Genomic DNA, 56674 nt, shown 5'->3' on the forward strand with positions numbered 1-56674 from the left:
TGTACATGTACGAGCCGAGGAGTTCCTCGTCGCGGCTGCCCGCGACTGCCAGGGCCGCGTGTCCGACCGACTGGTCCACCCACGTCATGAGCAGCTTGTCGAGCGACCCCTCGGAGCCGTGCGAGACACCGTCGAGCTGCTCGGACAGTCGCCGCCGCACGTGCAGACGCAGCATCTCCGACTGCACCGCCGCCCAGGCCAGATCCTGCGGAGGCGGACCGTCGACGCGCTTGGCGAGCTGACGCACGAGTTTGCCGTAGCGGGCGGCGAATCCGAGGGTGGACGGTTCGCGCTCGTGGCCGACGACGGTCATCGCGACCCGCCAGCCCTCCCCGGGAACCCCGACCATGCGGCTTGCCGGCACGCGGGCACCGTCGAACAGCACCTGGCCGAACTCCTTGGTGACACCGCTGATCATCTTCAACGGTCGCTGCTCGATGCCGTCCTGGTGCATCGAGACGATGAACGCCGAGATACCGCGGTGCCGCGGCGCATCCGGATCGGTGCGGGCGAGCAGCAGGCACCAGTCGGCGACGTCGGAGTAACTCGTCCAGACCTTGTGGCCGTGGATGACGTAGTCGTCGCCGTCGCGGGTCGCCGTGGTGGTGAGCGACGCGAGGTCGGAGCCGGCACCGGGTTCGCTGAATCCCTGGCACCACCGTTCGGTGCCGTCGATCATGCCGGGCAGGAACCGTTCGCACAGTTCGTCACTGGCATGGTGGCCGAGGCCGACCACGAGATATCCCAGGCTCGGGCGCGGCGGGCATCCGGCGACGGCGAGTTCCTCGTCGAGGATCACATCGTAGACGGGCGGAAGATCCTGCCCGCCGTACTTCTTCGGCCACGACAGACCGAAGAACCCTGCGCTGTAGAGCGCCTGATGCCATTCGCCCTGCCGAGCCCAGTACTCGTCACCCGAGGTGGGGAACTTTCCGGCCTGATCGGCGAGCCAGGTCCGCAGCCGGGCGCGGAATGCGGCTTCTTCCGGCGAGTCACGAAAGTCCAAGGTCGATCTCCTCCAGGCTCACGGGGAACAGTTCGGTGGACGTCAGGGCCCGCCGTAGGTACACGTGCTCGATGCACTCCCAGGTGTTGCCGATCCCGCCGTGCACCTGAACGGCGGTCTCGCAGACGGTGCGCGCGGCGCGCGCGGTGTAGATCTTGGCGATGCGCGCGGCGCGGATCGCGTCCTCGGGCGTCAGCTCGTCGACGGCCCACGCCGCGTGCCGCAGCACGCTGATCGAGCCTTCGATGAGGGCTTCGCTCTCGGCCAGCATGTGCGCGACCGCCTGGTACGACCCGATCGTGTTTCCGTACTGCTCACGGATCTTCGCGTAGTCGACGGCCACCGCCTGCGCGCCCCGCGACACCCCGACGAGGTCGGCGCACGTGACGACGAGCGCGAGAGCATGTGCGCGGTCGGCGTTCTCGGAGGAGAGTTCGCCGAGCGTCTCGTCCGGTTCGGCGAACGTCGCGAACGAACGGGTCAGGTCCGCACCGGGCGCGGGCTCACCGACGGCCGCGGTCGACACCGTCCGGTCCCGGAGGACGAGGACGCGATCGAGGCCGTGCGCGTCGAAGGCGTCGGCACCGACGGCGATGGCGCGCGTCGGCTGGTCGTCGGAGAAATGCCGGTGCAGGTCGTCGGCGAGCACCGGACCGAAGAACGGCACGTCGACGAGTCCGCGCCCGAATTCCTCTGCCACGATGGCGACTTCGACTCCCGACGCGCCGTCGGAGCGCAGGGAGCGCCAGCCCGTCGAGGCGACGGTCTTCTCCAGCCGTGCCCGGCGTGCCGCGTCGTCCAGATCCGACACCGAGCGGGCACCCAGATCGTCGGCCAGTTTGGCGGCGGCGTCGCGCAACTGCTGTTGTTCAATGGTCAGACGTACGTCCATGGCGCTCCTCGAGTTGTCGGCGCAAGACCTTGCCGGACGGCAGGCGGGGAATGTCGGGCACGAAGATCACGCGTCCCGGTCGCTTGTACGACGCGAGTCGTTCGGCCACATAGGTGGAGATGTCGTCGGGATCGAGTGTCGCGGTGGTGGCGATCGCCGCGACGACCGTCTCGCCGGCCGCACCGTTCTTCGTTCCGAAGACGGCGCAGTCGGCGATGTCGGGGTGGCCGTGCAGCACCGCTTCGACCTCGGCGGGAGCGACCTGGAATCCGTTGACCTTGATCATGTCCTTGGCACGGTCGGTGATCCGCAACCGGCCGTCGGCGTCGAGCCATCCGACGTCGCCGGTGCGGTACCAGCCGTCGCAGAACGCCCCGGCGGTCGCGTCGTCGGGCAGGTATCCGGCCATGGCCGAGGCCGACCGCACCTGGATCTCTCCGGTCTCGCCGGCCGGGACCTCCCGGCCGGTCCCGAGTTCGACGATCCGCAGTTCGAGGCCGGGCGCAGGTACGCCGACGCTGTCGAGGCGGGCGTCGCCCACCGGATTGCAGGTGATGACGGGGACCTCGCTGGCTCCGTAGGCCGGCAACCAGGTCACGCCGGTGCGCCGGGTGACGGTCTCCGCGACACTCGCGGTGACGGGTGTGGCGCCCCACATGATGTAGCGCAGCGACGACAGGTCGAACGATTCGAGATCCGGGTGCGAGGCGATCGCGAGGGCGATCGGTGCGACGGCCATCTCGACGGTGATCCGGTCGCGCTCGATGGATTTCAGCATCGCGTCGAGGTCGAATCGCCGGTGCAGCCGCATCCATCCGCCGGCGTCGAGCACGGTGGCGATGTTGAGCAGGCCGAGGATGTGCGAGGGAGGGGTGACGATCTGGAGCCGGTCGCCGGCGGTGAGTCCGAGGACCTGCCGCCAGTGCGCCACGGCCGCGGCGAACGAGGAGCGGGTGTGCCGCACGGCCTTCGGCAGGCCCGTCGTACCGGAACTGAAGACGAGCAGTGCATCGGCGTCGGGGTCCACGGGGGTTGCGGTGAGGTCGCCGTGATCGGGTTCGATCGGGTCGTCGAGGTGGAGCATCGGCATCGCGGCGGCGAGGACGGGGTTGTCGCCGACGGCGAAGGCCGGTTCGGTGAGCCGGAGGGCGTGCTCGACCTCGCCGCTTTTCCAGGCCGGGCTCAGCAGGACGACGACGGCGCCGAGCCTGTCGATGGCCCGGTAGGCCACGACGAATTCGGGGCGGTTGGACGACATGAGTGCCACGCGGTCGCCGGGACCCACGCCGCGATCTGCCAGGACACGAGCGAGTCCGCAGGTGAGCGCATCGAGTTCCGCGAGGGTGCACTCGCGGTCTTCGAAGGCCAACACGGTGGGCTCTGTCATGGTGCTCTCTCGCGTCGCAGCAATACCGGTCGAGAGGTCTTGCTCTCCTGAATGAGAATAGTACTCTCGTTCTTGCAGAACATTGATACCAGGAGGAGACGGTCCATGGCGAGACCACCTTTGTTTCAACGCGCGACCGTGACCCGGATCGTGAAGGAGACCGACGACGCCCGCACCTACGTGCTCGCTCCCCTCGACGGGCCCTTCACCTACAAGTCAGGGCAGTTCTGCACCTTCAAGGTGAAGGTCGACGGCACCGATCTGTATCGCTCGTACTCGATGTCGAGCGCGCCCGAGACCGACACCGAGATGATGACCACCGTCAAGCGGGTCACCGGCGGAGCCGTCTCGAACTGGTTGCACGACAACATCGCGGAAGGCGACGAGGTCGAGATCACCCGACCCGCAGGCACGTTCATCCTCCGCGACGCAGCCGGTCCGGTGCTCGGCTTCGCCGGCGGAAGCGGCATCACGCCGATCCTGTCGCTCGCCAAGAGCGCACTCGCGACGACCGACCGGCCGGTGCGCCTGCTGATCGCCGACCGCGACCGCGCGTCCGCGATCTTCGCGAGCCTCACCGACGAACTCGTCGACCGGTACGCGGGTCGCCTCGAGGTGGTGCGGCACTTCGACGACGAGAGCGGGCTGCTCACCCCCGACGCCGTGCGCGCCTTCGTCGGATCCGACGGCGGCGCCGACAGCTACCTGTGCGGTCCGGAAGCGTTCATGGACATGGTCGAGGCCGCGCTCCCCGGCCCCGGCAACATCTACAGCGAACGGTTCGGCAGCGCAGCCGAACCCATCAAGGCCGAGGACGCCCAGGAGGCGGAGTCCGCCCCGAGCGGGGAGGTGAAGGGCACCGTCTCGATCCGGCTCGGCAACCAGCGCGTCTCCGTGCCCCGGCACGCCGGTGAGACACTGCTCGAGAGCGCGCGTCGCGCGGGCCTGGCGCCGCCGTTCTCGTGCGAGGCCGGCAACTGCGCGACCTGCATCGCCAAGATCACCCACGGCAGCGCGACGATGCGCGTCAACGACGCATTGTCCGAGGAGGAGATCGCCGACGGATACATCCTCACCTGCCAGGGCGTGCCCGACAGCGAGGACATCAAGGTCAAGTACGTCTGATGCCGATTCGGTTGTTTCGACGGCGTCATACGCGGTGGGAACAACCGGATTTTCACTGGTAGGTCAGGGCGGCCGAATGCGCCACCCTGCGACCCACCTCGATCGGTGACGACGGCCGGCCGCGCAGGAAGCCCGCGAGGGTTCCGTTGTAGGCGGTGAGCACGTCGTCGGCGAGGTCCTGCGCGTTCGGCCCGGCCACCGGTTTCGCAAGGTGCAGGAGTCGCTCGGCGAGCAGGTCGCTGTCCGCCGCGAGCATCTCGCCGATCTCGTCGGTGGGTTCGGCGAACTCCGTCGCTGTCGCGAGGAAGGCACACCAGCGGGCGGGTGATTCCGAATCGTCGCGGTACGCAGCGAGGGCGTCGAAGATCGCCAGCAGACGTCCGATGTCGTCGTCGGCGTCGACCACGTGGCGGTCCCACACCGCGCGCCATTCCGTCAACCGGACCCGCAGCGCCTCGGCGACCAGGGATTCCTTGCTGCCGAAGTGCGTGTACAGGGACGCCGCGGAGGCTTCGGCCCGGCGCAGCAGATCGTCGACGGGTGTCGCCCTGATCCCGCGGTCGAAGAGCATCTCCTCGGCGGCCCGGAGCAGACGGGTACGTGCAGCAGGACGAGCCGTGGACATGACCACACTGTAACGCTCGTTCTGATGAAACGATCGTTTCGGCGTAGAGTAACGATCGTTCTGGTCTTCGATCCGTTCGGGGGACGCGATGCATCCACTCGTCATCGCCGGCACAGCCCTGATCGCGACCACCTACGGGCTGGCGCGGTTCGGCTACGGACTCTTCCTGCCCGAGTTCACCGACTCGTTCGGGATAGGGTCGACGGTTGCCGGCGCCGTCCAGGCCGGCAGTTTCCTCTCGTACTGTCTCGCGGCGATCGTCGCGTCGAGGACGAGCGGACGCCCACGTCTCGTCGTGGCCTGCGCCGGAGCCACGGCGGCGATCGGTGCGCTGGGGGTGGCGGCTTCGACGCACACGGTCGTCTTCGCGCTGAGCGTGGTCGTCGCCGGAGCCGGGGCCGGTTTCGCCACTCCCGGTCTGGTGACCCTCGTGGAACGCAATATCGCACCCGCGCGGCAGGAGAACGCGCAGACGATCGTCAATTCGGGAACGGGGGTGGGCCTCGTCGCCGCCGGGGCTCTGGTGTTCGCCACCGCAGGTCAGTGGCGTGTGGGATGGGTCGTCATCGCGGTTCTCACCGGCGGGGTCGCTCTCGCCGTCCTCCGCACCGACCGACGTTCCGACGATCGACGGGATCGTTCACAGACCACACCTGTACGGATCGGCGAACTGTCCCCGCTGATCCGTCCCCTCGTCGCCGCAGCACTGGCCGGTGCGTCGAGCGCGGCGATCTGGACGTTCGGGCGGTCCGTCATGAGCGACGGCACCGGCGGGGAGACCTACTCGGTTCTCGCGTGGATGGTGCTGGGCGCCTTCGGGGTACTGGGGGCAACCGCGGGCCGGATCGTGCAGACCTGGAACCTGCCGGTCGCGTGGACGCTCACCACCACCGCCATGTCCGTGGCCACCGTTCTGCTGGGCCTGTTCCCCACGTCACCGGTCCCCGCCTACATGTCCGTCGCCCTGTTCGGCGCGAGCTACATCGCGATGAGCGGGGTGCTCATCGTGTGGGCCGTGCGGTCGGTCGCCGAACGCGCAGCCGAGGGCACGGTCGCGTTGTTCATCGCCCTCGCCGTCGGCCAGGCCGCCGGGTCGGTCGTGTTCGGAGCCCTGCTGGGTTCGACGTCGACCGCGACCGCCTTCGTGGTGGCGGGCATCGTCGGTCTTCTCGCGGTGGTGCCGGCCGTGTCGCTCCCCCGGTCCCGCACTCTCACGCCTGTCGGTCGGTGATCACGAGAAGCCAATCCTCATCTCCGTCCGTATTCGGCCCAGGTGTGGAGATGTCGCCGTTCTCGTCGGGAGTCGCCGGCTGCCGAGGCCCGGTCGCGTCGGCGGGGTCGATCCACTCGAGGGTCGCCGACTCCGGTACCAGAGCAGGATCGAGCCGGATCGTGCGCTGCGTCGGAACATAGACGACGGCGAGTGAACCGTCCGGTGTCCGGGCGGCAGTGACGTACTCGTCGTCGAGGACGTCGATCATCTCGTCGCTCGTCCACGGGGTGCCGCGACCTGCGGCGACGAGCGGTTCGTCGACATCCGGCACGAGTTCCCACCACGGCCACGACTGCCACAGCTCGCGTATCGCCCGCAGTTGCGCGACGGCGGAGGTGTCCAGTCGGGATTCCCACCCGTCCGGGAACTCCCAATCGTCGGAACCCCGGAACTCGCCGGGTGAACCGGAGGTCAGTGCCCACAACGCCTGACGTCGGAGCGTCTCGTCGGTGGTCGGCGCCGTGTCCTCCTGGTTGTTCTCGCCTTCGTAGTTGCCCTCCGAGAACAGTGCGGGTCGCGGGTCGCGGGTTCCGTCGGCACGCTCGTAGGCCTGCAGGACCGCCTGATAGGTCGGCGCGTAGGTGTAGACGAAGTTCCAGTCCACGATCGGCTCCCAGAACGGATGATCCGTCGAGAGCAGCTTGTCCCAGCCCAGCTGGATCGTGAACGGTGCGTCGGAGCCGGCATCACGGATCCCATCGAGCATCGCGCGCAGCACGAGGTCCGACTCGGCACCGGCCGCGAGATCCTCCGCCTCCGGCGAGTAGTCCCCACCGGTCATCCAGACGATGTTCGGGAACTCCGCGTACCGCTGCGCGAATCCCCGCCCGTATTCGAAGGCTTCCTCGGGTGTGGTCGAGGCGAAGACGTGGGTGAGATTCCATCCGTCCATCGGGTACAGGAACACCGTGTTCCCGTGGCGGCACGCGATCCGGAGATAGTCGTCGACGCGCGACCAGTACGCCTCGTTCCACTGCGTGATGTCGCCGTCGACGAACGGTTCGATACCGTCGAAGGTGGCGCCTTCATAGCTCGGCCCGCCGTTCACCGGCACGACGATCGCCGACATGATCGACGCGTTGAACCCGTTGCTCTCGCGGTCGGTGAAGTACAGCTCGGCCTGTTCGGGCGACCAGTCGGCCATCCCGGACCACGGCGAGTCGCCGCGGACGAGGACGGGATTTCCGTACTGATCCTCGAAATGGCGACCGTCGGCGCTGACGGACGCGACGAATCGATGGTCGGCGGCGTCGCATTCCGCATCCACCGCCGGGACATTCGTCGGCTGCTGCTGGTCTCCGGCATCGGAACAGGCCGCGACCAGGAGCAACACCATCGCCAGGACTGCTCGTTTCATCGCCACCCCCACCGCGCCTGTGGTACGTCCAGGCTACGGAGGAGGCGGCGCTTCGGAGCAGAATCACGGAACGCAGAATCACGGAACCCGCCGTCGGATCAGGCAGGTCCCACGGTCACCGGCGCGTCGGTGTGCTCACCCAGCTTCGGAGGCGGTCCGTACTGCGGTTCGTACCCGATCACCCGGATCGGGCTACCCACCAGGCGGAAGTCACCGGCGGTGACGACCATCTCGGGAGTCGCGTCGAGGGCGTCGGGCAGCGAACGGACCGCGGCCGCCGGCACCCCGAGCGGACGGAGACGGGCCTCCCAGCCGGCAGCGGTGTCGCGCGAGAGCGCCTCGGTGACCACCGCGAGCACCTCGTCGCGTCGCTGTGCGCGTTCGGCCATGGTCGGGAACCCGTCGATCCCGGCCTCGGCCGCGAAGATCCGCCAGAAGCCGTCGTGCGTGACGAACAGCGCGAGCGTGCCCTCGGCGGTCGGGAACAATTGCGCGGGAACGTAGTACGAGTGTGCCCCGTTCGGCATGCGTCGCGGCTCGGTGCCCTCGTTCAGATATGCCGAGGCGCGGTAATTGAGCTGCGACAGCATGACGTCGCGCAGCGACACGTCGATCTGTCCCCCGCGACCGGACACGATCTGCGCGAGCAGACCGAGCGCGGCGGTCATGCCCGTGGAGTTGTCGGCCGCCGAGTAACCGGGCAGCATGGGCGGGCCGTCGGGGTCGCCGGTCAACGCCGCGACACCGGTCTGGGCCTGCACCACGTAGTCGAAGGCCGGGTCGTCGCCGCCGTCGAGCCCGTATCCCGTGATCGCGACGCAGACGATCTTGTCGTTCCATCTGCGCAGCGCGTCGTAGGTCAGGCCGAACTTCCGGATGGCCGACGGCTTGAGATTGACGAGCAGCGCATGAGATTCGGCAGCAAGCTCGCCGAGGCGGCGCATGCCGTCGTCGGTCGTCAGGTCGAGGCAGATACTGCGTTTGCCCCGGTTGAGACTCGCGAAGTAGGCGTCGCTCACCTGGCGGGAGAGATCCCCGGTGGGCGGCTCGATCTTCGTCACCTCGGCCCCGAGATCGGCCAGCAACATCGTCGCGTACGGGCCCGCGAGGATGTGGCCGACCTCGAGGATCCTGATCCCCGCGAGCGGACCTGCCGTCACCGCAGTTCCTTCACGAGTTCGGCGACGACCTCGCGGGTGCGGTACTTCGACGCGACCAGCTCGTCGCGGGTGTTGCCGATGGGCAGCAGCCGCATCGACAAGTCGGTGACGCCGGCCTCCTCGTAGCGGCGGAAACCGGCGAGGATCGCGTCCTCGTCGCCGACGATCGCCATGTCGCCGATGTCCTTCGCCTGTCCGTGCTCGAGGAGCCGCTGGTAGTTGGGCGAGATCTCCGCCTCGGCGAGAATGCGATTGGCGCGCTCGCGGGCGACGTCGACCTCCGACGGTGCGCACAGGCAGACCGGTACGCCGGCGACGATCCGCGGTTTCGGCTTACCCGCTTCCTCCGCGGCCTTGGTGATGCGCGGCGCGATGTGTTCGGCGATGGCGCGTTCGTCGGCCATCCAGAGCACGGTGCCGTCGGCGAGTTCGCCGGCGATCTTCAGCATCACCGGGCCGAGCGCCGCGACGAGCACCGGCATCGGTGCGACCGGCGCGATGTCGAGGGGATTGTGGACCTTGAAGGTGTCGTTCTCGACGTCGATCGAACCCGGCAGGTCGCGCGCGGCGTCGAGCACCTCGAGATAGTCGCGCGTGTACTTCGCGGGCTTGTCGTAGGGCAGGCCGAGCATGTCCTGCACGATCCAGTGATGCGACGGGCCGACACCGAGGGCGAGGCGGCCGCCGAGCGCGGCGTGCGTCGACAGCGACTGCCGCACCAGGTGGACCGGGTGCTGCGCCTGCAGAGGCACGACGGCCGTACCGATCTCGATACGCGACGTCCGCGTGCCCATCAGGGCGACGGCCGTCAATGCGTCGAAGTCGGTGGGGATCTGCGGCACCCACACGGTGTCGAGGTCGGCCGACTCGGCCCACTCGACGTCCTTCAGCATGCGGTCGACCTTGCGGTTGGTGTCGCCCTGTTCCGGGCCGACCATCACTCCGATACGCACGATTCCTCCAGGTTCCCGAACTCGATGATGTGGGTGTGTACCGGGCTCAGGACGCCTCGGACGTCCCGGTGAGCTTGCGGATCTCGGTGACGAGCACGTCCAGCGGTGTGCTCGTGGGGAACACCGCCGCGGCGCCGGCATCGAGCAGTTTCGGCACGTCGCCCTGCGGGATCGTTCCGCCGACGATGACGTCGATGTCACCGGCGTCCGCCGCGCGCAGGCCTTCGACGACCTTCGTGGTGAGGGCGACGTGGGCACCCGACAGGATGCTCAGTCCGACCACCGCGACGTCCTCCTGCACGGCGATCGAGACGATGTCCTCGACCTTCTGGCGAATGCCGGTGTAGACGACCTCGAAACCGGCGTCGCGCAGTGCACGCGCGACGATCTTCGCTCCGCGGTCGTGTCCGTCGAGTCCGGGCTTGGCGACGAGGATGCGGGCGGTCATCAGAACACCACCGGCTGCTGGAACTCGCCCCACACGTTCTTCAGTGCGGAGACCATCTCTCCCACCGTGCAATACGCGTTGGCGCAATCGATCAGGGCGTGCATGAGGTTGTCGGTTCCTTCCGCTGCGCGGGACAGGGCCGCGAGTGTGGTGCGCACCGCGTCGGGGTCGCGTTCGGCCTTGACCTTCGCGAGTCGCTTCAGCTGCATCTCGCGGCCTTCGGCGTCGAGTTCGTAGGTGGAGATCTCGGGTTGCGGCTCGTCGGAGGCGAACTTGTTCACACCGATCACCGGGCGGTCGCCGTTCTCGATCTCCTGGTGGATCTTGTAGGCCTCGTCGGCGATGAGGCCCTGCAGGTAGCCGTCCTCGATCGCGCGGACCATGCCGCCGTGCTTCTCGAGATCGGCCATGATCTCGACGATGCGCTCCTCGGTCGCGTCGGTGAGCGCTTCGACGAAGTACGAGCCCCCGAGGGGGTCGGCGACGCGGGTCACGCCGGTCTCGTAGGCGAGAATCTGCTGCGTACGGAGCGCGAGGGTCGCCGATTCCTCACTGGGCAGGGCGAACGGTTCGTCCCAGGCCGCGGTGAACATCGACTGCACGCCACCGAGCACCGAGGCCATGGCCTCGTAGGCGACGCGCACGAGGTTGTTCTGCGCCTGCGGCGCATACAGCGACGCTCCGCCGGCGACACATCCGAATCGGAACATCGACGCCTTGTCGGTGGTGGCGCCGTAGCGCTCGCGCACGATCGTCGCCCAACGGCGGCGGCCGGCACGGTATTTGGCGATCTCCTCGAAGAAGTCGCCGTGGGTGTAGAAGAAGAACGAGATCTGCGGGGCGAACTGGTCGATGGTCATCCGTCCGCGCTCGACCACCGTGTCGCAGTAGGTAACACCGTCGGCGAGGGTGAATGCCATCTCCTGCACAGCGTTCGCGCCGGCATCGCGGAAGTGGGCGCCGGCCACCGAGATCGCGTTGAAGCGCGGCACTTCCGCGGCGCAGAACTCGATGGTGTCGGCGATGAGACGGAGCGACGGTTCGGGTGGCCAGATCCACGTGCCGCGGGAGGCGTACTCCTTGAGGATGTCGTTCTGGATGGTGCCGGTGAGCTTTTCGCGCGGCACCCCCTTCTTCTCCGCGGCGGCGACGTAGAAGGCGAGCAGGATCGCGGCGGTGCCGTTGATGGTGAAGCTCGTGCTGATCTTGTCGAGTGGGATGCCGTCGAACAGCACTTCCGCATCGGCGAGGGTGTCGACGGCGACGCCGACGCGGCCCACCTCCTCACCGACCTCGGGGTCGTCGGAGTCGTAGCCGCACTGGGTCGGCAGGTCCAGCGCGACCGACAGTCCGGTTCCGCCCTGCTCGAGCAGGTAGCGGTAGCGGCGGTTGGACTCCTCCGCAGTACCGAACCCGGAGTACTGACGAAACGTCCACAACCGGCCCCGATAACCGTTGGGGAAGTTCCCGCGCGTGAAGGGGAAGCTTCCCGGCGCCGGCGGTTCGGCAGCGCGGTCGCCCGGCCCGTAGACAGGCTCGAGCGGTATACCCGACGAGGTTTCTGCGAAGTCGTTCACGCCGGATACATTACTTGCAGAAAAAGAGAATGCCAATATCATTGCGGAGAACAGAGCTGGACAATCGAAGGCGACCAGGGAGAACGATGTCGAGTCAGAATGCCCTCAGCGACCGCACCATGGTCATCTCCGGCGCGAGCCGCGGTATCGGACTGGCCATCGCGGTCGCCGCCGCCCGTCGGGGCGCGAACGTGGTGCTCCTGGCGAAGACCGCCGAACCCCACCCGAAACTGAAGGGGACGGTGCACACCGCCGTCGCCGACATCGAGGCCGCCGGCGGCAAGGCCGTCGCGGTGGTGGGCGACGTCCGGAAGGAGGACGACGTCCAGCGGGCCGTCGACACGGCGGTCGAGCGGTTCGGCGGCGTGGACATCTGCGTCAACAACGCCAGCGCCATCGCCACCGAACCCACCGAATCCCTCTCGGTGAAGAAGTACGACCTGATGCAGGAGATCAACTGCCGCGGAACGTTCCTGCTCTCCAAGGCGGCGCTACCGCACCTGCGGGAGTCGTCCAATCCGCACATCCTCACCATCGCCCCGCCGGTCAACATGAACCCGCACTGGCTCGGCGTGCACCCCTCGTACACACTGTCGAAGTACGGAATGTCGCTGCTCACCCTGGGATTCGCGGCCGAATACGCCGACGCCGGCGTCGCGGCGAACTGCCTGTGGCCCGAGACCTACATCGCAACCTCCGCCGTGGCCAACACCCCCGACGGTGAAGCGCTGATCGCCGCCTCCCGTAGCCCGGAGATCATGGCCGACGCCGCCGTCGAGATCCTCTCGCGACCGGCGAAGGAGACCACTGGGCAGTGCTTCGTCGACGCCGACGTCCTGGCCGAGGCCGGGGTAACGGACCTGTCGCGGTACGGCGGCGGCGACAACCCGCGCTGGGACTTCTTCCTCGACAAGGACTGACGTTCAGTTCCGACGGACGCGGACGGCGGTGCCGGCACACAGCACGACGACGGCACCGCCCGCCACCACCGCCCAGGTCAACGGTTCTCCCAGCAGCCAGGCGGCCCAGCCGACCGTCATGATCGGCTGGGTCAGTTGCACCTGCCCGACCCGCGCCATCGGCCCGATCGCCAGGCCTCGGTACCACGCGAAGAACCCGAGGAACATGCTGACGATACCGAGATACGCGAACGACGCCCAGTGCGTCACCCCGCCCTGCGGCAGTCCGTCGGCGAACGAGACGAGGGTGAGCGTCACCATCAGTGGCGACCCCAGCACCAGCGCCCACGAGATCGTCTGCCACGCACCGATCTCCCGCGACAGCAGTCCGCCTTCCGCGTAGCCGAACGCCGCGGCGACCACCGCACCGAGCAACAGCAGATCGGCTCGACCGAATCCTGCGACACCTCCGCCACGCAGGCCCGCGAGGGCCATGACGGCGACCGTCCCCGCACCCGCAGCCACCCAGAACGGAATCGGCGGCCGTTCGTGGGCCCGCAGCACCGCGACCACCGCGGTCGCGGCGGGAAGGATCGCGATGACGATCGCGCTGTGGTTCGCCGGTGCCGTGGTCAGGGCGTACGAGGTGAGCATCGGAAATCCGATCACTACTCCACCCGTGACGACGGCGATCCTGCGCCATTGATGTCCGTTCGGGAGTCGTTGTCCCGTGAGGGCAAGTGCGAGAGCGGCGAGGACCGCCGCGACGACCGCGCGGCCGGCGGCGACGAACAGCGGTGACATCGCTCCACTTTCGACGGCGATGCGGGTGAGCGGCACGGTCAGGGAGAAACCTGCGACGCCGAGCAGACCCCAGGCGAGCCCGCGAGGATCGGGCGATAGCACTGGCCGGTCGGATACGATAGCGCTACTCTTTGCTCTCATGTCGAACAGTAGCAGTTCCCAGCTCGTTGCGGAACTGACCCGATGGGTCGCCACCGCCGCACCCGGCGCCCGGTTGCCGTCGACGAGGTCGCTCGTCGCGCAGTACGGCGTCAGCCCCGTCACGGTGCAGAAGGCACTGAAGACACTCCAGACCCGAGGTCTCGTGGAGAGCCGCACCGGAGTCGGTACCTTCGTGCGGCAGATCCGCACGTCGAACACGATCGATCACAGCTGGCAGACGGAAGCGCTCGGAACGGCACCGCCGCTCCCCCGTGCCTCCGCCGCCCTGCGCACCGTGCCGAACGACGTGATCACGCTCCACTCCGGCTACCCCGATCGCACATTGCTCCCCGAACGCCTTGTCCGCGGAGCATATTCACGCGCGTCCCGCAGCGATGCCGCCGTCGGACGGACACCGGCGGCGGGACTTCCCGAACTGCAGGCGTGGTTCGCCGCGGAACTGGCGGAAGCGACGAATGCGCGCACCGCTCCGCCGTCCGCGGGGGACGTGATCATCACCCCCGGCAGCCAGAGCGGACTCGGGTCGATCTTCCGCGCGCTCGTCGGCGCCGGCAATCCCCTCGTCGTGGAGTCACCGACCTATTGGGGTGCGATCCTCGCGGCCACGAAGGCGGGTGTGCAGCTCGTCCCGGTTTCCAGCGGACCCAACGGACCCGATCCCGACGAACTGGCCCGCGCCTTCGACCGGACCCGGGCGCGCGCCTTCTACGCGCAACCGAACTTCGCGAATCCCAGCGGGGCGCAATGGTCGTCGTCGACCGGTGATCGGGTCCTCGACGTCGTGCGCGATGCGGGAGCATTCGTCATCGAGGACGACTGGGCCCACGACTTCGGGATCTCGACCGAGTCCGTTCCGCTCTTCGCACGCGACGACTCCGGCCACGTCGTCTACGTCCGCTCGCTGACCAAGAGTGTCGCGCCGTCGGTGCGGGTCGCGGCGATCGTCGCGCGAGGACCCGCTCGCGAACGCATCCTCGCCGACGTGCAGGCCGAATCCGTCTATGTGAGCGGCGTTCTCCAGACGGTCGCGCTCGACGTCGTCACCCAGCCGGCATGGCAGACCCATCTGCGAGCCGTTCGGCGCGAGCTCGAATCGCGCCGCAACCTCCTCGCGAGCGAACTTCGTGAACTTGCGCCGGATGTGAATGTCGACGGATTACCGCCCGGTGGGCTCAACCTGTGGGGCAGACTCCCGGACGACGTCGACGCCCAGGCCGTCGCGCGCGACTGCGAGGCTGCCGGGGTGCTCGTCGCGGCGGGCGACGAATGGTTTCCGGCGGAGCCCACCGGCCAGTACCTCCGTCTCAACTTCGCCGGCCCGAACCCGGCGGCCTTCCGGGAGGCCGCCCGGGTCATCGGACGGGTCGTCTCCGGCGGGTGAGAACGGTCGGATGTCACCGGCTCGTGCGGCGCCGGTGGGCCCTCCTCACCCGAGTGCGTTCGTCCTCCGTGAGGCCGCCCCAGATTCCGTAGCGTTCACCGGAATCGAGGGCGTACTGAAGGCACTTCTCCCGCACCGGACAACGAGCGCAGACCTTCTTGGCCGAGGCCATGCGGTTCTCCCTCGCGTCGCCCCGCTCGTTGTCCGGGTGGAAGAACAACGAGCCGTCCGCGTCGCGACAAGCCGCATCCATCTGCCAATCCCATTCCTCGGCAACGGGAGGCGGCAGATAGAGCAACTTCAGCGCGGGCATGTCCTACCTCCCTCCGACGCGCAGGTTGCGGTAGATCTCGATCAGGTGATCGGTCGACGCGTCCCCGGTATCGGGGGTGCCCTCACCGGCGAGCACCGTCTGCAGGGCGGTGGCCTGGGTCTTGCCGAGCTCGACACCCCACTGGTCGAACGAATCGATCCCCCAGATCACTCCTTGGACGAAGGTCTGGTGTTCGTAGAAGGCGATGATCTGCCCGACCACCGAGGGGGTCAGTTCCGGGGCGAGGATCGTCGTCGACGGCCGATCCCCGGGCATGACCTTGTGCGCCACCAGTGCCTCGTCGACGCCTTCGGCACGCACCTCGTCGGCATCACGGCCGAAGGCCAACACCTTGGCTTGGGCGAACATGTTCGCCAGCAACAGCACCTGCATGCTGGTGGTGCCGTCGCGGGCCGGTAGATCATCGCCGGAGCGGGCGAGGCCGAGGAAGTCGACGGGGACGATCTCGGTGCCCTGGTGCAGCAACTGGAAGAAGGCATGCTGACCGTTGGTACCGGGTTCGCCCCAGAACACCTCCCCGGTCGGACACGAGACGGCGGTGCCGTCGGCGCGCACGGACTTGCCGTTCGATTCCATGGTCAGCTGCTGCAGATAGGCCGGCAACCGCGCCAGATCCTGCGCATACGGCACCACCGCCCGGGAGCGGTGGCCGAGGACGCTCGCGTTCCACACCCCGATCAACCCCGCCAGCAGCGGCGCGTTCTGCGCCGGCTGCGCGGTGGCGAAGTGGGTGTCGATGGCGTGCATGCCGGCGAGGAACTCGCCGAACCGCTCGCGGCCGATGGCGCACATCACCGCCAGCCCGATCGCCGAACCGACCGAATAGCGCCCACCGACCCAGTCCCAGAACTCGAACATGTTCGCCGGGTCGATGCCGAACTCGACCACCCGCTCCGTATGGGTCGAGACGGCGACGAAATGTTTCGCGACCGCGTCTTCGCCGAGGGCGTCGACGAGCCAGCGGCGGGCGGCGGTGGCGTTGGAGAGGGTTTCGAGGGTGGAAAACGTCTTCGACGCGACGATGAACAAGGTGGTGGCCGGGTCCAGATCGGCCAGTGCCGCGGTCAGATCCGCCGGGTCGACGTTGGAGACGAACCGCGCCGCCGGCCCGTCGTGGAAGCGCCGTAGTGCGCGGGTGACCATGGCCGGACCCAGATCGGAACCACCGATGCCGATGTTGACCACCGTGGCGATCGGCTGCCCGGTGGCGCCGCGCCAGTCGCCGCTGCGGAGGCGGTCGGTGAATTCGCCCATCCGGTCGAGCACGGCATGAACGTCGGCGACGACATCGACCCCGTCGACCACCAGCGCCGCGTCGCGCGGCAGGCGCAGGGCGGTGTGCAGCACCGCGCGGTCCTCGGTGACGTTGATGTGCGCACCGGAGAGCATCGCCTCCCGGGCCGCGGCCACACCCGTCTGCTCCGCCAGCTGGAGGAGCAATTCGAGAGTGCGACCGGTGAGGCGTTGTTTGCTGAAGTCGACCACCAGATCCCCGGCGTGCGCGGTCAACGCCTGCGCCCGCTGCGGCTCGATCGCAAACAACTCCCGCAGGGACACCGCGGCGATCTCGTCCCGGTGGGCATCGAGGGCTCGCCAGGCCTCCGTGGTCGTCACATCCTGTGTTTCCGTATCCATGTTTCTGCCAACGCCTTTCGTCACGCCAGTGCGCGCAGGCGGGGGGCGAGGTCGCGTTCGAACAGTTCCAGGAACCGCTTCTGATCATGACCCGGCGCGTGGAACACCAGATGATTCAACCCCGCATCGACATACGCCTTGACCTGCTCGACCGCCTCGTCCGGATCCGACGCCACGATCCACCGCTTGGCGACCTGCTCGATCGGCAACGCATCGGCCGCCGCCTCCATCTCCATCGGATCGTCGATGGAATGCTTCTGCTCCGGCGTCAACGACAACGGTGCCCAGAACCGGGTGTTCTCCAACGCCTTGCCCGGATCGGTGTCGTACGAGATCTTGATCTCGATCATCTTGTCGATCTGCGCCACATCCCGCTCCGCCTTCCCGGCACCCTCCGCCACGGCCGGCAGGAGTTTGTCGGTGTAGAGCTCCATGCCCTTACCCGAGGTGCAGATGAACCCGTCCCCGGCGCGTCCGGCATAGCGGGCCACGACCGGGCCACCGGCGGCGACATAGACCGGAATACCGTCCTCGGGCACGTCGTAGATCGACGCCCCCTTCGTCGTGTAGTACTCGCCCTCGAAATCCACCCGGTCCCCACGCCACAACTCGCGCATCAACCGCACCGACTCCCGAAGACGGGCGAAGCGTTCCTTGAACTCCGGCCACTGGCCCGCATAACCGGTGGCGATCTCGTTGAGCGCCTCACCGGTGCCGACACCGAGGAAGATCCGCCCCGGATACAGACACCCCATCGTCGCGAAGGCCTGCGCGATCACCGCCGGGTTGTACCGGAACGTCGGCGTGAGCACACTCGTGCCGAGCTGCAGGCGTTCGGTGCGCTCGCCGACGGCGGTCATCCACGCCAACGAGAACGGGGCGTGCCCACCGTTGTGCCGCCACGGCTGGAAATGATCCGACACCGTCGCCGAATCCATCCCGTGCGCCTCGGCGAGCACCCCCAGCTCGACCAGCTCGCGCGGGCCGAACTGCTCCGCCGACGCCTTGTATCCCAACTTCAGCATTACCGTGCAACCTCCGAACAACGTGGTGCCAGCGAAACGATCACGCACAATCGCGCAAATCCTGCACGAAATCATGCACACTGAGCGCAGACAGTGTCAATATCCACGCAAAGGTGTGTCGCCCGTGCGTTATGGTCGTGCACCGACCCCGACCACGGCGTCCGAGTACCCAGAAATTCGAGTGCCCAGAGCCCTAGGAGCAACCGTGTCCGCGACCGCACGGCGACGTGAGATCTTCCACCGAATCCTCGCCGACGGATATGTCGATGCGAAGACCCTCTCGGCCGATCTCGGCGTCGATGCGTCCACGATCCGTCGCGATCTCGATTCGCTCGCCCGCGAAGGGAAGGTCGAGCGCACACACGGGGGCGCCCGAGCGGTCGAGGGCGCGGGTCACGAGGTGCCGTACGCCCTCAAGAAGGACGTGCGCCGCGAGGAGAAGACGGCGATCGCGGCGGTAGCGGCCGCCATGGTGTCCGACGGCGACAGCGTGGTGCTCGACAGCGGATCCACGACCTACGAGGTGGCCGTGGCACTGCGCCACAAGGCGTCGCTGACGATCCTCACGAACGACCTGCGTATCGCGAAGTATGTTGCGGCATTTCCCGACGTCCGGCTTCTCGTGTCCGGAGGCGAGCTCCTCGGTTCGGTGTACACCCTGGTCGGCGACCATGCCGTGCAGTTCCTCTCGGACTACTCCGCCGACTGGGCGTTCCTCGGTGCCGACGCCGTGCACCCCACCGCCGGCATCACCAACACCAACACGCTGGAGATCCCGATCAAGCGGGCGATGATCCGGTCGGCCGAGAGGACGATCGTCGTGACGGATCATTCGAAGTTCGGAGAGCGCGCACTCGCCCGCGTGGCGACTCTCGACGAGATCACCTCCATCGTCACCGACGACGGTCTCGACGAGGAGCATCGCGCAGCCTACGGCGACCGGCTCGTCATCGCTCCGAAGTCTTGACATACAACCATTCGGTTGTACATTTGGAGATGTGAGCGGAGACGACGAGGACCGGGCCGACGCCCTGTTCCACGCGCTCTCCGACCGGACCCGGCGCGACATCATGCGACGCGTCCTGGCCGGGGAACACTCGGTGTCCGCTCTCGCAGCGAACTACGACATGTCCTTCGCTGCAGTGCAGAAACACGTCGCCGTGCTGGAGAAGGCCGGCCTGCTCGTGAAGCGACGCAGCGGTCGCGAACAGTTGGCCAGTGGTGACGTGACGGCAGTGCGGTCGGTGGCGTCCATGCTCACCGAGCTGGAGCAGGTCTGGCGCGGACGCATCGCGCGCATCGACGAACTCATCGCATCCGAATCCTTCGAGGAAGGCTGAGAAATGCCTGTAACCGACGTCCGGCACGACCCCGACAAGCTGACTCTGACCATCACAGCCGAGTTCGCCGCCCCGGTGGCCCGCATCTGGCAGGTCTACGCCGATCCCCGTCAGCTGGGGAAGGTCTCGGGACCCCCGACCTTCCCCGCGACGGTGGTCGACCACAATCTGAAGCCCGGCACCCGTACCACCTACTTCATGACCGGTCCCGATGGCGAGAAGTACGCCGGCTACTGGGACATCACGGCCGTCGACGAACCGGCGAGTTTCTCGTTCCTCGACGGTTTCGCAGAGCCGGACTTCACCCCGAAACCGGAACTGCCCGTCTCCGACAACGTCTTCACCTTCGCCGAGCACGAAGGCGGCACGCGCGCAACCTATGTCAGTACCTACCAGAGCGCCGAGGCGCTCCAGCAGGTACTGGACATGGGGGCGGTCGAGGGCGCCTCGTCCGCCATCAACCAGATCGACGAACTGGTGGCTGCCTAGCAGCACCGAAAGGCCGACGATTCAGTTGCCCAACGGAATCGAAGATTCCAGTCGCCCAACGGAATCAGAGATTCCAGTCACCGAGACCGTCCCAGCCGTTGAGGGTTCCGCCGGCGGTGTTCTGCACGATCACCGGGTCGCCCTTCTTGGCGTTCTCGTAGAACCACTTGCCGTCCTCGGTGCTCACATTGAGGCAACCGTGGCTGACGTTGGTGTTGCCCTGCGCGCCGACCGACCACGGAGCGGCGTGGAGGAAGATGCCGCTGTTGGACATCCGCGTCGCGTACTCGACGTAGGTGCGGTACCCCTCGGGGCTGTCGACCGGAACTCCGTAGGTCGATGAATCCATGTACATGTCGCGGTACTTCTCACCGACGATGTACGTGCCGTTGGGAGTGTCGTGGCCGGGCTTACCGAAGGACGTCGGCATGGTGCGGACGACCTCCCCGTTGCGGGTCACGGTGATGGTCTTGGTGTTGTTGTCGGCGACCGTCACCAGAGCGTCGCCGATGGTGAACGACGACTGTGTGTCGCCGGCCTTCACGGTCACCGCGGTGTTCGCGGGCCAGAACTCGAACGGCTTCCAGCGGACCTGTGTGTTCGACGCCCAGTAGAAGTGCCCGTCGACGGGCGGCTGCGTGGTGATCCGGATGGCGCGTTCGGCGGCTGCACGATCTCCGACGGCCTCGTTGAAGCGGATGATGATCGGCTGCGCGACACCCACCGTCTCCCCGTTCGACGGATTGACGGACGGAGCGGAGAACGGGGCGGCCGGCTCGGGAGCGAGCTGGGGCGGAAGCTGCGGCGGCGTCACTCCGGGCGGCGTGAGGCCTTCGATCAGCTCCTGGACGCTCGGCACCTCCGGCCCACCGGGCCACAACGGTGCCGCGCTCGCAGGACCGGCGGTGGCGAGTGCCACGGCGGCTGCGCCCACAAGAGCAGCACCGACCCGCGCAGATCGGCGGCCCGTGCGGCGACGGTTCGACAAAGCTCGCTTTTCGAACATTCCACAACCCATCGTTCAGCGGTGCGCCGCGCCTTATTTCCCCTGCGCGGCGTGCTCGTACCCGTTCATTAGATACAGGACGGTTACGGACGGGCAATTCGAATGCGGGCCGTCCCGGCGTTTCCCCAGGTCAGCGAACCGGGTGGTCTCTTACGAATGCAGACGGCCACGGCGCGGGTGAACGGATATCACCCGCGCCGCGGACCGGCGGTCACACCATTTCCGGGACGTCCAGGTGTGCGATGGCGAGCTCGAATTCACCGGTATCGAGCACCCTGGCGCCTGCCGCCCGAATCACCTCGGAGCCGATGTCGTCGCGGTGCGCTCTGGTGCGGTCCATCGCTTCGGCACTGTCGAACGTCAACGAGGTCACCCCGCGACCACTGGCACGGTCGAGCATCAGGCTGGCGCTGCAGAACCCCTCGAGTTCCTCCATCCTGGGGAGCGCGGCCATCTTCCACATGTCCACACCGCGATCCACCTGGTCGGGATCGATGTCGGCCCAGGTGACGCTGCAGCAGGACCCGCGGGTCGCATGGTGGTCGCGGTGCATGACCGCGATCTCCCAATTGGCCACGTCCGTGGTGGCGTGGAACATCCGGGCCGCCTCGTCCCGGAGCATGCGTGCCATGCCTTCGCTGGAGCGCAGCGCGTCCCCGTCCCGCCAGGAACTGGTGGCGATGCATCGGCCCGAACCGCGGTCGATCAGCAGGGACAGTCCCATGCAACCGTCGATGTCTGCCAGGGCAGGCATCACGATGTCGCGTACGTGCTTGATCCCGGCGTCGATGTACGACGGATGAGCATGAATTGTGGTGGAGCGTGCAAACACGATCGGCACCCCTCTCCTCAGGGCGGCGCCGACACGGCGTCGCCGGTCGTTTCGGCGCGACCCCCCACCCGAAACCACCCGTGTTCACACTGCTCCCCTACTCGGCCGTAAGCAATAGACGACCGGTCTGCGTCTGCCATCCTCGAAGGGTGGCGGCGTCGAGCGGTATCGACCGCATCGGTCCCGGCGACCTGACCGAACTCGTCTCGGACGTGGGACGGGCACCTCTGAATGTCGGTGCTGCGATCTTCTTCGCCGATGAGAACCTGCGTGATCCGACGACACTGATGGCGGTGCTCACCGAACGACTCGTCGGGATCCGCCGGCTGCGGCAATGCCTGATCGAGCCGGCGCTCGGGCTCGGACGTCCCTACTGGATCGACGACGACCACTTCGACGTCGATGCCCACTTCTCACAGGTGCGCTGCCCCGCTCCCTGCGACAGGGACGCCGCACTGACGCTCGCCGTGGACGCGGTCATCCGTCCGCTGTCTCGATCCCGACCGTTGTGGCGCGCGGTTCTCGTCACCGACATCGCGGACCCGAACGGGCACACGGCGTTGGTGATGGTGCTGCACCACGTCCTGGCCGACGGGATCGGTGGTCTGGCGATCCTGGCACATCTCGTCGACGGCGTGGACAGCTCATCGCCCCTGCGCGAACAGCGCAGATCCGGGCAACCGGGTGCGCGAGAACTTCTCTACGACAACGCGATCGGTCGTCTGCACATGCTCCGTCGGGCACCGCGGGCCATCGCACGCCTTCCTGCCGCGTGGGCGGAACTCGGGCGAGGTGCCGGCGGACGTGCCCCGCGCTGCTCGCTCAACGCGCCCACCGGTGTTCGTCGTGCGGTCGGGACCGTCGAGGTGAAGCTGGACACCGTCCGCCGAGCGGGACGTCGATGGGACGCGACGGTCGACGACGTGCTGCTGGTCGCGGTCGGTGGTGCCCTCGGCACGATTCTGCACAGGCGCGGCGAGTTCCCGCCCGAGCTGGTGATCTCGGTACCGATCTCCGCCCGCACCGCCGACACGAGTGGGCAGCTGGGTAACCGCGTCGGTGTCATGCCCGTCCGGGTACCGCTGGACGGGACCCCGGAGGACCGGCTGGTAGCCGTCTCCCGCGCCACCCGGCTACAGAAGACGAACGTGCGAGGGTTGTCCGCCGAGCTGCTGGGTCCGGTCTTCCGCGCGCTCGCGGCCGCGGGGATGTTCCGTCGGTTCGTGGACCGGCAGCGCCGGGTCAATTCTTTCCTGTCCGACCTGCCGGGACCGCCGTCGACGATCACCGTGGCCGGCGCACCCGTCACGTCGATCGTGCCGTTGATCGTCAGCACGGGAAACGTCGCTGTCGCCTTCGCCGCACTGTCGTATGCCGGCACGCTGACGGTGGTGGTCGTCGTCGATCCCGACGTCGCCCCCGAGGTCCGCGAGGTCGCAGAGGCCGTGCGAGAACAGTTCCGCTCGATCGTCGCCTCCGCACAGTGACCGCGGGTCGCTCCGATGTGACGGTCGGGAACCGAGGAGCGGAGTACCTTTGCTGTGCATGTCGGAGGAGATCGCCGAGATCCGCACCCTCGCCGATGCCCGGAAGGTGTTGGCATCGCAACCGTTCAGCGTCCTGATCGGAGCTCGTCTGACCGAATACGAGCGCGGCCGGGCCGTACTGGAGATACCTCTCAGGGAGGAACTGCTCCAGCAGTTCGGTTTCGCGCACGGCGGGGTTCTGGCCTATGCGGCCGACAATGCGCTCACGTTCGCCGCAGGCACGGCCCTCGGACCCTCGATCGTGACGACCGGCATGAGCCTCGACTACCTGCGGCCTGCCGGGGGCACGCTTCTACGCGCGGTCGCCACCGTCGTCAGCACCAGTCGCAGGAAGGCGTTGTGTCGTTGTGAGATCTACGCCCTCGCGGAGGACGGCGTGGAGAAACTGTGTGCCGCCGCGCAAGGAAGCGCTCGCGTGATCGACCTGAACGGATGAGCGACGGAACCACCGCATGAAGGTCAGTCGGGTTGGGGTCCGAGTTCGACGATGCGGGCGGCGATCGTCGCCACCGGCACATTCGATTCCTGCGACAAGGCGACCATCATCGCGAAGGCACGATCGGCGTCCACGGCGAAACGTTCCATGAGCATGCCCTTGGCCTGGCCTATGAGATCCCGAGACGCGATCGCCGAGTGCAATTGCATCTGCCGACGACCCGAGACGAAAGCGATCGCGGCGTGGGCTGCGAGCACCTCCCCGATGTGAATCGCGGCCTCGTCGAAGGCATTCGGTTCGGCGGAGAACAAGTTCAGCGCTCCGGCCTGCATGTCGTGGGTATAGAGCCGGAACGACACGACGCTGCGTACCCCGGCTTCGACGGCTGCAGGCGTGAACATGGGCCAGCGCGACTCGGTGGCCAGATCGTCACTGCGGGTGAACACCGTGTCGACAGCGGAATCGACGCACGGCCCTTCCCCGACCCGGGCCTGCAATGCATCGATCTGTGGCGGCAACTGTGACGTCGCTGCGTGCGATTCGAACTTTCCGCGACCGGTGATGACGAGGACGTCGGCGCTGTCGGTGCCGGGAATCAGTTCCACGGCGGCGGTCGTGATCCGTTGCAGAGTCGTGTCGAGATCCGTACCCGCACCGTCGAAGGACCGCGCGAGCTCGGCCATCGTGCGGCTCAGACGGTCGGGGTTCAGGTCGGACATGAGGCACACCTTCCGAAAGGTCGGTGCGCTCGTCGGCGGCACCGATGACAGTAGAAGCATCGGCACCGTCACAGCGACACCGAGGTACGGGACCACCAGCCTATCCGCGTGATCGGTCCGGACAAGGGCTCAGCGGCACATGCAGAGACGCTCAATACCTCGATACGGCGTTCAGCCGAGGCCGAAGATCCTGGCCAGGCGCATATCGGAGTCGTACAAAGCGTCGGTGTCGAAGGTGGAGGCGGAACTGAGCACCTCGTTCGCGCCGGTGGAGGCGATCAGCTTCTCGAGCCCCTCGGCCACCTGATCCTCGGTTCCGGCCAGCGAACCCTTTGCGGTCTCGTCGACGATGCGGCGCCGACGCTCGGTCATCGGCTGCCGGCGGATCTCCTCGACCGGGGACAGCGGCGGGAACGCACCCGCTTCGCGCGAGACGGCCATCGCCCAGGCCTCCGGAAGCTGCAACTCCCGAGCTTCGGCTTCGGTGTCGGCGATGAGGATGTCGAGCCCGACGACCACATAGGGCTCCGCGCCGGGTGTGCCCGGGCGGAAGTCGGCGCGATAACGGTCGAACGGTTCCGATCCCTGCCGCAGAAGAGGCCCGGCGACGACGACGGGCAACCCGAGACGCGCTGCCAGTCGCATGCCCTGCCGCGTGCCGAGGACGAAGATCGGAGGTGGCTCGGACAGTCGAGGGCGCACCGTCAGTTCGGCGGTGCCGTGTAGATAGCCGCGCAGTTCCTCGATGTCGGCGGCGAAGTCGTCCGCGTCGGCCTTGTGGGTACGCAGCGCATCGCGCACGGGTGCGGTGAATCCGAGGGAACGACCGACACCCAGATCGATTCGTCCGGGGTGCATCGCTTCGAGCATCGCGAACTGTTCGGCGACGACGATCGGTTGGTGATTGGGCAGCATCACCCCACCCGAGCCCACCCGGATCCGGCTCGTCCGATCCGCGATCGCACCGATGAGCAGCGGCGGAGCACCCGACGCGATGCCCGGGACGGCATGGTGTTCGGCCACCCAGAAGCGGTGGTAACCGGCTGCCTCGGCGAGTTCGGCGCGACGCAGGGTCTGCCGCAATGCGGCAGCGTCCGGCTGCCCCTCCCGGGTCCGGGAGCGGTCCAGCAACGACAACGCCACCTGCACGGTCGTCTCAACACCACAACCGTCGCGGATCTTCCCTGCGGGTCAGGGATCTTCGGGCCCCCAGGCGCGACCGGCTGCGATCCAGTCCCCGTGGAAGTGGAGTTGCCCGTGCTCCGAGGCCTTCTGCGCCGCGGCGACACCGTGCGCATCGGCGACGTACAGCAGGAGGTTGGCAATGGCGTTTCCGACAACGACGACCTGGTCGCGGGGATCGCTCGCTCGGATCGCCACCTCGGCGAGTGCGCGCCCGGCACCGATGGCCCCCGCCAGGGACTGGTGCTGGAGCTGGGTGCAGCCGGGACGACCGCAGGACAGACACAGGTCCGATACGTGATCACCCGTCGGAGTCCTCATGTCATTTCCTGCCGAAACATAAAGCCAATTATGTCCGATTTCGTTTCGGTGCCGAATGGGAGGTGCCGACGTACTCGACAATGCCACTCCGAGCGGCAAGGTCGAACTGTTCACGGCCGCGGGTTCTTCCGGGTCCACCGCGGCCGGTCGCTGCGGGTGGCCGCCGTGCAGCGACGACACGGGACGACTCCGTGCTCGCCCAGTTCCGCCAGGTACAACGCGTCGCTCCACGGCACGTGCGGAAAGCGATCGAGGCGGGCGCGGGAGAGCGGCACCCCGCACAGGGTCTGGTTGGTGCCGGGCGTCCATGCGTGGGTGTCGCCGGACGGGTAGCGGATCCCGTCGGTATCGGTCCATCGGCCCGACGCAGCGACTGCCGGGCTGGTGTGCTGAGCCATGGGTCCGGGTTCCCGCTACCGGGAGGGATTACTCGATACGGGATGCTGCGAGCATCTCCTCGATCGAGACGAACTTCAGGCGCGAGCGTCCCGCCGCCGAACCGCGGGCCTTCTCCTGCTTGTCGATCTGCAGCCAGCCCCGGTAGTCGATGTGCTCCGGGCGCCGCTCGGCCACCAAGGTGGCGAGCTTCTCCCGATCGGCGACCGGCTCGGGCAGCTTGCCCTCGACGAAATCGTCGAGGATCTTCTCGACGGTTTCGGCCGAGCACTGCTTGTTGGTGCCGATCACCCCGCTGGGACCGCGCTTGATCCAGCCGGCGGTGTAGACACCGGGCACCGGCGCCCCGGTCTCGGCGTCGATCACCCGGCCGCCCTCGTTCGGGATGACCCCGCGCCGCTCATCGAAGGGCAGCCCGGCCGGCGCGGTGCCGCGGTAGCCGATCGAGCGCAGCACCAATCCCGCTTCGAGGGTTTCGGTCTGCCCGGTCGGGCGGGCCTCGAGACGGCCGTCGACCTCGACGAGTTCGTTGCGTTCGAGCGTGATCGACTCGACCACACCGTCGCCGGAGATCTCCACCGGCGAGGCGAGATAGCGCAGCACGATCCGCTTGTTGCCCTCGGTGGGGGTGCGCTGCGCGAAGCCCTCGACCTGCCGCACCTTCAGCGCCAGACGGGGTTCGACCTCCGGATCGTCGATCAGCGCGCGGCTGACCGGGTCGAGTTCGACCTCGACCGGATCGACGACCACATCGACACCCGGCAACGAGCCGAGCGCGAGCAGTTCCGGGTTGGTGTAGGCGGCCTGCGCCGGACCGCGCCGACCCACCACCACGACCTCCCGGATGTTCGACGTGCGCAGCGCCTCGAGCGCGTGCTCGGCGATGTCGGTGCGCGCGAGATCCTCCGGGTCCATCACCAGCGCCCGCGCGACGTCCAAGGCGACGTTGCCGTTGCCGATGATCACCGCACGCTCGGCCGACAGGTCGAAGGTGCGGTCGGCGAAATCCGGGTGCCCGTTGTACCAGGCGACGAACTCGGTGGCGGCGTGGCTGCCCGCGAGGTCCTCCCCGGGGATGTTCAGTGTGCGATCACTCGCGGCGCCGACGGCGTAGATCACCGCGTGATGGTGCGCGAGCAGTTCCTCGTGGGTGATGTGGGTGCCGACCTCGACGTTGAAATAGCACTGGGTGTTCTTGTGGCCGATGGCGCTGCGGAAGACGTCCCCGATCCCCTTGGTGCTCTGGTGATCGGGGGCCACACCGGCACGCACCAGCCCGTAGGGGGTGGGCAGGCGATCGAAGATGTCGACCTGCACCGCCGAGTGCGTCACCAGATCCATCGCGGCATAGCACGCGGCCGGACCGGATCCGACGATCGCGACCCGCAAGGTGCCCAGCTCGGCGGGCAGCTTGCGACGGGTCCGCAGCTCGGGCCAGTCCGGCCCGATCGGATACCGCCGGTAGTACTCGGCGTTGATCTCCAGATAGGGTTCCTGCGCCGGGGTCAGTTCGTTGTCGGCGGCGATCGCGTCGACCGGGCACTCGTCGACACACGCCCCGCAGTCGATGCACGTGTCCGGATCGATGTACAGCATCTCCGTCGTCGCGAAGGGAGCCTCGTCGGGCGTCGGGTGGATGCAGTTGACCGGGCAGACCTCGACACACGAGACGTCGTTGCAACACGCCTGGGTGATTACATAAGCCACAGTTCTACCTGCCTACAGTGCCGATCTCGGACAACGAACGGGCCTCAGACTAGTACACGTTCCAGTTCCGGTCGAGAACCGCATTCTCGAAATAATATCATTGTATTTCCAACTGTCGAGACGCGTCAGATGTCCGTTTCGGTGCTCGACTCGATGCGGAAACCGATCTTGAGAGTGACCTGCGTATGGGCCACCCGGCCGTCGTCGATGTGGCCCCGGATGTTGACCGTCTCGAACCACTCGAGATGCCGCGTGGTCTCCGCTGCTCGCGCCACCGCTTTCGCGATCGCGTCGTCGACTCCCGTCGTCGACGATCCGACGACCTCGATCACCCGGTAGACATGGCTCATGGCTGAACTCCTCGAATCGGCGATGCTCCGATTCGGATCGTCCCGCCCCCGAGCGACCCCCGTCCCCGGAACCACGAAAATGACAGGAAGATTCAGGCACGACGCGCCAGCGACCGGGCGAGTTCGCCCAGACGCGCCAGACGCAGGTCCCCGAGCGGGATCGCGCCGGCACCGAGCCGGTTGGTGACGAAGGCGAGCGACAATCCGGTGTCGAGATCGGCGTACGCCCCCGAGCCACCCACTCCGTAGTGCCCGAGAGCACCGCGCGGGCGCTGGATGCTCGCGAAGATGGGCTGGTGGTAGCCGAGCCGCCACGCCATCGGCACACCGAGCACGTAGTCCCGGCTGCGCACGCGCACGCGCGACATCTCGTCGATCGTGGTGGCGTCGAGGAACTTCACGCCGTCGATCGTCCCGCCGGCCGCGATCGCCCCGTACATACGCGCGAGCGAGCGGGCGGTGAACACACCGTTCCAGCCCGGCATCACCGAGTCGTGCACGGCCGGGTCGCCGACGAGCCGGTCGAAGCCGTCGGGCATTGCAGCTTCGGCGAGACCGCGGGTCGGTTCGAGTCGCGACAGCACCGCGGCGCTCGCACCCCAGTGCAGTCCGACCGGGGCGAGTCGCGGGAACAGCTTCGCGATGCGGCCCCGTTCGTCGTGCGGCACGCGGTACCAGAAATCGGGATCGCCGAGCGGCCGGGCGATCTCCCGTTCCACGACCTCCACGAAGGGCAGGCCGGTCACCCGTTGCACGAGTTCGGCAACGAGCCATCCGTAGGTGACGGCATGGTAGCCCGATCCGCGCCGACGTCGGCGATCCGGCGCCGCCTGCTCGAGTGCTGCGACGGTCGCCTCGTAGTCGAGGATCCCGCGCGTCCCGGGAACCAGGCCGCGCACGCGGTGCAGGCCGGATCGGTGGGTCATGACATCCGCGACGGTGATGTCTTCCTTGCCGTTCGCGGCGAACTCCGGCCAGTACTGCGGGACGGGCGCGAAGTAGTCGATCGCTCCGCGCTCGGCCAGACGGTGCACGACGGTCGACGCCACGCCCTTGCCGGTCGAGAACGACAACGCCATGGTGTCGCGGCTCCACCGCTTGTCGGGGGCCGACCAGCCGGACCAGATGTCGAGGACCTTTTCGCCGTGGAGATAGGCGGTGAGTGCGCCCCCGCCGTCCCGGGGACGCTTGTACAGCGAGAAGAAGGCGTCGGCCAGGCGCAGGAATCGCGGATCGACGACCATCTCGGTGGGCGCCGCCGGACCCGGCCGGGCGTCGATCTGCCCGGGAACGTGCACCGGTGCGAACGACGCTGTCGCCCCGGCAGGTTCGAAGACTGCTCCGGTCGTCATGTGCGACAGGCTACGACGACACGGAACGTAAAGGAAGGGTTACGTACAGCCTGTTTGTCGACGCTCCCCGGCGAGACGCGCCGAATCTACGGCAGGGGCGACGGCGGCGTCTGCGCGCCAGGAGTGAAGTACCGGAAGTCGCCCAGCACGACGCACCCGCGTGCGGCCTCGAGGTCGAACGCGGCCGCCGCGGTGCCCTCGCACAACACCGGATCGTCGGCGTCGCCCACATAGGCCTGCGACTGCGGACCCGCAGCGACGACCGCCGTGCCGGGACTTTCGAGGACACCGAGCGCCAGGGCCTGCGCGCCCACACCGATCGCGAACAGCCGGCCCGACGTGCTCTCTCCGGCGCCGACACCGCCGTCGAATCCGGCAGCCACCACCTGTGCGGCGCTGCGGGCATCGGCGAATCCCACGCCCCGCTCGCCGTAACTCCACGCCTCGGCGGTGCCGTCGGTGGACGCGCCGCACGCTTCGTCGCCGTCGATCTGTACGACCTCGGCCGGGGCGCCCGGCGGTGCCGTGCACGTCGTGGCCGCGGACGCGGTCTGAGGAAGCAGGAAACCGACACCGATGGCAGCAGCGAATGCTGCCCCGACGCCGAGAACCCGACCGGACGCCCACGAGCGAATCACGACATCGACCTTTCCGAACCTCACGCGACTGTTTTCTCGGACAGTTTATGGACTCGCGCTTCGGGAGGTCTCATAGTCGAGGTCACGACAGGGACGCGATTCCCCGAACGTTCCGGTTCACGTGTCCTTCGCCCGGTCGGTGTCGCGGGACGGTTGGACGCGTTTCGGCTCCCCCGGCATCTTCGGGTGATTCGGCGGATACGGCAGGTCGCCGAGACCGTTCGCCGCGTCCCGCTCCGCCATCTCGAGCAGGACGTCCAGCGAGTGCGCGTGCGCGTCCAGATCCGCCATCGGATCGCCGCGCTTCGCCAGCAGATCCGGCACGGTGGCGATCGTGAAGTCGTCGGGTTCGGCGTCGACCAGCTCGTCCCAGGTCAGCGGGGTCGAGACGGTCGCGATCGGGGTGCGGCGGACCGAGTAGGCCGAGGCGATCGTCTTGTCGCGCGCGTTCTGGTTGTAGTCGAGGAAGAGCCGCTCTCCGCGCTCCTCCTTCCACCACGCCGTCGTCGCCCGCCCGTCGCTGCGCCGCTCGATCTCACGCATCAGCGCGATCCCGGCGCGACGGACTCCGACGAAATCCCATTCGGGCACGATCCGCAGATAGATATGGAGCCCCCGCCCACCGGACGTCTTGGGATATCCGGTGAGCCCCAGTTCGTCGAGGAGCGGGCGCACGACCTCCAGCGCCACGACCCGCGCGTCGCCGAAGTCGGTTCCCGGTTGCGGGTCGAGGTCGATGCGCAGTTCGTCGGGACGGTCGGTGTCGCCGCACCGCACCGGCCACGGATGGAAGGTCACGCACCCGAGATTCGCCGCCCACACCACGTCGGCGGCCGAACACACACGCAGCGCATCGGCGGTGCGCCCCGACGGGAAGGTGATCTCGCAGGTCGCCACGTGGTCGGGTCGCTTGACCGGTGCCCGCTTCTGATAGATCTCCTCCCCCTCGATGCCGTCGGGAAAGCGCTGCAGATGCGTCGGCCGGTCGCGCAGGGCCGTCAGGATCGGTGCGTCGAACTCGGTGGCGACCCTGCGGTAGTACTCCACGAGGTGCCGCTTCGTGCCACCTGCGGCGCCGAGCTGCGGGAAGTAGATCTTGTCGGGGTTCGACAACCGCACGGGCGTGCCGTCGACGTCCAGCTCTTCCGCGGGCGAACGCTTCGTGGCCATGTCAGTCCTCCGTCCGGTCGAGCACATCCGACAGGTCGTAGCGCACCGGCACCTCCAGCTGGTCGAACGTGCAGCTCTCGGGGTCGCGGTCGGGACGCCACCGCAGGAACTTCGCAGCGTGCCGGAACCGCATCCCCGCTCCCGACACACCTTCCATCTGGTCGTACGCGACCTCCACGACACGTTCGGGACGCAACGGCACCCAGCTGCGGTCCACCGCCGAACGCCACCGCGTCGGTTCGCCCTGCTCGACGACGTCGTCCCCGAGTCGCAGCGGTTGCAGTTCGACGAGCAGTTCCTCGCGTCGCTCCCGCGTGAACGCCGAGGCTCCGCCGACCATCGCGAGTTCACCGTCGTGGTAGAGCCCGAGCAGCAGCGACCCGACGCCCTCGACGCTCTTGTGCATGCGGTAGCCCATGAGGACGCAGTCGGCGGTGCGGGCGTGCTTGAGTTTGAGCATCTCCCGCTTGTCGGGCACATAGAACCCGTCGAGTCGCTTGGCGATCACACCGTCGAGGCCGGCGCCTTCGAACTCCTCGAACCAGCGGCGGGCGGTATCGGTGTCGGTCGTGGCCACCGTGACGTGGCAGCTCTTGCCCCCGCCGATCTCGGATCGCAGCCGCGCGCGCCGTTCGGCGAACGGGGTCTCCATGAGGTCCTCGTCGCCGAGAGCGAGCAGATCGAAGCCGACGAACACGGCCGGTGTCTGCTCGGCGAGCATCGTGACCCGGCTGGCGGCCGGGTGGATCCGTTCGGACAGCGCCTGCCAGTCGAGTCGGGTGCGGCCGTCGTGTTCGCGCGGGACGACGATCTCCCCGTCGACCACACACCTGCGGGGCAGTTCGGCACGCGCGGCGTCGGCGAGCTCCGGGAAGTAGCGCACGAGGTCCTTGCCCCCGCGCGAGCCGAGAACCACCTCGTCGCCGTCGCGGAAGACGATCGCCCGGAAGCCGTCCCACTTGGGTTCGTAGGACCACTCGTCGGGACCGCTCTCGGGTTGGGAGGGGACGGTGGAGGAGACCTTGGCGAGCATCGGGGCGAGCGGCGGCACCACAGGCAGGTCCATGCGGCACATCGTTCCACCCCGTACGGGTACCGGCAGCACTTCCGTAGGCTCTTCGACCATGAACATTCTCCGAGGGGCGGCCGGTGCCGCGATGGCGTTGGCGGCAGCAGGGGTGCTCGGAGGATGCGCGACCCAGGTCGAAGGGCAGGCCGTGCCCGCCGCGAACGCCCTGGACACGTCCACGGCGCCGTCCTTCTCCCTACCCACCACGACCCCGTCGGCGTCGTCGTCGACCGAATTGAGCGTCGACGTCGCAGCCGGCGAATGCGTCGCGCTCGGCGGCACCGTCGACGACGCGACCATCGACTACGCGGTGTGCGGCAGCCCGAGCTCGAATTACAAGGTCGTCGACGTCGTCGATGCCACCGCCATGTGCCCCGGTGACATCGACCAGACCTACTACGAGTCGTTCGGCGGTGTCGAGGTCGGCGCGCTGTGTCTCGACATCGACTGGGTGGTGGGCGACTGCATCGACCTCGGTGGCGAGGACCCGCAGCGCATCGACTGCGGTGAGCCCGCCGTCCAGGGCGAGGAGGTCACCGAGATCCTGCTCGACACCTCCGACGTGAACGACTGCTCGACGTCCGAGGGTGGCTTCGTGTACCGGGAACGCAACTTCGTGGTCTGCACCGACACCATCTGAGGTTCCCTCCTCGTGCGGATGCCCGTCGCCACCGCGACGGAGAGCATGTCGGTGCCTCCCGCAACAATGCGTTCGACAGATCATCATCCGACGGACGCGAGGACAGAACATGACGCACTGGCCGGACAGACCGATCTGCGCGTTCGATCTCGAGACCACCGACCGGGATCCCCGCAACGCCCGCATCGTCACGGCCTGCGTCGCGACCTTCGACGGCGACCGCATCGACACACGCTCGTGGCTGCTCGATCCGGGTATCGCGATACCCGAGGAGACCACCGCGATCCACGGCATCACCACCGCCCACGCCCGCGCCGAAGGACTCGACTATCTCGAGGGATACAAGCAGATCCGGCAGGCCGTGAGCGACGCGTGGGCGCGCGGCCACATCGTCGTCGCGTTCAACGCCAGCTACGACCTGACGGTTCTCGACGCCGAAGGACGCCGGCTCGGCCTGACGGAGCTCGACATCGGCACGGTCGTCGACCCGTACGTCATCGACCGGGAGATGGACCGCAGCCGTCCCGGCAGACGCACGCTGCAGGCGGTGTGCGAGGCGTACGGGGTGTCGCTGCCGAATCCGCACGAGGCCGAGGCCGACGCGCTCGCCGCCGGCCACCTGACCCGCGCGCTCGTGGCGAGATTCCCCGAGCTCGCCGAACTCGACATCATGGCCGATCAGGCCGCCTGGCACGCCGAACGGCAACGCAGCTTCGCCGAGTACCTGCGCGGGCTGGGTCGCGAGGTCGTCGACGTCGACGACAGCTGGCCCGTCCGGCTCCCCACGCCGGTGGGCACCGACGTCCTCGAGCGTCCCGCGACCGAGACGAAGTTCCGGCGCGCGCTGAGCGCAATCCGCGAGTTCTTCCGGCGACTGCGCCGACGCTGATCAGAAGTGCGGTCGATCAGGGCAGCAGTCCCTGCCGTCGCGCCTCGACGACCGCCTCGTGCCGGCTGCGCACATCGAGTTTGTCCATGGCGTTACGCAGATAGGTCTTCACCGTCTCCACGCTCAGCGACAACCTGTCGGCGATCTCCGCGTTGCGGCAGCCCAGTGCCACATGACTCAGCACGTCGTGCTCACGCGCGGTCAGATGCGTCCGCGGTTGCGATGCGCCGTCGCGCGCCCGGGTCAAGGTCTCCTCGACCGTCCGTACCTGTTCCCTGATCGACGGATCATCGGTCCGCGCCGCGATCGCCCGCAGCGCCACGAGGCTTTCCGTCAGCGCTTCGGAGACGGCGGCAGGCACGGTGGCGCCGTGCGAGGCCCGCGTGTTCCCGATCAGCGACACGCGACGGTCCACCTCGTCGCGGATTTCGATCTCCCGCGCGAGCTCCGCGGCCGACCGCACGACCTTCTCCGCCACGACGTCGCCGATAGGCCGATTGACCCTCAGCCCGCCGTAGATCGCCGCCCGGGTGCGTCCGCGCACCACCACCGGCACGGCGAGCAACGACTCGATTCCCTCCCCGGCGACCTGCCGGTCGTAGTGGTGGGTGATGTGCGGGGAGGTGAAATAGTCGGCGACCGCGCCGGGACGTTGTTCGACGACCACCCGACCGCCGAGTCCACGTTCGGCGGCGATCACCAGATTGCGCAGGGCACGACCGCGGGTTCCGACGAATCCGGACAGGACGACGTCCGAGCCCTGCACCGCGCCACCGAAGAGCACCGGCAGTTCCGTCGTCGCCTTGAGGTCGCGCAGCGTGGCACGGAGGGTGTCGAGATCGTCGGGACGCAGCACACCCGGCACGGCGACATCCATCGATTGCTCCTGCTCTTCCCTCCGAACACCCACTTTCGAGGGTAGAGGGGCCAGTTCCACGATTCGTAACCTGCACATCGCCCGGTGTTGCGACGATCACAGAAGACGCCGGAATCCGAGTAGGCCACCCCCGGAGGTACCCGTGTCCATCGCCCCCGTCCGTCCCGGCTCGACCGGAGCCGCGAACTACAGCCAGATGAGCCCGCTGCGCTTCCTCGAACGGTCCGCGGCGGTGTTCCCGGATCGCACCGCGATCATCCACGGCGACCGCACATACACCTACGCCGAGTTCGCCGACGAGGCGCAGCGGCTCGCGCGCGTGCTGCGCAGTCGCATCGAGCCGGGCGACAAGATCGCGTACCTGACTCCGAACGTGCCCGAGATGCTCATCGCACATTTCGCGGTTCCGCTCGCGGGCGGTGTGCTGGTCGCGCTGAACTCGCGCCTGGCCGGGCCGGAACTCGAGTACATCCTCGACCACTCCGAGACGAAGCTGCTGTTCGTCGACTCCGAATTGCTCGGATCGGTCGCAAACGTCCGCGACAACGTTCCCGGCGTCACCGAGATCATCGAGGTCCCCGACTCCACCGTGCCGGCTCCCGACGTCCCCGGCGGGGTGGCCACCGCCCGGTACGACGAGTTCCTCGCGCAGGCCGACTCGCTCGATGCGACGCCGCTGCCGTGGAGCGTCGACGACGAGCTCGGCGTCATCACCCTCAACTACACCTCGGGCACGACCGGCAAACCCAAGGGCGTGATGTACACCCATCGGGGCGCGTACCTGAACTCGCTGGGCGAGACCTTCCACAACAGCTTCGACGGGCAGAGCAAGTACCTGTGGACGCTGCCGATGTTCCACTGCAACGGCTGGTGCACGCCGTGGGCGGTGACCGCCGCGGCGGGCACCCACATCTGCCTGCGGGCGGTGCGGGCCGACGCGATCTGGGAGGCCATCGACAACCTCGGCGTCACCAACCTGTGCGGTGCGCCCGCGGTGTGCTCGACCATCGCGAACGCCGAGCAGGCACATCCCCTCGACCGTCCGTTGCGGATCACCACGGCCGGTGCGCCGCCGTCACCGACGGTGATCGCCCAGCTCGAGCAGATCGGCATCACGGTCGTGCACGTCTACGGACTCACCGAGGTGTACGGCCCGTACACGATCTGCGAGTACCAGGACAGCTGGGACGACAAGCCCGCCGACGAACGTGCCGCACTGCTCTCCCGTCAGGGCGTGGGCATGTTGCAGGCCGAGACCGCGCGGGTCGTCGACGAGGACATGAACGACGTGCCTGCCGACGGCGAGACCATGGGCGAGATCGTGCTGCGCGGCAACAACGTCATGCTCGGCTACTACAAGGACCCGGACGCGACCGAGGAGGCGTTCCGCGGCGGCTGGTTCCACACCGGCGACCTCGGCGTGATGTACCCGGACGGATACATCCAGCTCAAGGACCGCGCGAAGGACATCATCATCTCCGGCGGCGAGAACATCTCGACGGTGGAGGTCGAGCAGGCGATCGTCAGCCACCCTGCGGTGCTCGACGTCGCGGTCGTCGGTGTTCCGGACGAGAAGTGGGGTGAGCGTCCCAAGGCGTTCGTGATCCTGAAGAAGGGCGAATCGGTCACGGCCGAGGAGATCATCGACTACACCCGCACGCTGCTCGCCGGCTACAAGGTGCCGCGCGACATCGTCTTCCCGCTGGAGCTGCCCCGCACCTCGACCGGGAAGATCCTGAAGTTCGAGCTGCGATCGGCCGAAGCCGCCGAGGGGTGAGCCGACCCCTCACGACTGCATTGGATACTCGACGCCATGACATCCGGTACCGGTAACAGCACCCGTCGCCTCGACTCGACGGGACCCGATCCCGCCCAGTTCCGGGTGCACGTCGTCACGCAGGCGATCCGCCTGTTCTCGGAGTTCGGCTACGAGTCGACCACCGTCGAGCAGATCGCCGCGGCAGCAGGGGTGTCGCGGCGGACCTTCTTCCGGCAGTTCCGGTCGAAGGAGGACGTGATCTTCGCCGATCACGAGTCGCTGCTCGAGCAGGTCGCCGAATACCTCTCGCAGGATTTCGACGATCCGTGGGCGGCGGCCTGCGAGGGGGCCAAGCTCGTCTTCGGGCACTTCCGGGACCGGCGCGAACTGGCGGTGTGGCGGTATCGGGTGGTGCAGCGGGTGCCGGCGCTGCGGGAGCGCGAACTCGTCACCACCTACCGCTACGAGCGGTTGTTCACCGACTTCCTGCGCGCCGCCGTTCCCACGGAGAAGCCGGTGCGCACCGTCAGCTTCGCGGCGGCGATGACCGCCACGCACAACTTCGTGCTGCGCGCGATGATCCGCGGCGACGAGACCGCCACCGCCGAACGCCTCGAGCAGGAACTTCTCGAGCTCCGCCGCACGTACGGGGTGGTTCCGGTGCCCGAAGGCGCGACGAACGGGAAGGCCGCGCCGGCCCCGCCTGCGGTCGCGGTGGTGACCTATCCGGCTCATCTGACACCGGCCGAGATCGCCGAGCAGGTTCGGCTCCAGCTCGAAGACGCACGTCAACACCGTTGACCTGGCACTGAGTGCCGTGGTTACAATCGACTCATTCCGTCACGTCGCGAACCCTCGCCTCGCTATGCTCGAGGGAGCTACGCTCGCAAATCTGGCACCGCGTGCCGTTAGGAGTCCGCCGTCATGGCCCTCAATCCCGACTTCGATCTGTTCAAGCTCTCCGAGGAGCACGACGCCCTGCGCGAGGCCATCCGCGCGCTCGCCGAGAAGGAGATCGCGCCCTACGCCAAGGACGTCGACGAGAACTCCCGCTTCCCCCAGGAAGCCCTCGACGCCCTCAACAAGTCGGGCTTCAACGCCATCCACGTGCCCGAGCAGTTCGAAGGCCAGGGCGCCGACTCGATCGCCGCCTGCATCGTCATCGAAGAGGTCGCCCGAGTATGTGGCTCCTCCTCGCTGATCCCCGCCGTCAACAAGCTCGGCACCATGGGCCTGATCCTCCGCGGCTCCGACGAACTCAAGGCCAAGGTCCTCCCCGACATCGTCAACGGTGCGATGGCCTCCTACGCGCTGTCCGAGCGCGAGGCCGGCTCCGACGCCGCCTCCATGCGCACCCGCGCCAAGGCCGACGGCGACGACTGGATCCTCAACGGCTCGAAGTGCTGGATCACCAACGGTGGTAAGTCCACCTGGTACACCGTCATGGCCGTCACCGACCCCGAGAAGGGCGCCAACGGCATCTCCTCCTTCATGGTCCACAAGGACGACGAGGGCTTCGTCGTCGGACCGAAGGAGAAGAAGCTCGGCATCAAGGGCTCCCCCACCGCAGAGCTGTACTTCGAGAACTGCCGCATCCCCGGCGACCGCATCGTCGGCGAGCCGGGCACCGGCTTCAAGACCGCCCTCGCGACCCTCGACCACACCCGCCCCACCATCGGTGCGCAGGCCGTCGGCCTCGCCCAGGGTGCCCTCGACGCGGCGACCGCCTACGTCAAGGACCGCAAGCAGTTCGGCCGACCGATCTCCGACAACCAGGGTGTGCAGTTCATGCTCGCCGACATGGCGATGAAGGTCGAGGCCGCACGTCTGATGGTCTACACCTCCGCCGCTCGCGCCGAGCGCGGCGAGCCCAACCTCGGCTTCATCTCGGCCGCCGCGAAGTGCTTCGCGTCGGACGTCGCCATGGAGGTCACCACCGACGCCGTGCAGCTGTTCGGTGGCGCCGGCTACACCACCGACTTCCCGGTCGAGCGCATGATGCGCGACGCCAAGATCACGCAGATCTACGAGGGCACCAATCAGATCCAGCGCGTCGTCATGTCGCGCGCTCTGCTGCGCTGACACCGGTCGCGTAGGTTACCCCCGGAACATCACAGCGATCAGGAGTTACCGCAGTGGCAGTGGAAAAGGTAGGCGTGATCGGTGGCGGCACCATGGGTGCCGGTATCGCCGAGGTGTGCGCCAAGGCCGGTAGCGACGTCCTCGTCAAGGAGACCACCGAGGAGTTCGCCGCCGCGGCGCGCGAGCGTCTCGAGAAGTCGATCGGACGCGGCGTCAAGTCCGGCAAGATCACGCAGGAGGACGCCGACGCGGTCCTCGGACGGATCCGCGTCACCCTCGACCTGAACGAGTTCGCCGACCGCGACCTCGTCGTCGAGGCCGCCCCCGAGATCGAGTCGCTCAAGGTGGAGATCTTCTCCGAGCTCGACAAGATCGTGAAGCCCGAAGGCATCCTCGCCACCAACACGTCGTCGATCCCCGTCATCAAGATGGCGCAGGCGACGCAGCGGCCCGGCAAGGTCGTGGGCGTGCACTTCTTCAACCCGGTGCCGGTGATGCCGCTCGTCGAGATCATCTCGGCGCTCACCACCGACGAGGCCACCGCCGACACGGTGTTCGACTACGCGAAGAACACCCTCGGGAAGACGGCCGTGCGCGCGGGCGACCGTGCGGGCTTCATCGTCAACGCCCTGCTCATCCCGTACCTGTGCTCGGCAGTGCGCATGCTCGAGTCGGGCTACGCGACGAAGGAAGACATCGACGCCGCGATGAAGGGTGGCTGCGGCTACCCGATGGGTCCGCTGACCCTCATCGACACCGTCGGCCTCGACATCACCCTCAACGCCGCGCAGTCGCTGTACGACGAGTTCGCCGAGCCGCACTACGCTCCCCCGGCACTGCTGCGTCGCATGGTCGACGCGGGTCGCCTGGGTCGCAAGACCGGCGAGGGCTTCTACAGCTACAAGTAGGCCTCACTCGGACGCCCCTGCCGTTCCTTCTCGGAACGGCGGGGGCGTCTGCGTATCGGGAACAGCCGGGAGGTACGCAGCAACAGTTCCGGGTTCGCAACACGGCCGGTAACTGCCGGCGTTGCGAACCTTCATCACGTGTTGTGTACCTCGTGCTCAGCCACGAGTACTCGGGAGACACCCTCTGCTATCGTCCCCGCGGACGTATCGGGGGATTCTGTCGGGGGGCAGTCGTGACGTTGCACGTAGATCCTGAAGCGCTGCGCACATTCGCAGCCTTCGTGGCGGACACCGCCGACGCGATCGACGAATGGGACGTCGGCGAACCGTATGCCGTGTCGCAATCAGCACTTCCCGGAACAGAATTCGCAGCCGTGTGCGCACGAGCCTTCACCGCCACCGATCAGGCGCTGAGCAATGCGTGCAGTCGCCTGCGCGAGGTCGTCGCCATCACCGACGGTGTCGAGAACGACTACGTCGTCGCAGAGGCGGACTTCGTGGCTGCACTCTCGGCGATGGATCAGCACGGATGAGACCGGGGGTCGCCGCCGTCCGGTCCTGGAATCCCGACGCTCTGCGAGTCACCGCCGACCACCTCGACGTGCTCGTCGACAAACTCGACGACCGCATGAAAGGTCTGCTCACCGAGCAGGATGTCCTCGCCGAGCGATGGTCCGGTGACGCCGCACGTGCCGCCGCCACGCGAGTGGTCCGGGAACGCTCATTGGGCAGCGCCATCGCCGAATCGCTACTGCAGGTCGCGGAGGCGTACCGCACCGGCGCGTGGCTCGTCGAAGGCGCCCGCCTGCACCTGGTGTCGGTGGTGGGCAGTGCCGAACAGTCCGGGTTCACCGTGCACGACGACGGCACCGTCGACCCCTCCGACCAGATCCGCATCCTTTCGGCGATGCTGCCGGCCGAAGCCGTCGTCGAGGCCCGCGTCCGCCTCGAACACGAAGCAGCGGAACTGACCCACGCGGTCACCGGCGCTCTCGAACAGGCGTCGCGAGCCGCGACGGAAACGGCCGATCGCATCACCGCCGCCGTTGCGGTGCTCGAAGCAGCCAGGGATGCCGCTGTGCCGGGGAAGGTCGTGCAAACGGAGGATGGTGAGTTCTCCTGGTGGCCGGACTGGCCATCGACCATCGCAGCGTCGACCATCGGCGCAATGTCCGGAACTACCAAGGAACTCCTGACCGACGCGGCAGTGGCCTCGGGCGACGATGTCGCACGCAACATCGCGCGTGGAATGAACCCGACTGCCGCTGCAGTAGGCACCGTTCCTGCGATCGTCAACGACATCAAGGGAGGCATGGATCCCACCGAGGCGGTGGTGTCCGAGAGCGCCGGAACCGTTGTCGGCATGGTCGGTGCATTCCTGGCGTCGAAGGGAACTACCGCGGCCATCGGCGCTGCGACCGGTTCGGTCGTTCCGGGGGTCGGCACCGCCGCCGGCTTCGCTATCGGCCTTGTATTCGGGGGCTTTGCCACGTGGTACACATCCAAGAGGATCCAGGAGTTGTGGTGACAATCGAAGGCACGCCGGAAGACCGGAATCAGGTTCGCGCCGATGGATTCTCCGACGCGCCCTGTTGGCCACAGCGTCTTCGAATCGGATGGTGCATAGCGGGTGTATGCGTTCTGGTCTTCGCTACGTGGAGTCTGGTTGACAGTTCTGCGAATATCCGCCACGAGGAATTGGTATCCACGATCGGTTCGCTGTTGTACGGAGCAGCAATGCTGCTCATGGGCGTGATCTGTGTCAGACTCGGCGGGATTCGACATGTCCTGTACTCGCCACGCATCAGAAGTTACAGGCATCCGGAATATGGCACGGGCATCGTTGTTCCTGGCGGACTTACGCCTCTAACTATTTTCATGGTCCTGCTCGTCGTGGTCGGCCTCGGATGCCTGGCCGTAGCGGCGCTGAACATCTACATCACCGACAAATCCGAGTTGCCTTACGGTCGCGACCCTCACGCCACTGCAATCTTCATGATCGTGGGTGGGGTCGTTGCCCTGATCGCGTCGGCAGTGTTCGTATGGTTCCGGCTCCCAACAACAGTGGGGTTGTACCCGCAAGGAATCGAAAGAGTCGTACGCTCTCGCAAGCTCCGACGAAACAAAGCCACCGTGCAGTTCGTGCGTTGGGACGCTATCGAAGGCATCATCGGAACGGATATCGTGACCCGTTCCGGATCCGGCGACGTCCGCACTCCGATGATCCACATCCACACGACCGGACGGATTCCCCCCGAAGCGCGCATCCCCCACGACGAAGAACACACTCTCGCCATCGTCTGCACTTGGCTCATCGCAGAACCCAACGCACTCCTGGTCCTGGCCCGACGAATGCATGAACGTCCACACGACCGCACACTCCTCGCTCGGGAAGACGCGGCCGAACTTCTCAGACCACCGCCTTTGCGAGAACGATTCCGGATGGCACGCCACCAGGAGGCGTCTCGATGAACGCTTCGCTTCAGACGAGACTCTCCGACTACCTTGCAGCACACGAAGTCGAACTGAGCCCCTGCAACCCGGACGACCCGCGGCACCCGCAACCGGAACTCCAGGCGCCGGACGGCTGGATCACACTCCCCCGCGATGTCTTTCCGCACGCACATACGGTTCTCGCAGCTCCCGAGCACGTCGCGGATGAGTGGGCACCCAACGCCGTCCTCCTTCACGGCGCACTGTCGAGATGGCGGCCGACCGACGAACTCCTGGAGGTTGCGGGGCAGGAAGCTCGGGGACTGCCCGAGTGGAAGGAAACATTCCACGACACATCCGATTTCCGCGGGCACCGATCGGTGATCACCCAAGGTTCCTATCGAGTGGACGACGTCGAGTACACCGCCGTGACGCGATATCTCGTGATCGACCACGCGTACGACCGCTACCTCGCGCAATTGACAGCAACCGCACGCTCCGACAGCGCCGAGTCCCTTATCGCTCATCTGCATACAATCCATGAGGGATTGAGAATCCGGTGAGCGATTCCATCGAGGCGTACCCGTACGGAGAACGGTCCGAACCTGCTTGGCCGCAACGGTTTCGTACGGGATCCCTCTGCCTCGGCGTGCTCCTGGCCGGTGTCGGAGTCCTTGTGCTGCAGCGGACCGTGGACAACCTACGAGCGGACGACCTCGGAGCCATCGTCCTGGCTCTCTGTCTCACGGTGATGACGGCGTTCGGTTCGGCCTGGGGGTTCGAGCGAGCCGGCTTCCACCGATTCGGTTTGCATCCGAGGATCCGGCAGTGCCGAGACGACGTTCACGGCCCCGGCATCGAGATTCCTTACGTGAGGATACTACCCGTTCAGCTGTCCGTCGTGTTCTCCTGCATCACAGTATCGGGTGCTTTCATGATCCGTGCGTCGAACCGAGCGGACGGCGCGAGCCTTCTTCTGAGACACGATCTCCCGCATTCCGGCTCGTTCATCGCATGGACGACGTGTGCAACCGCGGTGGTGGGTGCCCTCCCCTTCGTGATCCACCCACGGGGATTCACCCGCCTCCATGCCGACGGTATTCGCCGCCGCACGACATGGCTCGTGCGGCGTGGCGTTTCGGACGTGTTCGTCCGATGGGACGAGATCCAGGAAGTGGCTGCCGATGTCTACACCGTCTCGGGCCGCGGGGCGTCTACGCACAATCCACTCATCCGTCTCTGCATACCCGGCTACGAACCGACTCCACCTCGCATGGGGCACGACAAGCCGGATTCGTTCACCGTGCCGGCGTACGTTCTCGTCAGCGAACCCAACGCGCTGGTCGGACTCATCGACCGTCTCCATCGGTGCCCCGACGATCGCCATCTCGTCACGACACCCGAGGCCCCAGAACTCCTTCGTCCCCTCCCGATGCGGGAACGCTTACGCATCGCGCAAAAGATTCCGCGCCAACAGTGGGAATGGTGATGGGTACGCAACACCGATGGTGGGTTCGCAACACCGCTGGTGACTGACCGCGTTGCGAGCCTTCACCCTGCGTTGCGTACCTCGGTCAGTTCCCGTTGTTCGGGCCGTGGACGCGGCGGTGCAGCGCTTCCATCCGCAGGTCCAGATCGCGCGCCGTCTCCGCGGCGAGGCGGAGTTCCTCGCGCAGTTCGTCCGGAACCTCGCGGTCGTGCTTGTAGTAGATCTTGTGCTCCAGGCTCGCCCAGAAGTCCATGGCGACGGTGCGGATCTGCAGTTCGACGTAGACGCGCTCGACCCGGTCGGACATGTACACCGGAATCTGAATGATGACGTGCACGCTGCTGTACCCGTTGGGTTTCGGGCGCGCGATGTAGTCCTCGATCTCGACGACCGTCACGTCGAGCTGGCTCGTGATCATGTCGATGATCTGGTAGACGTCCGACGTGAAGCTGCACGTGATGCGGATGCCGGCGATGTCGCGGACGGCCTCGCGGATGCCGCCGAGCGAAGCGGGCGCACCCTTCCGTTCCGCCTTGGCGAGGATGGACTCGGGGCTCTTCAACCGCGACTTCACGTGCTCGATCGGGTTGTACTCGCGGGCGTAGGTGAACTCCTCGCGCAGGATGTTGATCTTCGTCATCATCTCGTCGATGCCGAACTTGTACACCATGAGTGCGCGTCGCAGATCCTGCGCGAGATGCTCCACTGCGACCAGCGGTGCCTGCACGTCGTCCGGTGCCGGTAGCCCCGGTTCGGGTTCGTCCACCGTCGTCTTCACTCGATACCTCCTCGATGTTCTTCGGGATCGAGTCTGCCAGTTCCGGGAGGATCGACGTCCTCCACCTCTGTGACCTGCGGTTCTACCGAGGACCGTCCGGCAGGGCGTCCGCACCTACGCCGCTGATCTCGGTGATCGTCCAACCGTCCCGGTTGTCCATACCGAGCCGGTACGTCGCGGTCGAGACGATACCCTCGGGAGCCTGCGCGTTCGTGGTGCGAACACTCACGAAGCAGTCCACGGTGAGCGTTCCGTTCTCGACGGAATAAAGTGGGGCGAGCACGGGCGCGGTGATGCCGTCGCAGATGGCGCCGGCTTTCTTCAGCCACGGAGCGAACACGGCAACCGCGCCGATCGGTACGGTCGGGACGGTCGATGTGAACGGAGAAATCGACGGCGCGGCGGACAGCATCGGTGTCACCGCAGCCGAGTACACGGGCCCGACCGCATCGGCTTGCTCTGCAGCCGAGACTGTTTCAACCTCGTCGTTTGCGGCTACCTCTTCTTCTGGTGATGCTGACCCTTCGGGCAGCATCGCTTCGATCTCGGCTTGCAGTCGTTCCGAGGTCTCGGTAACGATATGGTCGGCCGAAACCCTCCTGGACGGTGTGTGAAACGGCCGCGGCCTGCTCGGATTCGACCTGAGGATCGATTCCGAGGACGAGTGCACCTACCGCAGCGCCGAGAGTGACGACCAGCGACAACGGATCCACAGACATGACGGCTCACCTTTCGGAACGACAACTTCCTCACGCAGCAGTCACTTGCCGCGGCCGAGGAAAGGTTCCGTTCGCGCAGCTGCGCGCAACGGCAGAAGTGCGGAACTACTCAGCTTGTTGCAATGTCTCTTGTTTCACCGCATCGGGGCGCGTCACGATCGGACCGACCCGCCACGGGAGATACCCGAGGCGTGTCAGGAAACGTTGGTCGCGACGTCGCCGACGATGCCCGGCAACAGGAGTTTGGTCAGCAGATCACGATTCGTCTCGCCCAGCGGGTCACCGAAGTCCATGCGCCCGACGAGGATCAGTTCGACCAGGGTGATCCACTTGCAGATCTCGGCGTCCGTGATGCCGTCGCGGATCTCGTCACGCTCGCGCGCCGCCGCGAGCAGCGGCGCCCACATCTCGAACGTGAGTCTCGCCGCCAGCTCCGAACTACCCTCGAGGGCGGAGCCACGATCGACATGTTCCGGGCTGACGATCAATCGGATCGCCGGGTCGCGTCGGCCCCGGTCCACCAGGTACAACAGACCGTCGACGACCTGATCTGCGAAGGAAGCGCGGTCGGCGACATAGACGTGCGTGTCGTCGAAGAGCCTGCGTGCCCTGGCCTCGATCAACGAGGTGATCAGGGTGTCGCGATCGCGGAAGTACCGGTATATCGTCGGACGGGAAACCCCCGTTTCCCTGGCGACGTCGTCTATCGTGGTCTTGGCCACCCCGAAGCGTTCGACCGTATTGTCGGCGGCTGCGAGAATCTGGGCCCGAGCAGTCTCGGCATTGTCACTGAGGACGCTCTGACGCCGCGCCATGCATCCTCCCCTGCCGAAGTCTTTACCTGCAATTGACGAATTATAGTCGAGACCTTCCGACCACCCGTCGGCACCTGAGCGTGCCGAGGGGTGGGCCAGGAGTCACATCGCCGGAATGAACGTGATCGGTAGCCGCATGCATCCGCGAACCTGGTCGGCGTGCAGGACCGGCGGATCGTTCTCGACCAGGGCGGGCGTAGTCGGAAATTCTGCGGCGGAGTTCTTCCAGCGCCACCGACAGTTCGGTGCGCTCGCGATGCGATCCCGTACAGCGCCTTTCGATGTCCAGTTCCGTGTTCCGTTGCTGGACGCACGGCGTCGCCCGATGAAAGCTCTTGGGGGACAACTGGGTAACCCTGGTCGTTGCAATCGGTCAATCGAAATGAGGTGCGGTAACACATTCCGTCCGAAAAGACCTGCATGAGCGCGGAACTACAGCAGTGCGCACCTGTCCCGGACGGCTCCGTACGCCGGCGACAGAAGGTGAAGATCAACAACTTCGCCAGCGGCGGAACCGCACACCGGAAGCATCGCCGTATCGGCGCCGACGAGAGAAGACCTACGAACGCGCTCGCCGCGGCGACGGTGCGGCGTCGACGATGCACGGCAACAGGAAGTTGGTGAGCATGCGGCGGTTGTCGGGGTCGTCCTCGGAGTTGAAGTCCATACGTCCGACGAGGATGAGCTGCACCAGCGCAATCCACTGGCAGATCTCCTCGTCGGTGAGTCCCTCACGGATCTCGCCGCGCGCCCGGGCCTCCTCCAGCAGAGGGGCCCACATCTCGTAGGTCAGCCGCGCGGCGAGACCGCTGCTGCCCACCAGAGCGGTCGCCATGTCCATGTGTTCGGGACTGACGATGAGCCGAACGATCGGGTCCTGGCGGCCACGATCGACGAGGAAGATCAAACCGTCCACGATCTGTTCGGCGAAGGTCTCCCGTTGACGCAGGAAGTCCCGAGCCTTGCCGAAGAGGCGGCGGGAACGGGCCTCGATCAACGCGATGATCAGAGAATCGCGGTCGCCGAAGTAGCGGTAGACCGTCGGCCGCGAGACGCCCGCTTCCTTCGCGATGTCGTCCATGGTGGTCTTGACGACGCCGTACCGCTGGAACATCGCCTCGGCAGCTGCCAGAATCTTGCCGCGTGCCGTTTCGGTGTCGTCGCCGAGGACACTCGACCGTCGTCGCGCCATACCGCAGCCCTGCCTTCTCGTTGGTCCCGATACGCCCGATGTTACAAGATCCGTCACTTGTCAACGCGTGCAAATCCGACGGGGCTGGTCATACGACGCTTGCGGCCCCTTCCCGGATGTCTTCCGAGAAGGGGCCGCAAGCGACAGAACACCGGCAGTCGTTACCTAGCTTTCGAACAGGTCCGGCAACCCGTCCGAGATCCGGTTCGGGAATTTCGGTTCGCGCTTGGCCAGGAACGCCTCGACGCCTTCACGCACGTCGTCGGATGTCCCACGAACGTGGATGCCGATCGACTCCGCTCGATGGGCGACCTCCGGACTCGATGCGCCGAGCATCTGCCACATCAACTGCCGGGTCAGGGCAGCCGAGACAGGCGCGGTGCCCGACACCAGCTCACGGGCGATCGCGATGGCGCGGTCGAGGACCTGCTCGGCGGGCAGCACCTCCCGAACGAGTCCCCGTTCCAGGGCCTCGGCGACCGGCACCATCTTTCCGCCGACGGTCCATTCGACGGCCGTGGAGATGCCGACGGCCCGTGGCAGGAACCAGGTCGAGCACGCCTCCGGCACCAGTCCCCGACGGGTGAACACGAATCCGAACTTCGCCGTGTCCGCTGCGATACGGATGTCGGCCGGCAACGTCATCGTCACACCGACGCCCGCGGCAGGGCCGTTGATTGCGGCGATCACCGGCTTCAGCGAACGGTAGATCCGCAGCGTAACCCGTCCACCGAGATCCGGCGGTGCGCCGCCCGTGTCGGGGTCGTCACCGAGAACGAAGGTGTCTCCGCCTGCGGCGAGATCGGCACCGGCGCAGAAACCACGGCCTGTCCCGGTGACGACCACAGCGCGTATCTCGTCGTCGGCGTCCGTCTCGTCGAACATCGCGATGAGCCGTTCGCCCATCTCGTCGGTGAATGCGTTGAGCCTGTCGGGGCGGTTCAGGCGCATCACGGCGATCTCGCCGTGACGCTCCAGAACTACCGAATCCTCGGTACCGTTCTCGGACAAAGCGGCTCCCTTTCCGGTCCTCCGAATCGAATGCTCAGCGGACCTTGTCGTATCGGTCGGCGACGTCCTTGTATTCGGATCGGATCGCCGTCTTCGACAGCTTGCCACTGGGGAGCCGAGGCAGGGGCTCGTCGCGGATCACGACATAGCGCGGGACCTTGTAGTCGGTCATGAGGCGATCGCAGTGTTCGATGATGGTTGCCTCGTCGACACCGTTTTCGACGGTCACGATCGCTGCGGGGGTTTCGCCGAACCGGTCGTCGGATGCCGCGATCACCGCGACCTCCTGGACACCGGGGATCTCGCCGATCACACGCTCGATCTCCACCGGCGAGATATTGATGCCACCGGTGATGATCAGGTCCTTGAGTCGGTCGACGAACTTGACGCGCCCTTCTTCGTCGCGGGTACCGAGGTCACCGCTGTGCAGCCAACCGTCCCGCAAAGCCAGGGAGGTCGATTCCGGGTCGTTCCAGTAGCCGGGGGTCACGCCCGGGCCGCGGAGCAGGATCTCGCCTTCCTCACCCGGATCGGCTTCGGTCCCGTCGTCGCGAACGACCTTGATTTCGGTGAAGATCGAGCCCGAACCGCAGGAATCCGGGTGATCGAACGCCTCGGCGACGAGCGTGGCCGTGGCGACACCGCCGGCTTCGGTCATGCCGTAGATCTGACGCAGCGCCACCCCCTTGTCCGCCCAGCGCTTCAGCAGTGCCGGGGCGACGGCAGCCCCGCCGACGATGGCGGTACGAAGCGACGACAGATCCGCCTTCTCGAATTCCGGAGACCTGGAGATCGCATCGAAGATGAGCGGCACACCGAAGATCGCCTGCACCTTGTGCTCGCCGAGAAGCCGTGCAGCGCGGTTCGGCTCGAGTTCCTTCTCGACTATCAGGGTGCCGCCGAGAACGGTGGTCATGACCAGGCCCCACACGAGTCCCGGTGTGAAGACCAGCGGCAGCACCAGCAACGAGGTCGATCCGGGGCGGAAGCCTTCCTCGGTGAGGGTGGCTTCGAAGACGATGTTCAGCAATGTCCGGTTCGTGCAGACGACGCCCTTCGACATGCCGGTCGACCCACTGGTGAACAGCAGGGCGGTGGGCTCATCGGGTTCGAGGTCGATCCTGAAGTCGTCCCGTCCACCTTCGCGGAGCGGAGCGATGTCGGAAAACGCGAGCACCTCGAAGGTCCCCCCGAGCGCCCGGGCGTCCTCGACGAGGGAAGTGAATTCGTCGGGCGCCACGACCATCGACAGACCTGCGTCGTCGGCCACCTTGCGAAGTTCTGCCGGCTTGTAGCGCGGGTTGAGGGGGACGAGCACCGCACCGGCCTTGAACACCGCGAGGGTGACCACCGGCCATGTCAGCGAGTTCGGGCCGAGCACACCGACTCGCTCACCCTTTGCTATGCCTCGCTCGACGATCGTGCGCGCGATGCGACCGGACCAGTCCTGAAGCTCGCGATAGGTGAGCGCTTCACCCGCGACGACGATCGCGGTCTGCTCACCCTTGGTCTTCGCCCACCAGTGCAGGGCCGAGCCGACAGTGGAAGCCATTTTGGTCCTTGCCTTCCTTGATCGAGAGAGATCTCGAATCCGTTTTTCCCAAAGAGTTTTCGGCGCGAGAGAATCGGAAGGTCCTCGTATCGCGTGTGGCTCAGGCTATAAGGAAGTCGATGAGACGTCAATCAAAATTTGTAGTTTGCCAAAATCTGGCACTGAGGGCCACGAGCCCGGCCGCCAGCGTGGTCGCACCGCCGACGGCGAATGCCGCGACATAGGCCTGCGCGGATGCCAGATCGCTACCCGCAACGGTTACCGTGGCGAGCAGCGAACCCACCAGAGCGCTGGCCAGCGAACTCCCGAAGGTTCTGGCAATCGCGTTGATACCGTTCGCAACACCGGTGTACTGCATCGGCACATGGTCGACGAGCATCGCGGGCAACGCCCCGTAGGCCGCGCTGACGAAGGTGTTCAACACCGCCACCGCGATGATCATCTGCCACGTGTGATCGTGGAAGAACATGACGAACCCGAATCCGCACACGCCGATGCCACACGCCACCGCCAGGACCCGGTCGGCGCGGAACCTCCGCACCAGGAATCCGCTCACCACGGCGGCCGTCACGCCGACGACCTGCCCCGGCATCAGATAGAACAGACTCGTTTCGAGAACGGAGGCACCGAACCCGTATCCCACCACGTGCGGATCGGCTTGAACGAACATCGCAATGGCCAGGAACTGCACGAACATCGCGATGCCGACCAGAAAAGCAGCGAGATGTGCCGGGGCGACGGATCGGCCGGTCAGCAGCGCCGGTGCTACCAGAGGAGCCTCGGATCGTTGTTCGTGTCGGTACCAGAGCAACAGCACGATCACACCGAAGAGCGCGCAACCGACCGTCGGCAGGGACAACCAACCCCATGCCCCACCCTGCGCAAGTGCCAGAAGAAGGCAGGAAAGACCGAGAGTCAACCCCACCGCTCCCCCGAAATCGGTTCCTCCTCCCGATCCCGAACCCGGAGATCGGGGAACGACGAACCACGCGACGACCGTCGCCAGGACGACGAGAACCACGAGCAGCCAGAAGATCTCGCGATAGTCGTCACCGTCCGTGTACAGCAGGCCCGCAGCGATCATCCCGAGGCCACCACCGACGCTCATCATCCCGGACATGATGCCCAGAGCCGTCGGAAGACGATGTGATCCGAGAGCACTGCGCAACACGGCCACACCGATCGGAAACAACGCGAACGAGACCCCTTGCAGCGCACGACCGGCGATGAGGACGGGCAGCGAGTCCCACGCGACGCACAACAGCGAGCCGACGAAAACCACTGCCAGGACCCCCAGGAGCACCGTTCGTGGTCCACGACGGTCTGCGAGTCTGCCCAGCAAGGGCGTGGACACCGTGGCGGCAAGAAGATTCGCGGTGATGATCCACCCCGCAGGACCCACGCCGGCATCGAGTTGTTCCACGATGACCGGCATCAACGGCACCACTGCGGTCTGCATGATCGCCGTGATCATCACGACGAGACACATCGAGGGGATCAGCACCGCGGGCGATGCGGATCGCTGCCGCGTGGGGCTCGCCGTCGCGGTGTGCTCGGTGACCATCGTTCGCTACAGGTCCAGCGTGAGTCTGCTCGTGCAGCTGCGAGACACGCAGATCATCATGCAGTCGTTCGCGGCTTGCTCGTCCTCCGTGAGGACCGAGTCGCGGTGATCGGGAACCCCCTCCACGACCGCGACCTCACACGTGCCGCACGTTCCCTCACGGCATGAGAACGGTGTGTCCACACCGGACCGCAGAACCGCATCCAGCAGAGTCTCGTCGGCCCCGACCGTGATCGTCGAACCGGACCTGTGAAGTTCGACCTCGAAGGTGTCGTCGAGGGCATCGACGGGAATCGCCTTCGCTGCGAATCTTTCGACGTGCAGGACCAGCCCTTCGCGCTCGCGGCACAGGGCTTCGATCGCCTGCAACAGCGGCTCGGGGCCGCAGCAGTACACATGGGTTCCGTCGGGCATCGAGTCGAGAGCGGAAGCAAGATCGAGCAGACCGTACTCGTCCTGGGGGCGAAGGGCGATCCTGTCCTCGTACCGATCGGAGAGTTCGGCGGCGAACGCCATGCTCGCTCGGGAGCGGCCGCCGTAGAGCAGGCGCCATTGCGCGCCTGCGTCGTGCGCAGCACGCATCATCGGCAGCAGCGGCGTGATTCCGATCCCGCCCGCGACGAAAAGATAGGAGTCTGCGGCCTCGAACGTGAAGTTGTTCCGAGGTCCCGCGATACTCACGAGGTCGCCGACCTGCAGGGTGTCGTGTACCCACCGTGAACCGCCGCGGCCGTCCTCTTCCCGGAGGACCGCGATGGTCAGACAGGTGTCGTCTGCCGGGTCACCGCACAGCGAGTACTGCCGCACGGTCGACTCGTCGATGATGATGTCGATGTGCGATCCGGCCTCCCAGGCGGGGATCCTGCCTCCGTCCGGATCGGCGAGGCGCACCGCGACGACCCCGTCGGCGAGCACGTCTTTGCCGATCACCAGCATCTTGCTCTGCTCCACATCGGTGTCAGCGGTCATCGGTGTTCTCGCTTCCCTGGACTTCAACTACGATCTAATCTTATGTAATTAGTTTTAGGGCGCGCAAGGCGTACCCGCGAATCCACCCCCGAAAGGCACAGGAGAACTCGATGACCTCGATAGATACAGCAGGGACCGACGGTTCGATCCTCGACCTGTTCCGACTCGACGGGTCTGTCGCAGTCGTCACCGGGGCCGGTAGCGGCCTGGGCGCAGGATTCGCCCGGGCGCTCGCGGAAGCCGGCGCGGACGTCGTGATCGCCGCCCGCCGCCGCGAGAACCTCGAAGCCGTCGCATCCACCGTCGAAGCCCTCGGTCGCCGCTGCCTCGTCGCCCCCACCGACGTGACGGATCCCGAGCAGTGCAACGCTCTCGTCGAAGCGACGGTGGACGAGTTCGGGCGGGTGGACATTCTCGTCAACAACGCCGGGGTGACACACGCGGCTCCGGCGACGCGGGAGCGTCCCGAAGATTTCCGCAACGTTCTCGACGTGAACCTGCTCGGCGCATACTGGGTGGCACAAGCGTGCGGTCGCGTCATGAAACCCGGATCGAGCATCGTCAACGTCGCCAGCATGCTCGGGCTGGTCAAATCCGTTATGCCGCAGGCCGCCTACGCGGCCAGCAAGGCCGGTCTCATCGGATTGACCCGCGATCTGTCGCACCAGTGGGCGCAGCGAAAAGGAATCCGCGTCAACGCGATCGCGCCGGGCTTCGTCGAGACCGACATGATTTCCGAGATGTCGTCGGATACGCTCGCGGAGTTCCTGCGTGGCAGTTCGCTCGGACGCACCGCCACCCAGCGCGAAATCGATGCTGCCGTCGTCTTCCTCGCCGGCCGAGGGTCGAGTTACATCACCGGATCGACACTGGCGGTCGACGGCGGCACCTCCGGGCACTGATCTCCGACCCGGACACGCCCCGACAACCGAGGACGACGAACCATGACCATTTCCGGCCGGCGAACCGAATTACGCGGCGACGGCGTGCTGCTCGCAGCAGATCTGTGGGAACCCGCGCACGACCGCAAGGGCACCGTTCTACTGCTGCACGGCGGCGGGCAGACGAGACACTCCTGGCAGCGCACCGGGGCCAGGCTCGCGGAACAAGGCTGGCGCGCGTACACGATCGACGCCCGCGGCCACGGCGACAGTGAGTGGCCGGATGACGGGGACTACAGCTACGAGGCGAACGCGCGGGACATTCGCGCGGTCGTCGACGATCTGGGCGAATCACCGATTCTCGCGGGAGCGTCGATGGGCGGAATGGCCTCGCTCGTCGCCCAGGGAGACGATCCGGGACTTGCACGGGCTCTCGTGCTCGTCGATATCACTCCCAAGTCCGAACCCGAAGGTCTGGCCAAGATTACGGCGTTCATGGAAGCCGGGCTGTCGGGATTCGACACTCTGCACGACGCGCTCGACGCCGTCATCGCCTACAACCCGCACCGAACTCGGCCCCCGCGGATCGAGGGTCTGCGCAAGAACCTGAGGGAACGAGACGGTCGTTGGTACTGGCATTGGGACCCTCGGCTCCTCTCGCACCGAACCAACCTCCCGGAGAGTGCCGGCGAGCGCGAAGCACGTGCACGGGAAGCCGCACGCGCGGTCGGCGTTCCGACCCTTCTCATCCGCGGCTCCCAATCGGATGTGGTCAGTGACGAAGGCGCTCGCGACCTGCTCGAACTCATCCCCGGCGCGCGTCTCGTCGATGTGAGCGGCGCCGGGCACATGGTGGGGGGCGACGACAACGACGTGCTGAGCCGAGGCCTGCTCGAGTTCTTGAATGAGGTTGCCCTAACCGTGTGACCGTCCTCGAGACCGGAACAGATACCATTCAGTTCGACCGATCGGACAGATGCGTCCGGCAGCCGTACCTACCGAAAGCGAATGATGGCCCGACCGTCGAAGCCTCTCATCAGTCGCGCGTCCGCAGTGGCGGCGTCCATCGAGATCATCGACTCCGAGGGACTCGATGCATTCAGCCTGCCCCGGCTCGCGAAGCATCTCGGTGTCCGGGCACCGTCGCTCTACCACCACTTCGCCGACAAGTCGGAAATTCTCGAAGCGGTGGCGCGGCAGATCGCGGGTGCCGGCAATCTGCCGCGCCGTAAACCGGGGCCCGACTGGCCCGAGTACTTCGTGGCGTTGAGCCTGAACCTGCGACGATCGATTCTCAAGCACCGCAACGCCGCGCCGATCCTGCTTCAGTACCTACCGCGCGACCTGCTCATCGGAACATACGAGGACACTGCGCGGTTCCTCGACGACTCGGGTGTACCCGCGCACCTCCACGTGCAGATCCTCGACGGCATGGAACGGTTGACCCTGGGCGCTGTACTCACCGAGGCGATGCGCAAACCGAGCACGAAGAACACCATCTTCCCGAACGTCGATCCCGAGTCTCAGCCGCTGCTCGCGCATGCGCTTGCAGTGAACGAGAAGACCTCGCGCCAGTTGTTCGAGGAGATGATCCGGAGTTTCCTCCACGGAGTGGTGCGCAACACGTCCGTCGAGGTCGTCGAGCCCGCCCAGGCGACTGCGTCCGTTCGATAGCCTTTCCGGTCGATACGACCGGTGACGCCCCCGCCGATGGCGGGGGCGTCGCTGTTTTGCGCTACCGGTGACTCGACGTCACGGAACCGGCATGTGGACGGTCTTCACCTCGAAGAACTCCTCGAGTCCCTCGATGCCGCCTTCACGCCCCAGACCGGACTGCTTGTACCCACCGAACGGCAGGGTGAAGTCCATCGTGGCGCTGTTGACGCTGATGGTCCCGGTACGGATCCGGCGAGCGATCTCGAAGCCGTGGTCGATGTTTTCCGTGTACACCGCCCCGGAAAGTCCGTAGATCGAGTTGTTGGCGATCGCGATCGCGTCCTCTTCGTCTTCGTAGGTGATCACCGAGATGACCGGGCCGAAGACCTCTTCCTGCGCGATACGCGAATCGGGTGCCACGTCGTCGATCAGAGTGGGAGCGACGAAGAAGCCCTTCTCCAGACCCTCCGGACGACCACCGCCGACGACGACCTTCGCACCGTCCTCCTTCGCGATGTCGATGTAGCCGAGCACCCGGTCCTGCTGGCGCTTCGAGGTGAGCGGACCGAGGAAGTTGGTCGGCTCCCAGGGGTTTCCGACGGGAAGCGAACCGTACGCGGCCTTCAGTACCTCGACCACCTCGTCGTGGCGCTTGCGGGAGACGAGGACGCGGGTCAGCGCGATGCATGCCTGGCCGGACTGCATGCAGCCACCCATCGGGAGGCTCTGCACCACGTGGTTGATGTCGGCGTCGTCGAGGATGATCGCCGCGGACTTGCCACCGAGCTCGAGCGAGACCCGCGCGATGCGCTCACTCGCCAACGCCATGATGCGGCGACCGGCGGCGGTACTGCCGGTGAAGGTCACGTGGTCCACCTCGGGGTTGGTCACCAGCGTTTCCGACACCTCCCGATCGGCGCACAGCACGCTCACGACGCCTTCGGGGATACGTCCTTCCTCGACCAGCTCGGCGACGACGTCGGCGAAGATCGACGGTGAGATCGGCGCTTCGGGGGCCGTCTTGAGCACGACGGAGCAACCGGCGGCGAGAGCCGGCGCGACCTTGAACGCCACCGTGCCGAGAGGCCCGTTCCACGGGATGATGGCGGCGACGACGCCGGTGGGTTCCCGGAGGATCCGGGACACCCCTCCGTCCGCGCGGGGCCGTTCCTCGCTGGTCTCGAAGTTCCGTGCGACAGCCGCGACTGCGCGGAACAGACCACCGACCATCTGCTGGGTGGGGCGGCTGACGCTCACGGGCACCCCGACCTCGATCACGCCGAGGGCGGTCAGTTCGTCCACCCTCTGTTCGAGGCGGTCCGCGATCGTGTCGAGCACGTCGGCGCGCTCGGCCATCGAGCGCGATGCCCACTGACCTTCGTCGAACGATTTGCGGGCTGCGGCAACAGCTCTCGCGACGTCTTCGGCAGTTGCTGCGCGTACGCGCGCAGCGGTCTCCTCGCTGAACGAGTCGACGACCTCGATCCAGTCGTCACCGGTCGAGTCCACCCAGTGGCCCCCGATGAAGATCTGGTCGCGGTCGGCGATGGTCGGACGCGAATCAGCCGTGGTCTCGGTGGTCGTCATGTTCGGAGCTCCTTCGTTCAGCGGATGTTGTAGCCGGCGTCGACCGGGAAGGTGTTCAGGCCGATACTGGAGAGCCCGGCTGCGGAATTGGTGATGAAAGCGACCTCACCTTCGAGTCTCGCCATGTGAATGCCCCTATCGGGAGATGGTTTCCGATCACCTACCGCGCGTGTACCGGACGGGCGTCCACGCGCTCGTGTGAACCACACCACAGACCGTAGCCACCTACAGCCATTAGGTCAACACCTGACGGGATTCGTTTTTCGTATCGCGTAG

At 66.8% G+C, this 56674-nt stretch carries 58 protein-coding genes and 1 pseudogene (1 of these 59 cut by a window edge); 23 read left to right on the forward strand and 36 right to left on the reverse strand.

What is annotated here, in order from left to right; translation table 11 throughout:
* The 3 genes in view from C6Y44_RS22190 to C6Y44_RS22200 are tightly spaced (each overlapping or abutting the next) and all read right to left on the reverse strand, a layout consistent with a single transcriptional unit that may run on beyond the window.
* Window positions 1-1006 carry the 5' portion of an acyl-CoA dehydrogenase family protein gene (locus C6Y44_RS22190; protein WP_159417405.1) on the reverse strand. The gene continues 83 nt to the left of window position 1, outside the view, so 1006 of the gene's 1089 nt are visible here — the first part of the coding sequence; its start codon is at window positions 1004-1006; the stop codon falls past the left edge of the window.
* The gene (locus tag C6Y44_RS22195) at window positions 993-1898 is read right to left on the reverse strand and encodes an acyl-CoA dehydrogenase family protein (protein WP_159417404.1); all 906 of its coding nucleotides are present in this window, start codon (window positions 1896-1898) and stop codon (window positions 993-995) included. Before C6Y44_RS22195 ends, C6Y44_RS22190 begins: the two co-directional genes overlap by 14 nt.
* The gene (locus C6Y44_RS22200; protein ID WP_159417403.1) at window positions 1876-3285 is read right to left on the reverse strand and encodes a class I adenylate-forming enzyme family protein; all 1410 of its coding nucleotides are present in this window, start codon (window positions 3283-3285) and stop codon (window positions 1876-1878) included. The genes C6Y44_RS22195 and C6Y44_RS22200 overlap by 23 nt, the downstream gene beginning before the upstream one ends.
* A 105-nt stretch (window positions 3286-3390) precedes the next feature.
* On the opposite strand from C6Y44_RS22200, the gene C6Y44_RS22205 reads away from it, so the two are divergent.
* A complete protein-coding gene (locus C6Y44_RS22205; RefSeq protein WP_159417402.1) occupies window positions 3391-4410 on the forward strand; it encodes a ferredoxin--NADP reductase in 1020 nt (339 codons plus the stop codon).
* Between the two features lie 52 nt (window positions 4411-4462).
* Here C6Y44_RS22205 and C6Y44_RS22210 read toward each other — a convergent pair whose 3' ends face one another.
* Complete coding sequence (locus C6Y44_RS22210) at window positions 4463-5035, reverse strand: TetR/AcrR family transcriptional regulator (RefSeq protein WP_225623656.1); 573 nt, start codon at window positions 5033-5035, stop codon at window positions 4463-4465.
* Between the two features lie 88 nt (window positions 5036-5123).
* Here C6Y44_RS22210 and C6Y44_RS22215 point away from each other — a divergent pair, with 88 nt between their 5' ends.
* Window positions 5124-6266, forward strand: a complete 1143-nt coding sequence (locus tag C6Y44_RS22215) for an MFS transporter (RefSeq protein WP_192378587.1) — start codon at window positions 5124-5126, stop codon at window positions 6264-6266.
* On the opposite strand, the gene C6Y44_RS22220 is transcribed toward C6Y44_RS22215, so the two are convergent.
* The 5 genes from C6Y44_RS22220 to C6Y44_RS22240 form a co-directional block, all read right to left on the reverse strand.
* Window positions 6247-7665 (reverse strand): apiosidase-like domain-containing protein, encoded by a 1419-nt coding sequence (locus C6Y44_RS22220; protein WP_159417399.1) that lies wholly within the window; start codon window positions 7663-7665, stop codon window positions 6247-6249. The genes C6Y44_RS22215 and C6Y44_RS22220 overlap by 20 nt on opposite strands.
* 98 nt (window positions 7666-7763) lie before the next feature.
* Window positions 7764-8825, reverse strand: a complete 1062-nt coding sequence (locus tag C6Y44_RS22225; RefSeq protein WP_159417398.1) for a CaiB/BaiF CoA transferase family protein — start codon at window positions 8823-8825, stop codon at window positions 7764-7766.
* Window positions 8822-9778 carry an LLM class F420-dependent oxidoreductase gene (locus tag C6Y44_RS22230; protein ID WP_159417397.1) on the reverse strand — a complete coding sequence of 319 codons (957 nt, stop codon included), beginning with the start codon at window positions 9776-9778 and terminating at the stop codon, window positions 8822-8824. The genes C6Y44_RS22225 and C6Y44_RS22230 overlap by 4 nt, the downstream gene beginning before the upstream one ends.
* A 46-nt stretch (window positions 9779-9824) precedes the next feature.
* Complete coding sequence (locus tag C6Y44_RS22235; RefSeq protein WP_060650186.1) at window positions 9825-10226, reverse strand: cobalamin B12-binding domain-containing protein; 402 nt, start codon at window positions 10224-10226, stop codon at window positions 9825-9827.
* Window positions 10226-11803: a methylmalonyl-CoA mutase family protein gene (locus C6Y44_RS22240; protein WP_225623657.1), complete on the reverse strand. Its 1578-nt coding sequence runs from the start codon at window positions 11801-11803 to the stop codon at window positions 10226-10228. Before C6Y44_RS22240 ends, C6Y44_RS22235 begins: the two co-directional genes overlap by 1 nt.
* A gap of 86 nt (window positions 11804-11889) precedes the next feature.
* On the opposite strand from C6Y44_RS22240, the gene C6Y44_RS22245 reads away from it, so the two are divergent.
* Window positions 11890-12723, forward strand: coding sequence for an SDR family oxidoreductase (locus C6Y44_RS22245; protein ID WP_159417395.1), 834 nt, complete (start codon window positions 11890-11892; stop codon window positions 12721-12723).
* A 3-nt stretch (window positions 12724-12726) separates the two neighbouring features.
* On the opposite strand, the gene C6Y44_RS22250 is transcribed toward C6Y44_RS22245, so the two are convergent.
* Window positions 12727-13608, reverse strand: coding sequence for a DMT family transporter (locus C6Y44_RS22250; protein WP_159417394.1), 882 nt, complete (start codon window positions 13606-13608; stop codon window positions 12727-12729).
* Between the two features lie 37 nt (window positions 13609-13645).
* Here C6Y44_RS22250 and C6Y44_RS22255 point away from each other — a divergent pair, with 37 nt between their 5' ends.
* On the forward strand, window positions 13646-15049 hold the full coding sequence (locus C6Y44_RS22255; protein WP_159417393.1) for an aminotransferase-like domain-containing protein: 1404 nt from the start codon (window positions 13646-13648) through the stop codon (window positions 15047-15049).
* Window positions 15050-15062: 13 nt separating this feature from the next.
* On the opposite strand, the gene C6Y44_RS22260 is transcribed toward C6Y44_RS22255, so the two are convergent.
* The 3 genes from C6Y44_RS22260 to fgd are packed head-to-tail and all read right to left on the reverse strand — an operon-like array spanning window position 15063 to window position 18043.
* Window positions 15063-15362 carry a WhiB family transcriptional regulator gene (locus tag C6Y44_RS22260; RefSeq protein WP_120280549.1) on the reverse strand — a complete coding sequence of 100 codons (300 nt, stop codon included), beginning with the start codon at window positions 15360-15362 and terminating at the stop codon, window positions 15063-15065.
* A 3-nt stretch (window positions 15363-15365) separates the two neighbouring features.
* Complete coding sequence (pgi, locus tag C6Y44_RS22265; RefSeq protein WP_120280550.1) at window positions 15366-17018, reverse strand: glucose-6-phosphate isomerase; 1653 nt, start codon at window positions 17016-17018, stop codon at window positions 15366-15368.
* A 20-nt stretch (window positions 17019-17038) separates the two neighbouring features.
* Complete coding sequence (fgd, locus tag C6Y44_RS22270; RefSeq protein ID WP_159417392.1) at window positions 17039-18043, reverse strand: glucose-6-phosphate dehydrogenase (coenzyme-F420); 1005 nt, start codon at window positions 18041-18043, stop codon at window positions 17039-17041.
* 205 nt (window positions 18044-18248) lie between these two features.
* Between fgd and C6Y44_RS22275 the strand changes: the two genes are divergently transcribed.
* Genes C6Y44_RS22275 through C6Y44_RS22285 form a run of 3 tightly spaced genes read left to right on the forward strand, consistent with a single transcriptional unit; the run spans window position 18249 to window position 19872 of the window.
* Window positions 18249-19010 carry a DeoR/GlpR family DNA-binding transcription regulator gene (locus C6Y44_RS22275; RefSeq protein ID WP_159417391.1) on the forward strand — a complete coding sequence of 254 codons (762 nt, stop codon included), beginning with the start codon at window positions 18249-18251 and terminating at the stop codon, window positions 19008-19010.
* 31 nt (window positions 19011-19041) lie between these two features.
* Window positions 19042-19383 carry an ArsR/SmtB family transcription factor gene (locus C6Y44_RS22280; RefSeq protein ID WP_060650177.1) on the forward strand — a complete coding sequence of 114 codons (342 nt, stop codon included), beginning with the start codon at window positions 19042-19044 and terminating at the stop codon, window positions 19381-19383.
* A 3-nt stretch (window positions 19384-19386) separates the two neighbouring features.
* Complete coding sequence (locus tag C6Y44_RS22285) at window positions 19387-19872, forward strand: SRPBCC family protein (protein WP_159417390.1); 486 nt, start codon at window positions 19387-19389, stop codon at window positions 19870-19872.
* Window positions 19873-19936: 64 nt separating this feature from the next.
* Here C6Y44_RS22285 and C6Y44_RS22290 read toward each other — a convergent pair whose 3' ends face one another.
* Both C6Y44_RS22290 and C6Y44_RS22295 read right to left on the reverse strand, forming a co-directional pair.
* Window positions 19937-20878, reverse strand: a complete 942-nt coding sequence (locus C6Y44_RS22290) for a L,D-transpeptidase (RefSeq protein ID WP_159417389.1) — start codon at window positions 20876-20878, stop codon at window positions 19937-19939.
* 211 nt (window positions 20879-21089) lie between these two features.
* Window positions 21090-21719 carry a hypothetical protein gene (locus tag C6Y44_RS22295; RefSeq protein ID WP_159417388.1) on the reverse strand — a complete coding sequence of 210 codons (630 nt, stop codon included), beginning with the start codon at window positions 21717-21719 and terminating at the stop codon, window positions 21090-21092.
* A 140-nt stretch (window positions 21720-21859) separates the two neighbouring features.
* On the opposite strand from C6Y44_RS22295, the gene C6Y44_RS22300 reads away from it, so the two are divergent.
* On the forward strand, window positions 21860-23197 hold the full coding sequence (locus C6Y44_RS22300) for a wax ester/triacylglycerol synthase domain-containing protein (protein ID WP_159417387.1): 1338 nt from the start codon (window positions 21860-21862) through the stop codon (window positions 23195-23197).
* A 58-nt stretch (window positions 23198-23255) separates the two neighbouring features.
* Window positions 23256-23693 (forward strand): PaaI family thioesterase, encoded by a 438-nt coding sequence (locus C6Y44_RS22305; RefSeq protein ID WP_159417386.1) that lies wholly within the window; start codon window positions 23256-23258, stop codon window positions 23691-23693.
* Window positions 23694-23716: 23 nt separating this feature from the next.
* On the opposite strand, the gene C6Y44_RS22310 is transcribed toward C6Y44_RS22305, so the two are convergent.
* From C6Y44_RS22310 to C6Y44_RS22355, 10 genes are all read right to left on the reverse strand, one after another.
* The gene (locus C6Y44_RS22310) at window positions 23717-24412 is read right to left on the reverse strand and encodes a GAF and ANTAR domain-containing protein (RefSeq protein WP_174246978.1); all 696 of its coding nucleotides are present in this window, start codon (window positions 24410-24412) and stop codon (window positions 23717-23719) included.
* A gap of 171 nt (window positions 24413-24583) precedes the next feature.
* A complete protein-coding gene (locus tag C6Y44_RS22315) occupies window positions 24584-25555 on the reverse strand; it encodes an MsnO8 family LLM class oxidoreductase (protein WP_192378588.1) in 972 nt (323 codons plus the stop codon).
* A 48-nt stretch (window positions 25556-25603) separates the two neighbouring features.
* Window positions 25604-25915: a hypothetical protein gene (locus tag C6Y44_RS22320; protein WP_225623658.1), complete on the reverse strand. Its 312-nt coding sequence runs from the start codon at window positions 25913-25915 to the stop codon at window positions 25604-25606.
* 110 nt (window positions 25916-26025) lie between these two features.
* A complete protein-coding gene (locus C6Y44_RS22325) occupies window positions 26026-26313 on the reverse strand; it encodes a hypothetical protein (RefSeq protein ID WP_016693660.1) in 288 nt (95 codons plus the stop codon).
* Window positions 26314-26341: 28 nt separating this feature from the next.
* Window positions 26342-28018: an FAD-dependent oxidoreductase gene (locus C6Y44_RS22330; protein WP_159417384.1), complete on the reverse strand. Its 1677-nt coding sequence runs from the start codon at window positions 28016-28018 to the stop codon at window positions 26342-26344.
* A 125-nt stretch (window positions 28019-28143) separates the two neighbouring features.
* Window positions 28144-28368 (reverse strand): dodecin, encoded by a 225-nt coding sequence (locus C6Y44_RS22335; RefSeq protein WP_060650173.1) that lies wholly within the window; start codon window positions 28366-28368, stop codon window positions 28144-28146.
* 92 nt (window positions 28369-28460) lie between these two features.
* Window positions 28461-29720 (reverse strand): serine hydrolase domain-containing protein, encoded by a 1260-nt coding sequence (locus C6Y44_RS22340; RefSeq protein WP_159417383.1) that lies wholly within the window; start codon window positions 29718-29720, stop codon window positions 28461-28463.
* Window positions 29721-29806: 86 nt separating this feature from the next.
* The gene (locus C6Y44_RS22345) at window positions 29807-30358 is read right to left on the reverse strand and encodes a DUF6764 family protein (RefSeq protein WP_120283721.1); all 552 of its coding nucleotides are present in this window, start codon (window positions 30356-30358) and stop codon (window positions 29807-29809) included.
* A gap of 117 nt (window positions 30359-30475) precedes the next feature.
* Complete coding sequence (locus C6Y44_RS22350) at window positions 30476-31528, reverse strand: DNA polymerase domain-containing protein (RefSeq protein WP_159417382.1); 1053 nt, start codon at window positions 31526-31528, stop codon at window positions 30476-30478.
* Between the two features lies 1 nt (window position 31529).
* Window positions 31530-32594 carry an ATP-dependent DNA ligase gene (locus C6Y44_RS22355; RefSeq protein WP_120280561.1) on the reverse strand — a complete coding sequence of 355 codons (1065 nt, stop codon included), beginning with the start codon at window positions 32592-32594 and terminating at the stop codon, window positions 31530-31532.
* A 58-nt stretch (window positions 32595-32652) separates the two neighbouring features.
* Between C6Y44_RS22355 and lppU the strand changes: the two genes are divergently transcribed.
* Together lppU and C6Y44_RS22365 are read left to right on the forward strand one after the other, a co-directional pair.
* Complete coding sequence (lppU, locus tag C6Y44_RS22360; protein ID WP_120280562.1) at window positions 32653-33237, forward strand: LppU family putative lipoprotein; 585 nt, start codon at window positions 32653-32655, stop codon at window positions 33235-33237.
* Window positions 33238-33346: 109 nt separating this feature from the next.
* A complete protein-coding gene (locus C6Y44_RS22365) occupies window positions 33347-34126 on the forward strand; it encodes a 3'-5' exonuclease (protein ID WP_159417381.1) in 780 nt (259 codons plus the stop codon).
* A 16-nt stretch (window positions 34127-34142) separates the two neighbouring features.
* Here the strand turns inward: C6Y44_RS22365 and C6Y44_RS22370 are convergent, their stop codons facing one another.
* Window positions 34143-35003 (reverse strand): response regulator transcription factor, encoded by an 861-nt coding sequence (locus tag C6Y44_RS22370; protein ID WP_120280563.1) that lies wholly within the window; start codon window positions 35001-35003, stop codon window positions 34143-34145.
* A gap of 196 nt (window positions 35004-35199) precedes the next feature.
* Here C6Y44_RS22370 and C6Y44_RS22375 point away from each other — a divergent pair, with 196 nt between their 5' ends.
* The 9 genes from C6Y44_RS22375 (at window position 35200) to C6Y44_RS28175 (ending at window position 43674) form a co-directional block, all read left to right on the forward strand.
* Entirely contained in the window at window positions 35200-36780 is a 1581-nt protein-coding gene (locus C6Y44_RS22375; RefSeq protein ID WP_230790669.1) for an acyl--CoA ligase family protein, read from the forward strand.
* A 36-nt stretch (window positions 36781-36816) separates the two neighbouring features.
* Window positions 36817-37563 carry a TetR family transcriptional regulator gene (locus tag C6Y44_RS22380; RefSeq protein ID WP_120280565.1) on the forward strand — a complete coding sequence of 249 codons (747 nt, stop codon included), beginning with the start codon at window positions 36817-36819 and terminating at the stop codon, window positions 37561-37563.
* A 123-nt stretch (window positions 37564-37686) separates the two neighbouring features.
* Window positions 37687-38844: an acyl-CoA dehydrogenase gene (locus C6Y44_RS22385; protein WP_006553691.1), complete on the forward strand. Its 1158-nt coding sequence runs from the start codon at window positions 37687-37689 to the stop codon at window positions 38842-38844.
* Between the two features lie 59 nt (window positions 38845-38903).
* On the forward strand, window positions 38904-39752 hold the full coding sequence (locus tag C6Y44_RS22390; RefSeq protein WP_120280567.1) for a 3-hydroxybutyryl-CoA dehydrogenase: 849 nt from the start codon (window positions 38904-38906) through the stop codon (window positions 39750-39752).
* A gap of 233 nt (window positions 39753-39985) precedes the next feature.
* Complete coding sequence (locus C6Y44_RS22395) at window positions 39986-40285, forward strand: hypothetical protein (protein ID WP_225623659.1); 300 nt, start codon at window positions 39986-39988, stop codon at window positions 40283-40285.
* Window positions 40282-41280 (forward strand): hypothetical protein, encoded by a 999-nt coding sequence (locus C6Y44_RS22400; RefSeq protein WP_016694575.1) that lies wholly within the window; start codon window positions 40282-40284, stop codon window positions 41278-41280. The genes C6Y44_RS22395 and C6Y44_RS22400 overlap by 4 nt, the downstream gene beginning before the upstream one ends.
* Window positions 41277-42224, forward strand: a complete 948-nt coding sequence (locus C6Y44_RS28170; RefSeq protein ID WP_225623660.1) for a hypothetical protein — start codon at window positions 41277-41279, stop codon at window positions 42222-42224. The genes C6Y44_RS22400 and C6Y44_RS28170 overlap by 4 nt, the downstream gene beginning before the upstream one ends.
* A complete protein-coding gene (locus C6Y44_RS22410; protein ID WP_016694573.1) occupies window positions 42221-42748 on the forward strand; it encodes an LpqN/LpqT family lipoprotein in 528 nt (175 codons plus the stop codon). Before C6Y44_RS28170 ends, C6Y44_RS22410 begins: the two co-directional genes overlap by 4 nt.
* Window positions 42745-43674, forward strand: coding sequence for a hypothetical protein (locus C6Y44_RS28175; RefSeq protein ID WP_225623661.1), 930 nt, complete (start codon window positions 42745-42747; stop codon window positions 43672-43674). Before C6Y44_RS22410 ends, C6Y44_RS28175 begins: the two co-directional genes overlap by 4 nt.
* A gap of 85 nt (window positions 43675-43759) precedes the next feature.
* Here C6Y44_RS28175 and C6Y44_RS22420 read toward each other — a convergent pair whose 3' ends face one another.
* The 9 genes and pseudogenes from C6Y44_RS22420 to C6Y44_RS22455 all read right to left on the reverse strand — a co-directional run bounded on the left by C6Y44_RS22420 (window position 43760) and on the right by C6Y44_RS22455 (window position 52274).
* On the reverse strand, window positions 43760-44452 hold the full coding sequence (locus C6Y44_RS22420) for a GTP pyrophosphokinase (protein ID WP_016694571.1): 693 nt from the start codon (window positions 44450-44452) through the stop codon (window positions 43760-43762).
* A gap of 82 nt (window positions 44453-44534) precedes the next feature.
* Window positions 44535-45122: a hypothetical protein gene (locus C6Y44_RS22425; protein ID WP_157788903.1), complete on the reverse strand. Its 588-nt coding sequence runs from the start codon at window positions 45120-45122 to the stop codon at window positions 44535-44537.
* 243 nt (window positions 45123-45365) lie between these two features.
* A complete protein-coding gene (locus tag C6Y44_RS22430) occupies window positions 45366-45986 on the reverse strand; it encodes a TetR/AcrR family transcriptional regulator (protein ID WP_016694569.1) in 621 nt (206 codons plus the stop codon).
* 102 nt (window positions 45987-46088) lie between these two features.
* Window positions 46089-46260 (reverse strand): annotated as a pseudogene (locus C6Y44_RS28180) (cytochrome P450); the annotation flags it as partial.
* Between the two features lie 285 nt (window positions 46261-46545).
* Window positions 46546-47178, reverse strand: a complete 633-nt coding sequence (locus tag C6Y44_RS22435; protein WP_016694568.1) for a TetR/AcrR family transcriptional regulator — start codon at window positions 47176-47178, stop codon at window positions 46546-46548.
* Window positions 47179-47343: 165 nt separating this feature from the next.
* Window positions 47344-48189, reverse strand: coding sequence for an enoyl-CoA hydratase-related protein (locus C6Y44_RS22440; protein WP_016694567.1), 846 nt, complete (start codon window positions 48187-48189; stop codon window positions 47344-47346).
* 34 nt (window positions 48190-48223) lie between these two features.
* Complete coding sequence (locus C6Y44_RS22445; protein ID WP_159417380.1) at window positions 48224-49741, reverse strand: class I adenylate-forming enzyme family protein; 1518 nt, start codon at window positions 49739-49741, stop codon at window positions 48224-48226.
* Window positions 49742-49868: 127 nt separating this feature from the next.
* On the reverse strand, window positions 49869-51305 hold the full coding sequence (locus C6Y44_RS22450; protein ID WP_159417379.1) for an MFS transporter: 1437 nt from the start codon (window positions 51303-51305) through the stop codon (window positions 49869-49871).
* 6 nt (window positions 51306-51311) lie between these two features.
* On the reverse strand, window positions 51312-52274 hold the full coding sequence (locus C6Y44_RS22455; protein ID WP_159417378.1) for a PDR/VanB family oxidoreductase: 963 nt from the start codon (window positions 52272-52274) through the stop codon (window positions 51312-51314).
* A 110-nt stretch (window positions 52275-52384) separates the two neighbouring features.
* Between C6Y44_RS22455 and C6Y44_RS22460 the strand changes: the two genes are divergently transcribed.
* The 3 genes from C6Y44_RS22460 to C6Y44_RS22470 all read left to right on the forward strand — a co-directional run bounded on the left by C6Y44_RS22460 (window position 52385) and on the right by C6Y44_RS22470 (window position 54829).
* Window positions 52385-53176: an SDR family NAD(P)-dependent oxidoreductase gene (locus tag C6Y44_RS22460; RefSeq protein ID WP_016694563.1), complete on the forward strand. Its 792-nt coding sequence runs from the start codon at window positions 52385-52387 to the stop codon at window positions 53174-53176.
* A 42-nt stretch (window positions 53177-53218) separates the two neighbouring features.
* Window positions 53219-54082, forward strand: a complete 864-nt coding sequence (locus C6Y44_RS22465) for an alpha/beta fold hydrolase (protein WP_026061651.1) — start codon at window positions 53219-53221, stop codon at window positions 54080-54082.
* A gap of 84 nt (window positions 54083-54166) precedes the next feature.
* The gene (locus tag C6Y44_RS22470; RefSeq protein WP_026061650.1) at window positions 54167-54829 is read left to right on the forward strand and encodes a TetR family transcriptional regulator; all 663 of its coding nucleotides are present in this window, start codon (window positions 54167-54169) and stop codon (window positions 54827-54829) included.
* Between the two features lie 78 nt (window positions 54830-54907).
* Here the strand turns inward: C6Y44_RS22470 and C6Y44_RS22475 are convergent, their stop codons facing one another.
* Window positions 54908-56398 (reverse strand): aldehyde dehydrogenase, encoded by a 1491-nt coding sequence (locus tag C6Y44_RS22475; protein WP_016694560.1) that lies wholly within the window; start codon window positions 56396-56398, stop codon window positions 54908-54910.
* Window positions 56399-56674 lie beyond the last annotated feature (276 nt).

It is taken from the genome of Rhodococcus rhodochrous (genome assembly GCF_014854695.1).
Classification (GTDB): Bacteria; Actinomycetota; Actinomycetes; order Mycobacteriales; family Mycobacteriaceae; genus Rhodococcus.

Coding starts and splice junctions, on each gene's coding strand:
- C6Y44_RS22195 (WP_159417404.1), bottom strand. CDS start 1,898: ATGGACGTACGTCTGACCATTGAACAACAGCAGTTGCGCGACGCCGCC.
- C6Y44_RS22200 (WP_159417403.1), bottom strand. CDS start 3,285: ATGACAGAGCCCACCGTGTTGGCCTTCGAAGACCGCGAGTGCACCCTC.
- C6Y44_RS22205 (WP_159417402.1), top strand. CDS start 3,391: ATGGCGAGACCACCTTTGTTTCAACGCGCGACCGTGACCCGGATCGTG.
- C6Y44_RS22210 (WP_225623656.1), bottom strand. CDS start 5,035: ATGTCCACGGCTCGTCCTGCTGCACGTACCCGTCTGCTCCGGGCCGCC.
- C6Y44_RS22215 (WP_192378587.1), top strand. CDS start 5,124: ATGCATCCACTCGTCATCGCCGGCACAGCCCTGATCGCGACCACCTAC.
- C6Y44_RS22220 (WP_159417399.1), bottom strand. CDS start 7,665: ATGAAACGAGCAGTCCTGGCGATGGTGTTGCTCCTGGTCGCGGCCTGT.
- C6Y44_RS22235 (WP_060650186.1), bottom strand. CDS start 10,226: ATGACCGCCCGCATCCTCGTCGCCAAGCCCGGACTCGACGGACACGAC.
- C6Y44_RS22245 (WP_159417395.1), top strand. CDS start 11,890: ATGTCGAGTCAGAATGCCCTCAGCGACCGCACCATGGTCATCTCCGGC.
- C6Y44_RS22255 (WP_159417393.1), top strand. CDS start 13,646: ATGTCGAACAGTAGCAGTTCCCAGCTCGTTGCGGAACTGACCCGATGG.
- C6Y44_RS22260 (WP_120280549.1), bottom strand. CDS start 15,362: ATGCCCGCGCTGAAGTTGCTCTATCTGCCGCCTCCCGTTGCCGAGGAA.
- pgi (WP_120280550.1), bottom strand. CDS start 17,018: ATGGATACGGAAACACAGGATGTGACGACCACGGAGGCCTGGCGAGCC.
- fgd (WP_159417392.1), bottom strand. CDS start 18,043: ATGCTGAAGTTGGGATACAAGGCGTCGGCGGAGCAGTTCGGCCCGCGC.
- C6Y44_RS22285 (WP_159417390.1), top strand. CDS start 19,387: ATGCCTGTAACCGACGTCCGGCACGACCCCGACAAGCTGACTCTGACC.
- C6Y44_RS22290 (WP_159417389.1), bottom strand. CDS start 20,878: ATGTTCGAAAAGCGAGCTTTGTCGAACCGTCGCCGCACGGGCCGCCGA.
- C6Y44_RS22305 (WP_159417386.1), top strand. CDS start 23,256: ATGTCGGAGGAGATCGCCGAGATCCGCACCCTCGCCGATGCCCGGAAG.
- C6Y44_RS22310 (WP_174246978.1), bottom strand. CDS start 24,412: ATGTCCGACCTGAACCCCGACCGTCTGAGCCGCACGATGGCCGAGCTC.
- C6Y44_RS22320 (WP_225623658.1), bottom strand. CDS start 25,915: ATGAGGACTCCGACGGGTGATCACGTATCGGACCTGTGTCTGTCCTGC.
- C6Y44_RS22325 (WP_016693660.1), bottom strand. CDS start 26,313: ATGGCTCAGCACACCAGCCCGGCAGTCGCTGCGTCGGGCCGATGGACC.
- C6Y44_RS22335 (WP_060650173.1), bottom strand. CDS start 28,368: ATGAGCCATGTCTACCGGGTGATCGAGGTCGTCGGATCGTCGACGACG.
- C6Y44_RS22340 (WP_159417383.1), bottom strand. CDS start 29,720: ATGACGACCGGAGCAGTCTTCGAACCTGCCGGGGCGACAGCGTCGTTC.
- C6Y44_RS22350 (WP_159417382.1), bottom strand. CDS start 31,528: ATGGCCACGAAGCGTTCGCCCGCGGAAGAGCTGGACGTCGACGGCACG.
- C6Y44_RS22355 (WP_120280561.1), bottom strand. CDS start 32,594: ATGGACCTGCCTGTGGTGCCGCCGCTCGCCCCGATGCTCGCCAAGGTC.
- lppU (WP_120280562.1), top strand. CDS start 32,653: ATGAACATTCTCCGAGGGGCGGCCGGTGCCGCGATGGCGTTGGCGGCA.
- C6Y44_RS22365 (WP_159417381.1), top strand. CDS start 33,347: ATGACGCACTGGCCGGACAGACCGATCTGCGCGTTCGATCTCGAGACC.
- C6Y44_RS22370 (WP_120280563.1), bottom strand. CDS start 35,003: ATGGATGTCGCCGTGCCGGGTGTGCTGCGTCCCGACGATCTCGACACC.
- C6Y44_RS22375 (WP_230790669.1), top strand. CDS start 35,200: ATGAGCCCGCTGCGCTTCCTCGAACGGTCCGCGGCGGTGTTCCCGGAT.
- C6Y44_RS22380 (WP_120280565.1), top strand. CDS start 36,817: ATGACATCCGGTACCGGTAACAGCACCCGTCGCCTCGACTCGACGGGA.
- C6Y44_RS22385 (WP_006553691.1), top strand. CDS start 37,687: ATGGCCCTCAATCCCGACTTCGATCTGTTCAAGCTCTCCGAGGAGCAC.
- C6Y44_RS22400 (WP_016694575.1), top strand. CDS start 40,282: ATGAGACCGGGGGTCGCCGCCGTCCGGTCCTGGAATCCCGACGCTCTG.
- C6Y44_RS22410 (WP_016694573.1), top strand. CDS start 42,221: ATGAACGCTTCGCTTCAGACGAGACTCTCCGACTACCTTGCAGCACAC.
- C6Y44_RS22430 (WP_016694569.1), bottom strand. CDS start 45,986: ATGGCGCGGCGTCAGAGCGTCCTCAGTGACAATGCCGAGACTGCTCGG.
- C6Y44_RS22435 (WP_016694568.1), bottom strand. CDS start 47,178: ATGGCGCGACGACGGTCGAGTGTCCTCGGCGACGACACCGAAACGGCA.
- C6Y44_RS22445 (WP_159417380.1), bottom strand. CDS start 49,741: ATGGCTTCCACTGTCGGCTCGGCCCTGCACTGGTGGGCGAAGACCAAG.
- C6Y44_RS22450 (WP_159417379.1), bottom strand. CDS start 51,305: ATGGTCACCGAGCACACCGCGACGGCGAGCCCCACGCGGCAGCGATCC.
- C6Y44_RS22455 (WP_159417378.1), bottom strand. CDS start 52,274: ATGACCGCTGACACCGATGTGGAGCAGAGCAAGATGCTGGTGATCGGC.
- C6Y44_RS22460 (WP_016694563.1), top strand. CDS start 52,385: ATGACCTCGATAGATACAGCAGGGACCGACGGTTCGATCCTCGACCTG.
- C6Y44_RS22465 (WP_026061651.1), top strand. CDS start 53,219: ATGACCATTTCCGGCCGGCGAACCGAATTACGCGGCGACGGCGTGCTG.
- C6Y44_RS22470 (WP_026061650.1), top strand. CDS start 54,167: ATGGCCCGACCGTCGAAGCCTCTCATCAGTCGCGCGTCCGCAGTGGCG.
- C6Y44_RS22475 (WP_016694560.1), bottom strand. CDS start 56,398: ATGACGACCACCGAGACCACGGCTGATTCGCGTCCGACCATCGCCGAC.